Source organism: Holdemanella hominis (assembly GCF_014306155.1).
GTDB lineage: Bacteria > Bacillota_I > Bacilli_A > Erysipelotrichales > Erysipelotrichaceae > Holdemanella > Holdemanella hominis.
Genome location: NZ_JACRWH010000007.1, coordinates 1 through 51598, shown reverse-complemented (window position 1 = coordinate 51598; position 51598 = coordinate 1). Strand labels below are relative to the sequence as shown.

Sequence of the window (51598 nt, the reverse complement as noted above, 5' to 3'; positions counted from 1 at the left end):
CAACATTTACCAAAGTTATACTAAATTTATGACAACATGGAATGTTATTCTATAAGTGCCTTAAAGATAAGGCAATGAATATAGAAATAAACCAATATTCATATCTCTCTCCTAAAAAATAATAATAAATAAAAAGGAACCATTCTAGACGCCAACACTAGAATGGTTTTCTTATTATCCTTCATATTCTGTTGTATATTCATTGTCTATCGCAAACGAATGATCCATCGGACCTGAGCCTTTGCCCAAATCAAGCATTGCTCCTAATGCCCCAGAAATATAGTCTTTTGCTCGTTTTACCGAAGTATCTAAATCATATCCCTTCGCAAGATTTGATGCAATTGCGCTCGACAAAGTACAGCCCGTACCATGTGTATTTGAATTATTGATACGCTTCCCTTTAAACCAAGCATATGAATTGTTTCTATACAATAAATCATTCGCATCATTGATTTGATGACCACCCTTAACTAAAGTAGCGCACCCAAAATTTTCACTGATTTTTTTTGCCGCTTCAACCATACTAGCCTCATCCGTAATTTCCATTTCAGAAAGCACTTCTGCTTCCGGAATATTTGGAGTAATCAAAGTAGCTAAAGGCAACAATTCTTTTTTCAATGTTTCAATCGCATCCTCACTAATCAATCTAGCACCACTTGTCGCAACCATCACAGGATCAACGACAATATTTTCTGCCTTATATTCCTTTAGTTTCTTTGCGATCATTTCAATCAAACTAGAACTTGATACCATCCCAATCTTTACCGCATCCGGATAAATATCTGTAAATACCGCATCTAGCTGTTCACCCAAAAATTCAGGTGTTACATCCATAATACCCGTTACTCCCAATGTGTTTTGCGCTGTTAATGCCGTGATTGCACTTGTTGCGAACACATGGTTAGCACACATGGTTTTAATGTCTGCCTGAATGCCTGCTCCCCCACTCGAATCACTTCCCGCAATCGTTAATGCACTTTTCATTTAAATCTCTCCAATCTTTTATTTTAATCACTTTAAATCCGACTTTTTTCGCCACATCTATACAATAATCTGCATCCTCAAACACAATTATATCTTCTGGTCTTTGGTTTAAAACTTGTGCACATGCCAAATAAAAATCCGGATCATCTTTTGACTTATTCACCTTTGAACAAGTTATAATATCTTCAAAATAATTCAACACACCCAGTCTATTCAACGCAATTTTTACAAGCTCTTCATCACAACTTGTACCAATCACATTAATCGAATCATAATGTGAAATAAACTCTTTAAACCCAGGCATAAGGTTCACTTCATACTCATAAAAATCTGATATAAAATTCAATACCTCAGAAATGATTCGTTCTTCTTGTTTACTGATTTTATAATGATTCTTCAAGTATGTTGCGCTCTGTTCTAAACTCATATCTGAAACAATTTCATCAAGATTTTTTTCGGGAACCATTCCCAAACTTTGAACATATTGACTTGCCAAAGTATTCCATACTTCCATTGAATCCAGTATTGTTCCATCCACATCAAAAATTGAATAATTCATATTCTCTCCACCAAGAAAAAAAAGCTGCAGAAAACCAATCTGCAGCTCACTATCAAAAAGATATATTCCCTACGTTGGTATTATCCAAATCAGGTTATAGGGTCTAGGACAAACCTACTCTTAGCCTAAAATCTCCCCTTTTTTAACAGCAATATTATAAGTCTTTCGTCGCAACTAAATCAACACCCGTACCACAAATATCAGAAACAATTACATCTTCACGATGCACAGGTGCCTTCACAACCACACGGTTCAATTCCTTCATCACATCAAAAATCTTTTCCTTTGGAATATCCCCGTTGGTTTTCACGCTCAATCTTTCAATCTCAGCACCCACAATTTTCACAGTACTTGTCACAACACGAGTTGGATGCGTACACTCTTTCTTTCCATAGATTGCACCTCTAGGACAACCATTTCCAGTTACTTTATAATCATTTTCTTCATCAACCTTTAAATGGCAACCCTTAGGACATGTTATACAAATTAACTCTCTCATTACGCATCCTCCTCAATAGATACAACCAATTCTTTATCTGCCTTTTCAAGCAATATTTTAGGAATTGATATCTTCTCCATTTCACTTGGAATCACATGTTCCTTTTTAAATTTCGCAATGATTGTATCCCCATCCTTCACGACAATATTTACCTGTTGCGTTGGTCTTCTTACACGGAAAGAAAGCTCAACACTCTTTTCTACATTATCCTTACGAATATATTGAGGAACTACATACGAAATATTATCTCCATTTATCGTCCTTACGAAACGATCCTTAGATACTTCGCCATTTGAAACATATCGACCAGCACCCATTCCAGCCGTTTCACTTTCCAAACTTACAAAATCCACTAAATCATGCACATGCACAACATTACCTGATGCGAATACCCCTTCCATAGAAGTCTCCATATTTTCATAAACAATAGGGCCATGTGTTCTAGAATCCATTTCAATCCCTAAATCATTTGACAACTCATTTTCTGGAATCAATCCAACAGACAACAATACGCAGTCACAATCAAATTCCATTTCTGTTCCTTCGATTGGATTTCTATTTTCATCCACCTTAGAAACAACAACCTTTTCCACTCTAGACTTACCCACAATATCCGTAATTGTATGACTTAAATACAATGGAATATCATAATCATGTAGACACTGAACAATATTACGATTCAAACCATTTGAGTACGGCATAACCTCAACAACAGCTAAAACTTTTGCGCCCTCCAAAGTCATTCTTCGCGCCATAATTAAACCAATGTCACCACTACCCAAAATCACAACTCTTTTACCTGGCATATACCCTTCAATATTTACATATCGCTGAGCTGCACCTGCCGTAAACACACCAGAAGCTCTAGTTCCTGGAATCGCAATTGCACCACGTGTTCTTTCACGACAACCCATATTTAAAATAATAGATTTAGCCTGTATCATTAAATATCCATGAATACTACTTGAACAATACACCATTTTATCTGGCGTAATCTCAATTACCATTGTATCCAATAAGATATCAATATCTGTTTTATCAACTTCATCAATATACTTTCCTGCATATTCAGGACCTGTTAATTCCTCTTTAAAGTGGTGTAAGCCAAAACCGTTATGAATACACTGATTTAAAATCCCACCAAGTTCCTTATCACGCTCAATAATCAAAACGGACTTGGCACCATTTTGTCTTGCGGCGATTGCACTGGCAAGACCAGCAGGGCCACCACCGATGACTACTACATCATACCTATTATTCATCACCATTCTCCTTTGTTCTTCCACACAAAATATAAGAACCGTTCTTATCCAAAACAATATCTAACTGACTAACACCCAACTCATTAGCTAGAATTTCCTGGACTCTAGGTCCACAGAATCCTGACTGACATCTTCCCATGCCAGCATTACATCGACGTTTGATTCCATCTAAACTAACTGGTTTGGGACTTCGACGAATCGCATCAAGGATCTCTCCCTCACTAATGGTTTCACAACGACAAATAATACGACCATACTCAGGATGTTTTTCAATATATTCTTTTCTTTGTTCATGTGACATTTCTTTAAAACGAACTACTTTTCTTGTAGAAACATAATTCTTTTTTAAATTTAAGAAATAGTCTTTTTCCTGCATCATTCTCACAATGTCTAATGCGATTGCACTCGCACTACTTAAGCCTGGACTTGCCATTCCGGCAATCAAGAAGAAATTATGTATATCTTTATCTTCGCCAATAATAAAATCTTTTGTATCACTTCTTGCACGCAATCCCGCAAACGTACGAATATTTTCTTGAAGCTTCATATTCGGTACGGATTTAACCGCATTTTCACGAATTATTTTTAATCCTGCAGACGTTGTCGAATAATCATCCGCATCCGTATTTGTACTTGTAGGACCCACAATTAAGTTTCCATCTACTGTAGGAGCTACCAATACACCCTTACCAATCTTTGTAGGGCATTGGAAAATAACATGATGAACCATGTTTCCTTGTGACTTATCTAATAAATAATATTCTCCTTTGTTTGGCGTAATCTTATAATCTGGTTTCTTAATAAGTCCAGTTACATGATCACACATAACACCCGCACAATTTACAACCAATGGAGCTTTGTATGTATCATTCACAATAAAGATATCTCCATCTTTTTTTATACTCGTAACCTCTTCATTCAAACGAAGCTCTACACCATTTTGAATTGCCACTTCACTTAATGCGATCGCAAACTGCCAAGGATTGATAATACATGCACTTGGCGCATATAAAGCGCTTGTACAGTCTGAATTTAAATTGGGTTCCATAACAGATAGCTCAGGCTGTTTAATAATACGCTGATTTTCAACACCATTTTGTACACCACGCTTATATAACATTTCAATGGTCCTATCATCCTCTTCACTAAATCCAACAACCAAAGAACCAATATTCTTACATGGAACATCTAAATCTTTACATAAAGAAGGAATAATTTTATTACCCCAAATATTATATTTTGCCATCAAAGTATTTGGCTCTGGATCATAGCCCGCATGAATAATTGCACTATTGGCCTTAGTTGTTTCATCGGCCACATCATTATTTTTTTCTAACCACAATACTTTTCCACTATATTTACTCAATTCAAAAGCTAAAGAGCATCCACTGATACCCGCTCCAATTATTATACAATCGTACATAGTTCGCACCTCTTTCAAAGTTACGATACGCTTATTTATATTTCATTTCAAATGTGTAAAAAAGTCCATTTTATTAATCAAAATATTGATTAATAGCTAGACAATCAAATAAAATGGTGTAAGATAAAAATAGATATCGATTAATGATTTGATTAGTAATCGATTTATTAATCAAAATAAATCAAAAGAGGTTTATTATGGGAAAAAGAAATAAAGTAACTACACGCGATATTGCCCAAGCCACAAATGTATCGCAATCCACTGTATCTATGATTCTAAGTGAGAATAAGAATGTATCTTTCAAAGAAGAAACAGTAAATCTCGTCAAAAAGACAGCCAAACAAATGGGATATAAAAAGCCAGAAGTTAAAAAAAGGTATTCAAACGCAAAAAATACGATTGTCGTGATTTGTTCCAACTTATCCAATTCGTATTATTCTATGGTTGTTTCAAGTATCATTGAACAGGCGAGTAAGACAAAAACACAAATCTTTACTATTTCTACATTGCGAAAAGATGATCTTGAAAAGCACGCCCTTTCCAACTTAAAACTATTAAAACCATGTGGAATCATTCTTCTATATCCCCCAAAATTTGTTGATGAATGGAATACACTTTCCAAACAAATACCGTGCATTATTATCGGGGATAAACCAAAAAAACTTGATTGTGATTCCATCGAACTCAACAGTTTTAAATGTGGTAAATTATTAGGTACCCATTTAAAACAGTTAGGACACAAAAAGATTGCGTATATATCAAGTCCATTAGATACAACGGAAATTGGGCGAAACGAAAGATATGAAGGAGTTAAAAGTGTCTTGTCAAATACACAAGTATTTTTTAACTCGTCTAAACAATTTGAATTATACCCCATCGAAAAAAGAGAATACGAAAATGGGTATCGTTTAACGAAACAAATCTTAAGTGATAAATACGATGCCTATATTGGAAATAATGACATGACAGCCTTAGGCATCGTAGCCTGTTTAAAAGATCACAACATTAAAACAAGTGTAGCCGGATTTGACAATATTCCTGAAGCCGATTTTCCTCAAATACAATTGACCACGGTAGACCACGGTGCTTGTGAAAAAGGAAAAGAAGCCGTTGATATTCTTTTAGAACAAACAAAAAGCGAACGAAAACGTATCGTCCATATGGAATATGAACCACAGTTAATCATTCGCTTATCTACTTTTAATCGCAAGAAATCATCATCTCAATAATTTTATCATTCGTTTGAAGCATTCCTTGAGAACCAAGTGTTCCAATATTTTGAATTGTTTCATCCACACTATGAGCAACGATTCCATCGCCTGCATAGAATTGTTGCTTATTTTTATACATATAGTACCCCATAATACCAGCATCTACACTAGAAGCAATCTTAGCTGCACAACTAGCCTTAGCCCCATCACAAATCGTACCCGAAAGGATGGCTAATGCGTTGACAATCGTATGCTGAATTTCTTTATAGGTTCCATTATGTAAATAGGCAATACCAGCACCCGCAGCAGCTCCAGAACTAACAGCACCACAAAATGCCGATAAAGTACCAATACCTGTTTTAATGTAAATAGCTGTTAAGTTGGACAAAACCAAAGCACGATACAATTGTTTTTGCGTACAATCTAATTCTTTGGCATACACAACAACAGGCACACAACAAGTAATCCCCTGATTTCCACTTCCTGAATTGATCACAACTGGAAGTTCACACCCATTCATTCTTGCGTCGGATCCAGCCGCCGCATAAGCTTTGGCCCTTGTCTTTACACAATCTGAATCCATATTCAAGATCACATGACCAATGTTTGCACCATACGAATTATGAATCCCCTCATTTGCGATGGCCATGTTACAAGCGATTTGACGATCTAGTATTTCTTTTACATCATCAATATCCACAGTTTGTGAAAAATCCCAAATCTGTTTCATAATCAAAGCACTGTGATCGGCTTTAAGTTCTAAACTCGTCGTCTTATCTTCAAAAATAACTTGCCAGTTTTTTTCAATTTGTACAATATTCGTATGCGTATCTACAATACGAACACTGGCGTGTTCTTGTTCATAATACACATGGATTTCTAAATCGAATACATGCCCTTGTTCAATGTGCTGCACGGTAATATTTGTATTTTGAACATATTCAGGCAATTCTTCAATTTGTTCACGTGTTGCACTAGAAAGCACTTCTAGTTTTGCGTCGGCATCCCCATATAGAGCTCCTGCAGCAGCTGCAACTTCAATCCCTTTTAAGCCATTTGTATGAGGTACAATCACACTCTTAACATTTTTTATAATACTGCCACTTGCCTTAACAACAATACGATCTGGTAAATGATCTAGCACTTGCGTTGCCTTAGCACACGCATAACTAATCGCAATAGGCTCTGTACAACCCATAGCCATCACTAATTCTTCTTTTAATATTTGTACATAAATCGAATATAATGAATCCTCTTTATTCATCTTCTTTCACCCATACACACGCCAATTTGTGATCTTCCATTTCTGTCATGCCAAAATAAATTGTATCCTTTTCTTTTACACCAAAATTCTGATGTAAAGCCGTTAATACTGTTCCATACATCTTTCCATCTTGTATTCCTTCCAGACGAACCCAACATGCCTCTACATCTTTTCCTTCGTCTAGAAAATAAACCATGATATCATCTGGATACTCTAAATGTCTTGATGGATCCAACTCTTTATATAAACGAAGTTCTTCTAATTCCTTAGAAACTTCTGTGGCCTTTTCAACCATATCAATCTTATCCTGGAACAATTCCACATTTACATTATCCAAGATTTGAATATCCATTTCCTGCACATCAAAACGAGGAATCTTGCACGATACACCAATCGGTACAATGCGGTATTCAATATTGCGTTTCTTTGTTTCCAAAGCTACGATTTCAAAAATAAAACCCGCATTATGATCGATATAACCATACATTAATGCACCATATAGATTATCTAGCTTTAACCCCATCTTCTCTAAAAGCTTAACCATTTTCATGCCATGGATTTCCACCATTTTCTGATTCATGTCACGAAAACTCATTTCATATACTTTCATCTACTCACCCTCATACACATCTTTTAATTCTTCAAAGTTATATTCCAACACCTTATTCAATTCAACGATATCTAAATCTTCATCTACTGGAAAATCCGAAAGACTCATCTCATTGGCTTCGACATATTCTTTAAACAATTCCATGGACTGATAATAATAATCCTGAAACTCTTTAAAACCATCCCATATCGCAAAGCCACGACCATTGATCACATTCGCACCTTCTTCTATATCATCCACTTTTTCAACTTGAATTTCAATCTCAAAAGGCTCTTCTAAATCATAAACCATCTTAAATGTATCTCCCTCTTTGAAATCAGGCTGGATTGATGAAGCACAAGGTAACTTATTAAATTGTTCATCCTCACAATTTGGGCATACAAAAGGGATACCATTCACTTCAATCACAAAGTCCGCATATTCTTCAGACAAATAAGACGCTAATGTATAATAAGCTAAATCCGCTAAAGATAATGAGTTAGGTAAACTCATGTATCGATACATTAAATTATTAAATCCCAATACTTCTGTATATACTTTTATCATGATTGACTTACCTCTACTGAATAATTTCCAAAATGAATATTGGCTTTTTCATACTCTTTAACAAGTTCATAACGAATCTTTGCGAGCATATCAAAACCATCTAGACTTGTCTTACTTGGAACAACAACACGTAGATCAATGCCGGTTGTAGAAAAATTGATTACTTTTACTTCAATTGGAGTTTCACTTTCAATATCATATTCTCCCATTGTCTTTTCAACTAAACTCTTTAAAATATCTATCGCCAAATCAATATTCGTTCCATAAGAAACCTCAATTTCTAAATAGTTATTCTTTCGCGCATCCTGAAAAAATGCATTTTCAATCGTAGCCGAATTCAATGTTGAGTTTGGCACAATAATACGATTACTTTCATACGTACGAATGATCGTATGACGAAAACGAATACTTTCAACATACCCAATCAATTCACCTTGATTGACTTTAATTAAATCGCCCTCTACAAATGGTTTAAATGTTAAAATCATTAAACCACTACATAGATTTCCAAAGGCATCTTTAGCAGCAACACCTAAAACTAAGGCAACCACTCCACTGGATGCAGCAAGATAGGACATAATAGGTTTGGTCTGTTCAAATTGTCCAAGAAAAATCATTCCATTAATAAAAACCAAAACATATTTTATTAATCTGGCAAAACTTGCCTTATTTGTGACATCCTTTTTATATAATACTTTACGAATTCCTTTATAGATTCCAATAGAAACTATAACAGAACCAATAGTAACAATAACAATTGATTTCATCCAAATCATCTCCAATACAATTTTTTCTGTTCCTCTGTCGTTTGATCAATAAACTTCTTCTTTGTGTATAAAAACTCTTCTAAATCCATATAAATATGTAGAAGCATCGCCTTTGATTCAAATTCAATTCGACTTTCAGGAAGAGCCTCACTCTGTTTGTCTTTCAACATTTTATGAAGCGAACTAATTTGAGGCTGAGGATCATTTTTTTCATGAATAAACGGAATTAAATATTCAATATAATTCGCCAATTCATGCGCCTCTTTTGGCATTTCACGAATCTTTCGAATTTTATAATGCAGCATATGCAGAATATCGCACTGTAAAGCACGCATCTCAAAATAACGAATATAATAATCTGGCAAATTCGTAAACGTATTATCCTGATATTCCATCGCAATATGAATATATTTTTCAGCTTGCTCTTTAATATCCTCTAATTCTTTCCAAATTGTTGTATTTCTTTCCTCACTTTGAATATAATGAACAATTTGATACATCAAGCTCTGAATCTTGTCCTCCATATAAATCATACAAGAATTCAAATACTCTTCTTCTCCACTATAATCATGAACCAAATTCAATAAGAATGCGATAATGGCACCAATTAAAATCAAATAAAACTCATTCATCATGAAGTGAAGACTAAAATCCAAATAACTCAAGTAATGCACCGCAATCATCGCATTTACACTTAAAGTATTCTGACATTTCATTTTCTCACTGTACCCAACTAAGCACGCAATCACAAGCCCAAAGGCTATCCAATGGCTTGGAATAAGTTCAAAGAAAATAAAACAGAATAGAATTGTCACAAAGAATGTGGAAATTCTTCTAAGAACAAGCTTCACCGTCCCCCACTTTGTCGTCAACAAAGACAATAGTGCAATCGTTCCAGCACTTGTTGGATTATCCAACTTAAAAAAGTAGGCTAATATAATTGCGATGGCACTTCCTACGCCTATTTTAAGTGATAGTATCAATACTCTTTTTGTTTCTCTTTTCATATGCTTACATTTTATGCGAAATCAAAAAAAAGGACAATAATAAATATCATTGTCACTTCTTATCTAATACATCCTTTACTTTTTGTTTACCACTCTTCAACAAACGAGCCACTCCCTCTTCACTCATCTTTAAACGATTTGCGATATCCTTCTCTTTCAATTTTCCTAGACAATGCATGATTGTCACTGTCTTTTGATTTTCTGGCATCTCATTTAAACAATCATCCACATCCAATTGTCGATATTTAGGCAAGCCGCGTAAAGCCGTAGTTACACCTGTATGTTCTTTAGCCTGCATATACTCACGCAATTGTTTATTCAACAAAACCGTGATCCACTTCAAAAAATTCTTATCATCACTCAATTTATCCATATTCATAAATGCGTATGTATACGTTGCCTGTAAGATGTCATTGATTTCTTTTTCCTCTAAGCCAATATAACGCTTATAAATTGTTTGTACCAAATGATTTCGAGTCAATGAAATAAGCTCTTTCTTCGCATCCGCATCCTTATTTCTTACACCCATTATTATCTTTTTATCTATATTCATAGTTTAATCCTTTATATATGTTATTTTTAGTATACAACACATCATTTGATAAATCAAAAAAGGCAATCCAACGATTGCCTAAGCTCCATAATATTCATCTAAAGTTAAGTTATTCTCATACAAATACGTTGCCAAATCTACACCCACATAACGCAAGTGCCAGCTTTCAGGTGCAATTTTTGTTTTGTCTTCCTTATCATCAGGATAACGCAAAATAAAGCCATATGTATGCATATTTTCTAACAACCAATTATAGTGCGAATTATATCGAACGGCATCTAAATCACTACAATCATTGTCCATACGAATATCAACTGCTAAACCAGACTGATGTTCACTAAACCCTGGTCTTGTCCAATAACGATCCGCATATTCTTCGCCGTAGCTTGCAGCTCCATTATTAAATAAATCTGTTTGGTATGCATAAGAACGATAAGCTGAACAAGCATTCAAAATAAATCCCTCGTTTGATGCCGCCTCGATCAACTTTTCAAATGCCTCTGCCGCTTCTTTTCGCATGCGCACATTCTCATTTTCACCACTCGAAGGTACCTGAACTAAATCACTTGGTTCATAATCTTCTGGTAATCCTGAATACTTATTCACAAGAATATAGATTGAATCTAAATCCGAAACTGTTACTTTATTCTCATATGGGTCACCACTTTGATCTATTTTTTTCACCTTTGGTAAATTTGTTTGTTTCTTCTTATTCTCTTTTTTTGTTTCTGTTGTCTTTTCTTGTTTAGGTTCACTTACCTGATTATCACTAACTTTTTTTGCGATTATCGAAATCAACAACGCAATAATCAAAAGTAATACAAAAATCACAAAAACCGCTGACTTTCTTACTCGTCTTCTTCTCTTCAAATCCAATCCCTCCTCTATACCGGTATAAACAAGACTTTATTATATCCACCACAAATCATGCCTAATGTTGCGCTTTCTGCATTGGATAAATCATATTCCTTGATCATAACTTCTTTACATTCTTTGGCATCTAAAATAGCCTGATATTCGACTTTTCCTCCGCCAATCGTATCAATGACTCCATCTTTATGCACTAACATCATACTGCCGACCCCCCTTGGTGCTGACCCCTTTTTATCAATAATGATACATAAAGTTCCATGAACATTGGATTCTAATAATTCTTTCGAAACACTCGAACTAAACTTTGCGTTTTTTATTTCAATAAGCTCCGCTAAAATACTGATTGATATCTCAGCAGGCGTCTGTGCCTTAATATCTAAGCCAATTGGAGCATGCACATTCGATACTTCTTCCTTAGAATATCCTTCTTCAATCAAAGTATCAAAAGTCTTTTTTACTTTTCCCTTGCTTCCAATCATACCCAAATATAAATGAGGTTTACGAATCGTCTTTTCTAGACAAAGACGATCATCTTTATGTCCTCTTGTCACTATCACATAACAAGCATTCTCTTCATCTGGCAATACAGAATCCATTTGATCATAATCGATACAATGAATTTCATTTGCGGTTGGAAAACATTCCCGATTCGCAAATTCTTTACGATTGTCAACCACAATCGTATACAACTCTAATATACTAGCCATTTTAGCTAAATATTGACTGACATGTCCACAGCCTAAAATCACAAGCTTAGGCTGCATATTAAACCATTCCTTTTGGATTATATTCACATCGACATTTTCTTCTAATAAAACTCTTACACAACGCGTATACAAATCCATGGCCCCGTTCACATGAATCTTTACAGGTTTATTTAGTTTCTTTAAATAAGCACATATTAAATTTTGCATAATTCTAGGTGTTACAAGTTCATTCGGATCTAAATTTGCAGGTTCATAACGATGTACCACATCTTTTACTGGTTGATTTAATCCATTTAGATTTGAAATCAACACAACCTCATCCGTATCTGAATCAAGAACTGGTTCATTCACGTTTGGATATTTTAAAGGTAAATGCTTAGAACCATCTGCCTCAATCAGTATCACATCCACCACTTGTTTTAATTGATTAAACAACTCTTCATCTAACGCCTCAATTTTCAAGTCACCACACCGATTTCCCGCATGACAATATCCATATGTTTCAATTCTATGCATTATTTCATCATAACCAGGATCTACCAATGTATCTTCTTCAATCAACATATGCGTCGTTGTACACATTAAAACGGTTTTATTCATAGAAACATATTTATCTTTTAACTCACGGATATACGTTGTTTTTCCACCTGAACCAATTACACTAATGATCATTTGAAATCTCCTGAATTGCACGCACCACAAAATCCACATCTTCTATTGTATTTTGAAAAGATACAGATAAGCGTACAATTCCCTGTTCTTCTGTTTTTAAATGTTTATGCATTAATGGAGCACAATGCGCTCCACAACGTGTCACAATACCATACTTATAATTCAATAAGTCGCTCACATAAGCACTATCTTTACCTGGAATATTCAAAGCCACAATAGGCGTAGAATTTTCTAAAGATGAATAAAACTCTACATCCCCTGTTAAACCTTCATATAATTTTTGAAGTAAAAAGTGTTCCTTTTCCACAATCGCTTTTTGATGTGATAAAACATATTGAACCCCTGCATTTAAAGCTGCAATTCCTGCAAGATTCTGTGTTCCCGCCTCTAAATGTTCTGGATACGCCTCTGGCATTTGTGGATTAAAAGAATCTATGCCCGTTCCACCAGAAATCAATGGCTTTACTTCAATGTCCTTTACGCAAAAACCACCAATACCACCAATCCCTAATAGACCTTTATGGCCACTAAAACATAAAACATCAATATTTTCCATAGATACTGGTATATGACCTGCACTTTGAGCCGCATCCACCATAAAAAGAATGCCACATTCTTTACAATACTTTCCAATGGAATTCACATCAAAAATTTCACCTGTCACATTTGAACTGTGTGTCACGATAACCATTCGAGTATTTTTTTGAATATGGCATTTAATATCCTCTAAATAAGGAGCACATATCGTTAATGTGATTATTCCCTTTTCTTCTAACTCGTATAAAGGACGAAGCACACTATTGTGCTCCGCATACGTAGTGATCACATGATCATTTTCTTTTAAGATTCCTTTAATGCAAGTATTTAAACTCTCGGTATTTCCACCATTTAAAATAACACGGTGAAAATCAGAGAGTCCAAAAAACTGTGCAATATTTCTTCTTGCCGCAAAAATCAAACGTGAAGAATCCATATTTGAACTACGATTCGCATTGCCTGCCACACCTAATGCATCCATTACCGCTTGTTTGACTACATCTAGTTTTGGAAAGCTAGTCGCAGCCTGATCAAGATAAACCATGCAGTATCGCCTCCAAAACACCTCCACCAATACAACGTGCCTTGTCAGAAATTGTAAAACAATTCTGATATTCATCCACTCTAGGATCAATATCTGCCATTTTAAATCCAGATGTTACATTGTATCCATCCTGAATCAATCCTCTAAGTAAGCCTGACATGCTCGCATACACTGGTGTTTTATCGATATACGCAATAATTTCTCCTTTTTCAACGATATCTGTAATCTTTTTGACATTGTGACAAACACCTGCACAAGGAGAATGAATCACTCTTTCTTTAGAATATCCCTTAATATTTCCAGGAACACCCGTATTTGGCAAAGCATGTCCCTGGTAGATCAGTCTTCCTAGATTATGTCCACGCATCGTTTCCACAACCACATGCACATCTTTGCCTGCACAAAAACCAGGGCCTAAACCAATTGTGATAGGTGCCATATCTATTGTCGTACCTAAATTCTTCTTGGCAAGAATCGCATCCACCAAGGCAATATGTTCTATTTTAGAAATCATTTCACCATTTGGATCTACCATCATTGCGACTTGATTTTTAGCCATCACTGCTTTAGCTTCTTCTATCGTTGAAACTAAAACACACGTCATATCTTCAACCGTAAATTTTCCTTCATACACAGCCTGACAAAAGGCAACATTTCTTCGTATTGCGCTTGGTTTTTCAACTTCTAGCACCAATACTTGAAATCCACTTTTTACAAGTTTATATATTGTCCCTGTCGCTATGTCTCCTCCACCACGCACAATAACACATTTATTCATAATCCTTATGGCTTGATAATTTTATCAGCCTTCTCCATTCTTTCTACAATATCATACATATTTGTGACTGAACCAACCTGAAGTTCTTCTTTTAAATGGAAGAAATCCAAGCAAGTTCCACAACTTACAATTTCTACTCCATTATCCGCTAAATATTTTAAATCTTCTAAAGTTTCACTCTTTGTCGTTGTGATTTTTACACCCTCATTATAGAAAATCATTTCATCTGGCAAAACATCTTGTTTTGTCAAAGAGAAAATAAATGATTTCATTAAAATCGCACCTAAATCCGGATCTGAACCCATCACATTACTTGCGCACACAACAACCATTTTAGGCTTAGCCAAGCTGCAGTCCGCATATGTGTATTCCACTTCAAAATCTGCTTCTTCATCACCCTTTGAAATTTCAACAATATAATCCTTACCCTCTTTTTTAGAATTTACCGTATAATTCTTTACTTTCGCAAACTTCGTTAAGTTTTCAACCGCAATCTCATTATCCACAATTGTTGAAACTACATTTTCTTCTTTTAAAGCTTCCTTTGTCTTTACAACTGGAAGTGGACACTCTAAGCCTCTACAATCTAAAGTTTTCATATCTTCCTACCTCTTACATATACATTATATTCATTTTTCTCAATGACTTCACCCACAACATACAATTCAAGATTATTTTCCTTAAAATCTTTCTCTAGCATTTCTAAATCCGCTTTAGATACACTAGCTAATAAGCCACCACTCGTTTGTGGGTCAAACAAGATTTCTTCTGTAAAGAAATCACAATCAAAACTAATCTTACCCTCTACACTATTGCGATTGGTCTGGGCAGCCCCACTTAAATAAAATTCTTCGACATACTTTTGACAGTCATCAAAATATGGAATCGAATCCTTATAAATCACTGCACTATTTTTTTCATCTAACATCTCATTTAAATGCACCAACAAGCCAAAACCCGTTACATCGGTTAGAGCATGCACATCATATTTTTTTAAAACATCACAAGCATACTTGTTTAATGTAGTCATACTTTTAAAGACTCTTTCCTGCATTTCTTTAGAACAATCATTCATACGCAACGCATTTAAAGTCAAACCAACACCTAAAGGCTTCGTCAAAATCAAGACATCCCCACATTGTGTGCCATTATTTTTCTTTACGTCTTTTGGATTTACCAAACCAGTTACACTCAAACCATATTTAATTGAATCATCACGAATGGAATGCCCTCCAGCTAGTGCACACTCAGCTTCAACCAGCTTAGAATTTCCTCCTTCAATGATTTTACCTAAAATATTCAAATCCTCATTGTCTGGAAAACACACAATATTTAAAGCTGTTTTAGGCGTACCATTCATCGCATAAATATCACTGAGTGCATTTGTTGCTGCAATCTGACCATACAAATATGGATCTTCTACCATAGGTGGAAAGAAATCCAAAGTAGATACAAGCGCATGATTCTCATCGATTTGATAAACTGCCGCATCATCCCTTGAATCAAATCCAACCAAAACATTACTGTCTTTATAAGAATCAATTTTTTCTAGAATATGACTCAATTTCTTTGCGCCCAATTTAGCACTACATCCACCACTCTTACAATATATTTTTTCATTCATCAAAAATTCACCCTTACTATATCCTCATACAAAACATTTTGTTCTTCTAAAAAGAGTTTCCACTTTTCCTCATCTAGATCCTTCGACATAAAACACATGCCACATCCTGCCTTAACACAACTTGGAACAGGTATCATACGCCCGTTTTTTGTCTTAGACTCCAAATCTAGAACATCTTGAATACTTTTAAAAGTAATAATCAATACTTCCTCTTTATTCATTTTCAAATACTTCCTTAAACACTTGTTCGGAATACATTTCTATTTTTTCTTGAAACAATTTATATTTACGTACCAATTTTTTTCCTTCTAAAGTCAATTGCGAGCCTCCACCAAGACTTCCACCACTCGTCGTATGAACCAGTTCATAACCCAAATCTTCTTGAGCTCTTTTGATGATTTTCCAAGCCTTTGAATTTGACATTCCCATTTCTTTATAAGCCTTTGATAGAGAACCATACTTATCGCATAATTCCAATAGTTCTACAACGCCCTTGCCAAAATTTGGCTCATTATTACCAATTTGAATTTTTAGTTTATATCTCATTTTCCAAATCCACAATTTGGATATGTGCAAATATCACATCCTAAGCACAATCCACCTTCACCTAAATCACACAATTCTTCATATGTCACTACATCCTTGGCAAGTAAACGACAAAGTACTAAATCAAATACCGTTCTTTTGGCATACATAACACATCCGGGAAGACCAACAATTGGGACTTCTCCTTTATAAGAAAGTAAAAACATAGCACCAGGAAGAACTGGAGAACCATAGCTAATTATATTGGCACCTGTGTTCTTGATTGCGAGTGGCGTTCGATCATCTGGATCCACACTCATTCCACCTGTACAAAGTACAATATCTACCCCTTGTGTCAATGCTTCATTGATTTTTTCTGTCACCATTTTATCGTCATCATCACAAATCGCATGATACACCATTTCACAACCAAACTCAGCCAATTTATCTTGAATAACTGGTGTAAATGTATCTTGAATTCTTCCTTTATACACTTCACTTCCTGTTGTGATCACAGCCGCTTTCTTTAATACAAACGGCTTAATTTCAAGAATAGGAGATGTGATGAGTGATCTAACTTTATCCATCTTTTCCTTTTTAATCACCAAAGGAATAATACGCATACCCGCAAGTTTATCACCCGGATTTACTACTGTGTTTCCATGTCTTGTTGCGATCATCATCTGTCCAAATGAATTTACTGTAAACAAAGCCTTACGATCTACTTTCAACAAACCGTGAATCTCACTTTTTAATTCGATTTTTCCTTCTTTGATCTCACCATAAGACATGTGTTCATTTTTACACATATCTAGTAAAACCATAGCCGCATCATTTTCATGCATCATGCTCTCGTCATTTTCCCAAACATATAAATGTTCTTTTCCAACTGACAACAATAAAGGAATATCTTCTTCTGTCACAATATGACCCTTACGAAAAAGGGCATCTTTTGTGACACCCTTAATGATCTGCGTTATATCATGACAAAGTACATGCCCTACGGCATCCTGTGTCTTGATTAATCTCATCTTATTCTCCTTTTTTAAATCCGTATTTTTTGAATACTTTTAAAGCTTTATCGCTCTTTAAGAATTCAATCAATGAATTGGCTTCATCTTTATGCTTTGTACTAGATATATGACCAACTGGATATAGTATGGGTGTAGCTAATAATGAATTATCGCACTCTGCCACTACCTCTACTTTATCACTACTTGCAGCATCTGTCGCGTAAACTAAACCAATTTCTGCATTTTGTGTTTCAACTTGAGACAATACTTCCGTTACATTTCCCGCTAAGCTTAAACAATCTTGAATTGAATCCCATACACCTAAATTTGTCAAAGCTTCCTTTGCGTAGCTTCCTGCAGGAACTACTTCTGGAGTACCAATCGCAATAATTGAAGCATCTTTAATATTATCAAATCCAGTGACTGTTGTAGTGCTGTCTTTTCCTTTGATCAATACCAATTTATTCTCTAATACATTTGAAATCGAATCTGCATCTACTAAATCTTCATCTTTTAAAGCGTTCATCTGTGTTGTAGCTGCACTAAAAAATACATCGGCATCTAATCCTTTTTCAATTTGAAGCTGTAATTTTCCACTACTATCATATACCCCTTCAATCGTTACATTTGGATACTCTTTTTCAAACATAGGAATCAATTCATCTTCAAATGCGTTTTCCAAACTTGCGGCTGCCGCAATTGTTAGTTTTACTTGTTCCTTTGATTCATTTGAACTACACCCATATAAACTTATGGCCATGACCCCAGCCAATAAAACACTTAAGCCTTTTTTCATACGATCTCTCCTAGTTTTATTTTATATTTAAAATCACACAACTCACTTACTTCCTCTTCATTATGTGATACAAAAACAACCGGTTTTGAAATTTGAAGCTCACTTTTAAGTTCCCTTAATAAATCTTCCTTTAAATCTTCATCTAAAGCACTAAATGGTTCATCCAATAAAAGAACATCTGGTTCATAAGCCATTAAACGAGCCAATGCCACCCTCTGTCTTTGTCCACCGGATAATTGTTTGGGATATCTTGAAGCAAGTTCACTAATTTGAAATTGTTTCATCACTTTCCTGACCACAATATCCACATCATTTACTTTTCTAGCCCTTAATCCCACACTAATATTTTCATATACATCCATATTGGGAAATAGAGCATAGCTTTGAAACATATAGCCCACATTTCGTTTTTGAATCGGTACATTTATTTTCTTTTCTGAATCAAATAAAACACGATCATTTAATACAATCCGTCCTTGATCTGGCGTTTCAATTCCAGCTATACATTTTAATGTCATACTTTTGCCAGACCCTGAAGCTCCCATAAGCCCTGAAATATTGTCGTTCACTTGAAAGGAAACGTCTAAATCAAATTCTGCAAGCTTCTTATATATTTGTACTTCCAACATTTAGAAACTCCTTTTCTTTCGAACATACAATTGATATAGATTCAACAAAATCACAGCTGTAAAACAAATGCCAATGATCACCCACACATAAAAGGCAGCTGATTCCATATCTCCACTCATCACTTCACTATATACAGCTACAGGAAGTGTTCTTGTCTTTCCAATGATGTTTCCTGCAAGCATCGCCGTTGCACCAAACTCACCTAAGCCACGCGCAAACGCAAGGACACCACCACTAATAATTCCTGGTAAAGCATTGGGAATCAACACTTTCAAGAAGATGTTCCATTCGCTCATTCCTAAAGTTCTTGCGGCATACACTAAATCCGTATCCACTTGATCAAAGGCACCCCTGGCATTTCGATACATGAGTGGAAATGAAATAACCACCGCTGCGATCACAGTCGCACTAAAGCTAAATGCGATGCGAATGCCAAATGCACTCATAAAAAATTTTCCTATAGGTTGATTTACGCCAAAGATCATCAACAAGAAAAATCCAGCTACTGTAGGTGGTAAAACCATAGGCAAAGTAAAGATTCCATCAAAGACCATTTTCAAAGCTTCGCTCTTTCTTGAATAAATCCACCATGCCGCCAGTAAACCAAGAATAAATGTGATCACAATTGTGATACTTGCCGTTTTTAAAGATATCCAGATTGGAGTTAAATCTAAATTACTTCCTTGCGCACTCACTCACTTCACCCTTCATAATTTCTAAGCCATGTTTTAATGGTCCTAAAATAATATCTAGACTTTCCTTTACTGCCTTAGGACTTCCTGGCAAGTTAATAATCAAAGTCTGATTTCTTAATACACTTGCACCACGAGACAACATGGCCTTATTTGTATATTTCATCGATTCATAGCGCAATGCTTCACTAATACCTGGAACATTTCTTGTCATAACTTTCATTGTGGCTTCTGGCGTCACATCACGAATACTAAGTCCGGTACCTCCGGTTGTAAGAATTAAATCATTTTGGCAACGATCACTTAAATTGATGAGTTGCGAAACAATTTCATTTTCATCATCCGCAATCACTGTCACACTTGTCACATTGTATCCATGTTCTGTCATGATCTTTTCAATTAATGGACCACTCTCATCTTTTCTTTGTCCAGTACTTGCCTTATCACTTAATGTCAATACGGCTACACGCATTCTAGAATCTTTATTTTCAATGACTTCAACGGTATCTCCAACGCAAATATGCCCACCATGTATTACACGCGTAAATACACCTAGATGAGGCATAATACATTGACCAACTTGATGATAGATTGCACAATGCGAATGACAGCTTTTGCCTATTTGCGTCAGTTCTAGTAATACATCCCCAATCTTAAATTGTGTTCCTACTGGATAACTTGTGAATTCAATACCTGATACAAGTAAGTTCTCGCCAAAGGCACCATCCTCTACATCAGCTCCTTTAGCCTTAAATTCTTCACGCATTTCATACGATAATAAAGAAACTTGGCGATGCCATTTACCCGCATGCGCATCATTTTCTAATCCATGATTCTTAATAATATCAATATCTTGAACCGGATGTTTTTCTGTTCCTTTATGTTCACTAATACAAATAGCTTTAATTATTCCTTCCATACAAAATCTCCACTTTTTCCACCTGATTTAGAAACCAAATGTACATTTTTGATTTCCATATCTTTACTTACAGCTTTACACATGTCATAAATTGTCAGAAGACAAACATTTACACCTGTCAAAGCTTCCATTTCTACACCCGTTTTTCCATTACACTTCACGGTACAGTAGGCATAGATCAAACAATTTGCTCTATCAACATCAAAATCAATATTCACCTTATTGATCATTAAAGGATGACATAAAGGAATTAACTCACTCGTCTTTTTTACACCCATAATTCCGGCAATACGAGCTACACCTAATACATCTCCTTTTTTCATGTCGCTCTGCTCAATTTTATTTAGAATTTCTTCATTTACCAATATACTTCCAACCGCACAAGCACTTCTTGAAGTAACATCCTTTTCACTTACATCCACCATGCATGCATTTCCATGTTCATCAAAATGTGTTAATTCCATTTTAACCTCCAATTTCATTCATCACCGTCGACGAATGTTCTTCTTCAAAATGATGTTCCTTAGGCTTCTTGAATATCCACTCTTTCATCACTTTTTCTAGTTCTTCCAAATCATTTAGATAAGGTTTTAAATCCACTCCATCACTATGGAATAAACATAATTTCAATCGTCCTACACTACTTAAGCGCACGCGATTGCATTGACCACAAAATTTATTATGTAACGCTTCAATAAAACCAATATATCCCTGAAACTCTGGTATTGTATAATAATGAGCTGGTCCATTGCCAAGCTTATTATTATATGCATTTAATGTATAATTCTTTTGTACATATTCAATCAGTTCATTCATTTTGGAGTTTCGATCACTATATTTTAGTGGCATCAATTCAATGTATCGCAACGCAATCTTTTTATCTTTGATGAGTTCTAACATAGATTCAAATCGAGAAAGCGAAAATAGATTGTCCACAACACAATTCACTTTCACAGGGATTCCAATCTGATAGGCATATTCTAGATTTGAAAGAACCTTCTTCAAATTGTTCTTTTTACATATCTTCAAATATTCAGATTCATCGAGTGTGTCAATTGAAAAGTTAATACAATCAAGCCCTATTTTTTTTAGTTCATCTAAATCTGTAAAAGAAAATAAACTTCCATTGGTTGTGAGAGTTACTTGTTCAACTCCATCCAATTCTTTTAACCTGCGAATAAAATCAATATAGCCTTTACGAAGTGTGGGTTCCCCACCCGTGATTTTAAATCGAGTGATTCCTAAAGTAATGGCACATCTACAAATATCTAAAAGTTGTTCATACGTCAATATATCTGAATGACAAAGATGTTTTGAAATGTCTGGCTTGCAGTAGTAACAAGCATAGTTACATCTGTCAGTTAATGAGATTCGCATATAATTTATATTTCGACCAAATGAATCTTGCATAAAATCCTTCCCGTTATTCTCAAGTGAGAATAACCAACTGATTCAATTTTATCATTGAGTTCACATTTTATCTACTTTAAAATGAAATTATGAAACGGTGTACGTGGTGTAATCTAAACAATCCAAAATATATTGAATATCATGATTATGAATGGGGAAAACTGAATATAGATGAAAAATATCTATTTGAAATGTTGATCCTTGAATCTTTTCAGGCAGGTCTTAGTTGGCAGTGTGTTCTAAATAAAAGAGAAGCTTTTAAAGAGGCTTATGAAGATTTTGACATTGATAAAGTGATTGAATTTGATGAAGAAAAAATAGAACAATTAAGAAACAATCCTAATATCATTCGTAACAAATTAAAGATCAAAGCAAGTATTTCAAATGCGAAGATTTTTAAATCCATTCAAGAAGAGTATCAAACTTTTTATAATTATTTATGTACTTTTACACATGGAAAGATTATCTATGAAACAGGAAAAACTACATCGACTCTTTCAGATTCCATATCAAATGATTTAAAAAAAAGAGGCATGAAGTTTGTAGGAAGTACCATTATATACTCCTTTCTTCAAGCCATCGGTGTGATTTATTCTCATGAAAAAGATTGTTTCTTATACAAAGACTAATCCCATGTTTTCCAAACATTTGGTTCGTAGCCTACTGTCGCCAATTTGCCGTTACGCACGATTGGCGTTTTTAATATGTGCTGATTGAGATACACTTTATCTTCTTTATTCGACAAGTAATTCAACATTGTCAATAATTCTTTATCCTTAGCCTTTGGATCAATCATGGAATCAATGCCAACTTGTCTAAGCACACTCTCAAATTCTTTCTTACTCATTTCTTTTTCGTCTAAATTAATAAACTGAAACTTAATATTTCTTTCTTTAAAATAGCGTTGTGCTTTCTTTGTATCAAAGCATTTGTTTTTCCCAAAAATCTGTATATTCATCGCATTAACCTCTCTACCCTTTTTTGTACTTCATCATATAGTGCCTCAATCTCAAATCCCACATGAAAGTGTCCATCTTCATATAGAATTTTACCATTGACCATAGTACATTTTACATTGAATTTAGATCCACTGTATACAATATTTTTTGCGACATTGTTAATTGGCTGCATATTCGGTTGATGTAAATCTAAAATAATTAAATCTGCCAACTTTCCAACTTCTAAGACACCACAATTTAAATGTAAAGCTTTCGCAGCATTCACTGTCGCCATTTTCAACACTTCGTAAGCATCGACTGCAGAAGCATCCTTCTCTTTATATTTAGCTAGTCCTGTCACTAAAAACATCTCTCTAAACATATCTAGACAATTATTACTTGCCGCACCATCCGTTCCTAAACATACATTGATATTTCGTTGAAGCATTGATTGGATTGGAGCTATACCACTAGCTAGTTTTAGATTGGATGCTGGATTTGTGATGACATTCAAATGTTTTTTGGCGAATAAATCTAAATCATGCGTGCTCATATGTACGCAATGAAATGCACCTCCACCATAGTCATATACACCTAGATCACATAAGTATTCAATAGGGCTGCGTCCCGTCTTTTCTTTGCATGTATTAACTTCATATTCTGTTTCACTTAAATGTGTATAAACTGGCGCTTTATATTTATGAGATAAGGCTGCAACTTGTTGAATTTTTTCTTTTGAATTGGTATATTCATGACTAAAACCTAGTATATAAGAAATCAAACTATTTTTTTGATTGTATGCATTGAAGCAGCGTTCTACATCTTCTACAGATAGACAAAAATCATTAACTGCACCACATAATACCGTTCGATAATTCATATCAAGACTTGCATGTACAATTGCTTCAGGATTTAAATACATGTCAAAATTTGTAGTGATTCCACTCGTTAGATATTCTAATATCGCAAGTTTTGAAAAGAAATAAATATCTTCTTGTGTTAGTTTTTCCTCAATCGGAAATACCCTTTCCTTTAGCCATTGCTGCAAAGGCATATCATCGGCCATTGATCTTAAAAAAGTCATTCCAGAATGAGTATGCGCATTAATAAATCCTGGCATAATTAGATTCTGGTGTACATCTATTTCTCGGTCAAAACAAAAAGTAGAAGTTTTCACTTTTCCTACATATATAATCTTATTATCTTCTATCCAGACTTCCCCTGAAAAAACATCAAAATCCTTCATTGTCAGTATACGTGCATTATAAAATCGTGTGCGCATAGGCATTCCTTCTTTCTGATTTAATCATCCCACAAATGGAATCAAAAAGAAGAAATAACTTTTGATTATTTCTTCTTAAAAATCGATTTTATTAATTCGATAATCGCAACCACAAGCAGGAATATAAAGGACATCGCAAAATAGCCGACCAAACCTGCCAAAATATCGTTGAAGTCAATTTCGCCTGTATGCGAATACCATTGGCCTATTTCAATCGCAAACGTAATAACTACAAGTACAGTAAATACGTAGAACCAACTAATTAAAACAGTTAAGTTCTTTTTAGCCATCCACTTAAATAGTGGATAAATCACAAGAAGCATTCCGATACCCAACAAGCCAATAATCAAGAAGTGAAGTTGCTTATCAGATAATTGTGCTTCAAATGAGTCATTCATACTCAAGAAATAGGTATGTGTCTTATAGATGATGTCAATCAATAAGTCGACAATCTTTTTTAAAGTTGAAGTACTATCTGTCATGCGAGCATTATACATGATATTGTTCAATATTTCAAATTCCAAAAAATTATACTATTATTGTGTTAAGGAGAATTTTTTATTATGAAATACGATTTTACAACTCTTTTAAATCGAAAAGGACATGATGCCCTTGCCCTTGATGTTCTACCTATTAAAGATGTAGAGGTAGACCCAAACTTTTCTACAATCCCTATGTGGGTTGCAGATATGAACTATCCTGTTTTTGAAAATATTCAAAAACAAATGATTGAAAGAATCAACGAGCCTCACTTTGGATATTTTGAAATGCCAGAAGATTACTATAAAGCCATTCAATTCTGGCAAAAAGAAACACATGGCATAGATGTGGAAAAAGAGGCTATCGGATATGAAAATGGTGTTCTTGGTATTTTGTCCAGTGCACTTGAGACTTTTAGTGCTAGTGGCGAACCCATTTTAGTGCAGTCACCATGTTATATTGGGTTTATTCACACATTGAATAATTTGGGAAGAAAAATTATTGATAGTCCGTTAAAAAAAGAAGATATCTGGACTATGGATTATGAAGATATTGAAAGGAAGATTATCAAACATAATATCCATTTTGCGATTTTCTGTTCCCCACACAATCCAACAGGAAGAGTATGGAAAAAAGAAGAAATCCAGACATTTATGGATATCTGTAAAAAACATGATGTTTTAGTCTTTAGCGATGAAATCTGGTCCGATCTAGTACGTAAAGAAAACACACATATTCCTACGCAATCCATAAGTGAAGATGCCAAGAAAAGAACGATTGCGGCCTATGCCCCTAGTAAAACATTCAATCTTGCAGGTTTAGTCGGTTCATACCATATTGTTTACGACAAATATCTTCGTGATCGATTAAATAAACAAGCCTCTTTATCTCACTACAATTCACCTAACATATTAAGTGTTCATGCTCTTATGGGCGCTTATTGTAAAGAGGGATTGGATTGGGTCAATGAATTAAATGAAGTCATTTCGAATAATATAGATTATGCACTTGATTTTATCCACAACAATTTCAAAGGCATTGAAGTCATTAAGCCAGAAGGAACATATATGTTGTATCTAGATTGCACAAAGTATTTAGATACACATGATATCACGATGGATGAACTTTTAAAGAAAGGGGTTCACTATGGTGTATGTTGGCAAGATGGCCGTCCATTTATGAATCCAAATACAATTCGAATGAATTTAGCTTTACCATCAATTTTAGTGGAAGAAGCATTTTCTCGCTTAAAGAAATTTGTTTTTTAATAAAAAAAGAGGAATCTGATTATGAAAAGTACAACCAAAAAATTAGTATCTTGCGCTTTATGTATCGCCCTAGGCGTATTACTTCCAATGGCCTTTCACGTGATTCCAAATGGAGGTAGTGTATTTTTACCAATGCATATTCCTGTATTGATTTGTGGCTTATTTTGTGGAGCTCCCTATGGTTTGGCATGCGGAATTATTACACCATTTTTTTCAAGTATGACAACAGGAATGCCTCCAGCCATGATTTTGCCCCAAATGATGATTGAACTAGCTGTATATGGTTTAGTTACTGGCTTGTGTGAAAAACACATCAATTTCAAAAACGAAATGCCCAAATTATACATAAGTTTAATTATTGCGATGCTTGCAGGAAGAATTGTGAATGGCTTAATCAACACATTTGTACTAAGTACACAAGGCTATACACTATCTGTATTTATGACGGCAAGCTTTATCACTTGCCTTCCTGGAATCATCATTCAATTGATCATCGTTCCAATTTTAGTTCGTATACTAAATAAAACAGTAGCCTAGGCTACTGTTTATTTCATTTCAATCAACTCGTATTCTCGATTTCCCAAACCAATCTTTTGAGCATGTTCTAAACAAGATTTCCATTCTGATTCAGGTGTAGAATTTGTGAAGTGGTCATGATGATCACAGAAGTTTGGATCATGTAGATGTTTATCTAATTGTGATCCTGGCATTGGTTTTGCCTTCATACATAAATCTACACAGGCTTGATCTAGGGCAAGTGGATCAAAAGATGCCAACATTCCAATATTTGGTAAAATTGGTAAATCATTTTCGGCATGACAATCACAGTTTGGTGAAACATCCACAATCAAAGAAATATGGAAGTTAGGACGTCCATCCACAACAGCCTTTGTGTATTCAGCCATACGCTTATTCAACAATTCATTCGCATTATAGTTATTGAAGGAGATCGCATCAAAATTACATGCCCCTAAACAGCGTCCACATCCAACACAGTTTGTTTCATTGATATACATCTTATGTGTTGTTTCATCATATTCCAATCCATTATTCGCACATTCTTTAAAGCATTGTTTACAACCACGACATAGCTTTTCATCAACATGTGGAGTACCTGAACAATGTTGTTCTTTTTTACCTGCACGCGAACCACATCCCATACCAATATTTTTAATGGTTCCACCAAAGCCTGTTGATTCATGACCTTTAAAGTGTGTCAAAGAAATAAAGACATCGGCATCCATAATTGCACGACCTATTTTAGCTGTTTGACAATATTCTCCACCAACGACTGGCACTTCAATATCATCTGTTCCTTTTAGTCCATCTCCTATCAAAATTGGACATCCTACAGTAAGTGGAGTAAATCCATTTTGCCAGGCACACTCCAAATGTTCCAAAGCATTTTTTCTTGATCCTGGATACATTGTATTACAATCGGTCAAGAATGGTTTTCCCCCTAATTCTTTTACCACATCTACAATGGCACGTGCATAATTTGGGCGTAAATATGCAATGTTTCCTAATTCTCCAAAATGCATTTTGATTGCGACAAACTTTCCATCTAGATCCAAATTGGCAATTCCTGCTTTCTTAGCCAACAATTGCAGTTTTGTAGGTAGACCCTCACCTAATTTACGGGTATGAAAATCCGTATAGTATACTTTAGATTTTTCCATCGAATATCACCTCAATTTTATTTTACATTTCCACAAAAAATGATACAATGCAAAAAATGAAAAAGGAAGTGTGATTATGAAAGAATTATCAAAAAGAACCAAGACATTTACGGATTCTGTAATTCGTCGAATGACAAGAATCGCAAATGAATATGATGCGATCAATCTATCGCAGGGATTTCCTGATTTTGATCCACCAAAAGAAATCTTGAATCGACTAGAACAAGTTGCCCATGAAGACTTTAACCAGTATGCGATTACTTGGGGTGCCCAAAACTTTAGAGATGCCTTGGCCAAGAAACAATCGAAATACATGAATCTAGATTTAGATTCAAACAAGAACATCGTTGTCACTTGTGGAAGTACCGAAGCTATGATGGCAGCCATGATGAGTGTTTGTGATCCAAGCGATAAAGTGATTGTTTTCTCTCCATTCTATGAAAACTATGGGGCGGATTCCATCCTTTGTGGTGCTAATCCAATTTATGTTCCTTTACATCCACCTGTATTCAACTTTGATAAAGAAGAATTAGAAAATGCGTTTAAACAAAATCCTAAAGCTTTGATTTTGTGCAATCCAAGTAATCCTTGCGGAAAAGTGTTCTCAAAAGAAGAATTGGAATATATCGCATGTCTTGCCGTAAAATATGATACGTATGTGATTACGGATGAAGTTTATGAACACATTGTATATGCACCATACAAACATACATATTTTGCTTCTTTACCTGGTATGTTTGAAAGAACCATTTCTTGTAGTTCCCTATCTAAAACGTATTCCATTACAGGGTGGCGTTTAGGCTATTGTATTGCCCCTGAAAATATCATCGAACAAATCAAGAAAGTACATGACTTTTTAACCGTTGGTGCGGCAGCTCCACTTCAAGAAGCAGCTGTAGTAGGGCTTGAATTTAGTGATGCTTATTATGATGAACTACAAAAGCTATATACACATAAGAAAGATCTATTCCTCAATGGCTTAAAAGAATTGAACATTCCGCATACAGAACCTCAAGGAGCTTACTATGTCATGGTGGATATCAGTGAATTTGGCTATGATTCAGATTTAGATTTCTGTGTGGATCTCATTAAAAACGTCGGTGTGGCGGCCGTTCCTGGATCTAGTTTCTTTAAAGAGAAGGAAAATCGCTATATTCGTTTCCACTTTGCGAAAAAAGATGAAACCTTACTTGCCGCATTAAATCGATTAAAAGATATGCGTGCAAAAATGCCTTATAAAAAAACCGTTGGGTAGTAATCCAACGGTTTTGTCTTTTATCACAATCACTCACGAATTTTAAAAATGTTCAACACACATATTTAACGAAATTCACAAATGTTTATTTGTATGTTTTAACGAAAATGAGAAATGTTTCATTGAAACATTTCGGTGATTCCGTTGTGACTTTCAAAAAGCCAATTACTTCCATTAAAAGTTCACTATTTTTCCATTATTTATCATCACAAGATAAACAGACTCACCGAAGTGAGCCATTTATTAAAATTGAGATTTAGGATTCTTACCAAGAATAAAATCACGAATATCTGAACATAATTCATGAACATTATCTTCACCAAGATAAATCATATGTCCACTTTTGTATCCTTTCCAGAATACACGATCTTTTGGAAGTCCAGCATGATCCATTGTGTGCCATGCATATCCAAATTCAGTACATAGATCAAACCATCCATTCGCAAAGAATGCACGCATTCCTGGACGACGTGTCATTGCATAACGCAATTCTTCTGCGGTTGTACCTTTCTTTTCTTCTTTATCCCAATGCATATAATAATCAGTTCCTGGAATAAAGTTGCGGTCTAATTTTACATTTAATTTTGGAAGTAGATCTCCTGTAAATGCAGCATAGAAGAATGTATCGTAACGATCGGCTGTCGCATCATCCCACAATGCCTTTTTGATTTCATCTTGTTCGGGCTCTAATAATGGACGAGTCACACGACCATCATAACGAGATACAGCTTTTCCTTTTGTCTTTAATACTTCTTGACGATAATCATCATCATCAATTTTTAAGCCATGACGAATCAAGTATTCTCTAGAAACACCTGTATAATAACTTACTTTTTCTAAGATATGTTCTTTTTCTTCTTCCGAAATGGCTTCTCCTTTATAAAGTGCAAGTACATAATCATGGTCTGCGAAAGCCTTTGCTTCTTCCACAAAATCTTCTACACTTTGATCAGTTGGATGATTGTGATACCAGTTTACACCTGCATATGTAGGAAATCCCAATACACTTGTTTCAACAGGTAAGCCTTCACCAAAGTATTTACCTACAGTAACCGTATTTCCAATAAACACAATACCATCAAAGGCAATACCATAGCCTCTTTCCCTTCCCATTGTGGCAGCAATTCCTGCAGCGACTGCACTACGAGTACATCCATAACTTTCGCCACATAAATATTTTGGTGACAAACCACGATTATAACGACGAACCCAAGCTTCAAGAACTGTCAATAGGGCTTCTGCATCTTGTTCAATGCCAAAGAAATCTTTCTTCTTACTCTCATCAATCAATACACCATATCCGGTTCCAACAGGATCAATCAATACGATATCCGCAATATCAATCAAACAATCTGGATTATCAATGACTTTATAAGGTCCAAAAGCACTTTCACGATCCACTTCATCATACTGCATACGACGCGTTCCTAAAAAACCTGCATGAACATACATACAACTCGATCCAGGACCTCCATTATACGCAAAGACAACAGGACGATCAGCTGTATCTTCTACATCGCTTCTAAAATAGGCATACGTGAAAATTGATGCGACTGGATTTCCATCTGGTCCATAGATGACATTGTCTTCACAAATTGTATGATATGGAATTTCTTTTCCTGACAATGTAATTTTTCCATCAGACTCAAAACGAGCGGGTTTAAAAGTATCTGGTTTAAAGCTTTCTGTTTTATACATAATTCGTTTCCTCCACAATAATTCCATTATAGAACGTAGTGAAAAATAGTCAATGTAAATTATTACATTTTTGTAAATAAAAATGAAAAGAGAGAAACTATTCATTTCCCTCTTCATCATACGTATCTAAAAAGTGATGTCTTGCATGATCATCCTTATAGGCAATCACGGTTTTAAGGCTTACATTTTCTACACTCTTAAAAATATTTTGTTCTACAAACGGATTGACTTTCTTCAATTCCTTGATTAAGTTTTTCATTTCTAAACGCTTTGACTTGGATTGTGTTAAACATGTTTCATTGGCACAAGCCTGAGTGAATTTGCATGCACACTGAATGAAATACAGATTGTTGTGTTTTGCCCAAATCTTAATATCATCTTCATGAATCAAGTATAGTGGTCGAATGACTTCCATACCCTTAAAGTTATTTGAATGTAACTTTGGCATCATCGTTTGAATTTGTCCCCCATAAAGCATCGACATTAAAATGGTTTCAATCACATCATCATAGTGGTGTCCCAAAGCTATTTTGTTACACCCTAAATTCTTGGCATAGTTATATAAATGACCTCTTCGCATTCTTGCACATATATAACATGGATTCTTTTCAATATTAAAAACATTGTCAAAAATATCACTCTCAAAGATTTCAATTGGAATATTTAGTTTTTTGGCATTCTTTTCAATAACCTCGCGATTCTCTTTTGAATAGCCTGGATCCATCACGATATATTTCACATCAAAATGAACCGGTGAATGTTTATGCAGTTCTTGAAAACATTTTGCCATCAACATCGAATCTTTTCCACCCGAAATACACACCGCAATGCAATCGCCTTTTTTGACAAGCTCATAATCACGGATAGCCTTCGTAAATTTTGACCAAATCTTTCTTCGATACGTTTTAATAATACTTCTTTCGACTTGTGCACAAAAATCATCCGACACATTTGTGTTCATCTTATCCATAACGATTGAAACATACCCACCATCTACACTATACGCTTCATATTTTTCCTGCAATTTTTGTGCAACAACATCACTGACATAGCCTTGAGCGCAAACGACAATAATCTTCTTAGTTGAATCAAATTCTTTGGATAAAACACTTTCTCCACTTAATACAATACTGTTCTCGATTGGATTTTTAAAGGCTTCTTCGGCATCACGAATATCAATTAAGATATATTCTTCTTTATTTAATTGTTTTAATTGTTCTACTGAAATTTTCATGAGACTATTCTAACATAATATTGAATTTTTGGATGAAAAAGCGCAAAATATGGATAAAAAAAGGAAGTTTGATTATGACACAAGATATGACACAAGGCAAAATCATGCCTATGTTAGTTCACTTTACCATTCCCTTAGTATTGGGAAATCTATTCCAATTAACATATAATGCCGTTGACAGTATTATTGTAGGGCACTTTGTTGGAAAAGAAGCTTTAGCCGCAGTCGGAATTTGTAATCCAATCACGACATTATTCATCCTATTTCTAAATGGACTTTGTATGGGTGCAAGCATATTGGTTGGCATGTATTATGGGGCTAAAAATGAAGAAAAACTCGCTCGTCAAATGAGCACAACCATGCTTGCAGGACTTGTATTTTCACTTGTATTAACACTGATTTGCATATTTTTTTCGCCACAAACTCTTAAATTTATGCAGGTAGATTCATCTATTTTCAATATGACTAATACCTATCTCCAAATCATCTTTGCCGGTTTAGTTTTTACCTTTTTATACAACTTTTTTGCGAGTACACTACGCGCTTTAGGCGACAGTAAATCACCCCTATATTTCTTAATTATCAGTTCCATTTTAAATATCTTTGGAGACTTATTCTTTGTGGTCGTTTTACATGCAGGAAGTAAAGGATGTGCCATTTCTACTGTGATTTGTGAAGCTTTATGTTGCCTATTCTGTATTCTATATATACAAAAGAAAGTGCCACTTCTACAACTGGGTAAAAAGTGGCTTATCTTTGATATTTCATTATTAAAAAGAACCATTGCGTATGGCTGGGCAAGTGCAATGCAGCAGGCGACTGTACAACTTGGAAAGCTTGGTATTCAAATGATTGTCAATACAATGGGTGTATCGGTTGTAGCTGCCTTTACGGCCGTCAATCGAATTGATGACTTTGCGTATACCCCGGAACAAAACATTGCTCACTCTATGACAGCTTTAATGGCACAAAATAAGGGCGCCGGAAAGAAAAATCGTATGCAGGAAGGATTTCGTTGCGGAATGGTTTTAGAATCCATCTACGGTATATTTATCTTTCTAGTATGTTTTATCTTCGCAAAACCATTGATGTGTCTATTTGTACAAGATGAAGAAGTTATTATGCATGGAGTGACTTATCTACATTTAATTTCCATCATGTATATTCTTCCTGCCTTCACCAATGGAATCCAAGGCTTTTTTAGAGGGATTGGCGATTTAAAAATTACGCTCATTTCAAGTCTAGTGAATATGACAGTTCGAGTTATTGTAGCTGCCCCACTTGTATTTAGCTTACATCTAGGCATCGAGGCTTTACCATACTCATATCTAGCTGGATGGATGGGTATGTTGATGGCTGAACTTCCATTGCTTATTCGTACATACAAAGCTTATGAATAAGACTTGTGTATAATTTACACAAGTTTTTTGTTTTCCTTTTATATAAAGCATTTATTACAATTTGCACTATTTTTCCAACCCATATTTTTTTATTTTGTCCACTTTTCCAACCTTTTTTATGCCTTTTTGACAACTTTTCCAACTTTTTAATTCAATTATTTAGAAAACTTTAAGATTTATCACTAAAGAACCTTAATAATTATTCGTTATATTAATCATGGTGATACTTTATGACAAATAAAAACATACAAAACATAACACACTTTGGATTGATCCTTATGATTCTTATTTGCGTTTATTTCTTTTCCCAAGGATACTTCACAAATCCACAGCTTCTACAGGCTACACTATCTAAGGCAGGAATTTTGGCACCCCTACTTTTTATTCTTCTACAAATCATTCAAGTGATTATCCCCATTATTCCCGGTGGTGCATCAAGTGCCTTGGGTATTACAGCTTTTGGAGCAGTCAATGGATTTATATATAACTATATAGGTATTTGTATCGGATCCATATGTATCTTTTTACTTGTTCGTAAATATGGTCATAGAATCATTCTAAAATTATGTAAAAAGAAAGATTACGACAAATATATGAAGTATACATATGATCAAAATAAATTTGATACCTTCTTTATGTTAGCTATTTTCTTACCTTGTGCACCTGATGATCTCTTGTGTATGCTTGCAGGACTGACACATATGTCACTCAAAAAATTTGTCTGCATCATTCTTTTGGGTAAGCCATTATCTTTGATTGCCTATTCTTATGGTCTTACGCAATTGTTTCAAATTATCGAAAGGTGGTTATAATTATGTTATACATTGGGATATTATGTGCATGCATTGGATTTTATTTACATTATTAAAAGGAGAACTTTATGGAACATACAATATTAGTGGTAGAAGACGAACAAGGAATTCGTGAAGCTATCGGAATTTATATGAAGAATCAAGGCTACAATGTGATTCTTGCCGCAAATGGAAAAGAAGGCTTAGAAAAGATTGAAACAAACGATATTCATTTAGCCATCGTAGATATTATGATGCCTGTTATGGATGGCATTTCTATGGTCATGGAAGCAAGAAAACATCATGACTTTCCGATTCTATTTTTAAGTGCAAAAAGTGAAGATATCGATAAAATCACAGGTTTAAATATTGGTGCCGATGACTATATCACCAAGCCATTTCAAAGTATGGAGCTAGTCGCAAGAGTGCGTTCGCATTTAAGAAGATATGAACAAATCTTAAATCTAAAAAATGAGACAAAGAACGAAGATGAGTATATGATTGGTGATCTTGTGTTAAATAATACGACAAAAAGAGTGACGTTAAATTCAAGGGATATTAAATTAACGCCAAAAGAGTTTGATATTTTAAAACTATTGATTTCACACCCTGGGCAAGTCTTTTCTAGCCAACAAATCTATGAATTGGTATGGAAAGAAGAAGCTATCAACACGGAAACGATTATGGTTCATATTCGTAAATTACGTGAAAAAATCGAGGCCAACCCTAAAAAGCCTATTTATATTAAGGTTGTATGGGGGCAGGGCTATAAAATGGAGAATATACAATGAAAAAGAAAAATATTTTTTTAACAATACTATGTGCTTTATGCATCATTAGTTCTTGTATAGTGACAAGTTTTTATCCAAATGTTTCTACCGCTACTCCAACGAAGCTTCCTGAAACTTTAGAGCAGAATCTTACAGCTTTTATTCTTGCTAAAAAATTGGAACAAGATCCAAAGTATGAATATATTACTTTTGAGAAAGATACACCGGAAGATATTCAAAAGGATATAAAAAAAGGGTTAGACTCATCTTTATCTAGCGCAAAAAACATTTTTGAGAATGATCCAAACTTCTTTTATACGTGTGATGTAAACAATAAAATCACTTCAAAACAATTTAATGTGAATGTAAAGAAAAAAGATACAAGATATTATGATACTTTAGATTCGAACACTTTAAATGTAACGGATAATATTGTGAATCTTATTAACTATAACAGTGAAAAGTATTATGAATACTATGGTGGCACATATTATTGTGATGGAAAGCCATTTCCAGGCTATACACTTCATATGCCAAGTGATGTCGTATTAACATTCTATATTCCAGCTGTTTTAAATTATGATAATACAAGTCTAATTGACTTCTTAGATTTAGATGCCGATCAATACGCCTATTTCTTTATGACAGCCTTCTTGATTTGTAGTGCCATTATCGCTCTATATGTCTTCCTTAATAAATATGCGTATGAAAAGGAAGCCTATATCTTTAGACATGTGAATAACTGGTTATTTGAACCTGCATTTATCTTGTTTCTAACAATTGATGCCCTACTAGCTAGTGGTACATGCATATTAACTACCTATTCGATTGAAGGTACATTCTTACACATTCTAAATCGTTATCACATTGAATTGAGTCAGCCTATCGTATATGGAGTGAATATTCTTGCGTGGTCTATCACCTTATTCTTTATTGGTTTATCCGTATATTGGTTAAAATGTCAATTTACAGCATCGGTTAAAGACTGGTTCTTTCATAAAACATGGATTGGAAAATTCATTCTTTATTTCTCAAATAAAGTGGAACAAATCATTTCAACCGATTTATCGGATGAAATCCTTAAAAAGTATATTATTTTCTCAATATGTCTGATTTTGATTCTTGCGTTTATATCATTGCTTAACATTCCATTCTTCTCTTTCTTTATCGTCGTTATATCATTAATTGGCATCAGCATTGTGGGCTATAAGAAAATCAAAAATGTGCAAAGTCAATACCAAGACATATTACATATGACTGAAGATCTATCGAGTGGTAATTTTGAGAATATTAAGCCTACAGATTCTGGTTTATTCCAATCTTTAAACAATAATATCTATCAAATTAAGGATGGTTTTGAACAAGCTGTAAAAGAACAAGTACAATCACAGAATCTCAAGACAGAATTGATTTCAAATGTATCACATGATTTAAAAACGCCATTAACGGGTATTAAAAATTATGTAGAGTTATTAAATGATCCTAGTATTAGCGAGGAAGATAAAAAGAGTTATTTAGAACGATTGAATCAATACACCGATCGTTTAAGCATTCTAATCACAGATTTGTTTGAAGTATCCAAAGCCAATAGTGGTAATATTGATTTAGAATATTCTGATATTAACATCATTGAATTCATGGAGCAGGTATGTGCAGAAAATGAAGAGCTTCTACAAGCTAAAAATCTTCAGCTTGTGACAAATCTTCCAGAAAAAGAAATTCATGTATGTTTGGATGGAAACAAGACGTATCGTATTTTTGAAAACTTATTTACCAATATTTCTAAGTATGCTCTTGAAAACACACGTGTATTCTTGGATGTAAAAGACATTGGTAATTCGGTTATGATCATAATGAAAAACACTTCGAAAGAACCGCTTGATTTTGATAGTGATATTACCGAACGTTTTGTGCGTGGCGATAAATCAAGGCATGAAGCTGGCAGCGGTCTAGGTCTTGCGATTGTTAAAAGTTTTACCGAAGTACAAAATGGCACGTTTATGATTGAAACAGATGGGGATCTCTTCAAATCCATTCTAAGTTTTCATAAATCCTAAAATATGTAGAATTCTACAAAAAAAATGATTGTAGATAAAATAAAGTGGTCAAAAATCCTAAAGTAAAGGATACAGGCCACTTTTTATCTGTGTATCATTAATTTATAGTCAGAAAAAATGTAGAATTCTACAAAAAAAATGATTATAAATTGAATTATTCTTTAAATCATTTTAAAATGTAATCAGAAAAAGTGTAGAATTCTACAAAAAAGGTGATCAAAATGATAAAAAGAACTAAATACTTAAATCAACTTATCGCATTAAAGAACAACGGGTTTCCAAAAGTCATAACTGGACCAAGAAGAACTGGTAAATCCTATTTGTTGCATGAAATATTCACCGATTATCTTATAGAAAATAATGTACCTGAAGAAAATATAATTCTTATTGAACTTGATGATGATAAGAATGCCCATTTAAGAAATCCCATTGAGCTAGGAAAGTATGTACGTTCTATCACTAAAGATAAGAGTGACTGTTACGTCATTTTAGATGAGATTCAACGTGTTTTTACAATTGTTAATCCTGCATTAACAGGTGGAAAAATCAAATTAGCCAAAGCGAAAGATACAGAAACCATCTCTTTTGTTGATGTTGTATTAGGACTTTCTCATGAAAAAAACATAGACCTTTATATTACTGGATCCAATTCAAAAATGTTGTCAACCGACATTGTGACAGAATTTAGAGACAAGGCTAGCCAAATCCATATGCATCCATTATCTTTTGAAGAGTTTTACAGTTATAGACAAGGTTCTAAAACAGATGCCTTATATGAATATATGCAGTATGGTGGCATGCCACTTGCAGTATTATCAGATGAAAATTCAAAGAAACAATATTTAAAAGGATTATTTGAAACAACCTATTTCAAAGATATTATTGAACATAATAAGCTAAAGAAAACAGAAAACTTAGATGAACTCTGTACCATTCTTAGTGATTTGACAGGCGAATTGTTGAATTCTAAGAAATTATCAAATACATTTAAAAGTGTTAAACATGAAAACATTGATGCACAAACAATTGAAAAATATATTCAATATTTTAAGGATGCCTTCATTCTCCAAGAAGCGAATCGCTATGACATTCGTGGAAAGAAAGAAATTGGTGCTTTAAGAAAATACTATTTTGTGGATACAGGTTTAAGAAATGCACGATTAAATTTTGCGTATCCCGATGAGGGACAATTGTTAGAAAATATTGTGTACAATGAACTCATATATAATGGATATAACATTAATGTTGGAACTTTCGATACAGTTGAAAAAAATAAAGAAGGTAAATCCGTTCGAAAAACAAATGAAATTGATTTTTTTGCACAAAAAAATGAACGTAAATATTACATTCAAATTTCAACAGATATCTCAAATTCTGAAACTCGAAACCGAGAAATTCGTCCTTTCATTAAATTAAATGATCAAATTCAAAAAATATTGGTAGTAAATCGACCTTATAAAGCCATGATGGATGAAGAAGGTTTTATAACTATTGGTGCCAGTGAATTTTTATTGAATTTCATCAAATAATAAGATCCAATCGGATCTTTTATTTTGGCACACTTACCAGTAAATCGATATTACCTTGGATGGAGTATCTTTTTGTATGACTTGTGATGATAAAGCCAATGCCTACTTGAATATCATAGTCTTTTCCATCAATATGTAAGATTCCATTTCCACTTAATGGTAAGCATAAGGAATATGAAGGATTGTTGATCTGAATTTCATTTTGAATTTTGTATCGAATCACACTAAAATACTTTTCATTCACATATTCAATGACTTCATTTCCTTCTAACATCGTAACTGTTGGATGCACATCTAGTTCAATATGCGGTATATTTGTGACTTTAATAGCCTTTTCAATATGTAGTTCTCGCATATTCCCATTCGCATCTTTTCGATCATAATCATATATACGATATGTAACATCACTGGATTGTTGCACTTCAGCCATCATTAGTTTCCCTTCAATACCATGAATAGTTCCTACAGGTGTATAAACAAATTCATTTGCGCACACTGGTTTTCGAACGAATAAAGTATCCCAAGCTTTTTCTTCTATGGCCTTTCGAAATTCTTCCTTTGTCTTGGCATTATGTCCACGAATGATTTTTGTACCTTCTTCCACATCTAGCCACAGACAAAATTCAGCCTTACCAAAATCATTTTCATGTTTTCTAGCATATGCATCATCTGGATGTACCTGCACGGAACATGGTTCTTGAATCTCATTAATTTTAACTAATAGTGGAAACTTATCGTGAGGATCATTCGCAAATAATTCTCTATGATTTAAATATACATCTTTTAATGTTTCCCCTTTATATTTTCCATTTTTGATCTTACTTAAGCCATTATCATGTGCACTAATAGCCCAGTATTCTCCAATCTTTTTGTCCATAGGACCGAAGCCAAACTTTTCTTGGATGCGCCTTGAACCATACAGCTTTTCTTTCATGGGCGAATCTAAAAATAATACTTTTTCCATTTTTTACTTCCCTTCATATCTTGACTTGAGCATATCACAAATATTTAAATCGTGTATAATAGAAGAAGTGGACTTTTGGAGGTTATTTATGATTTTAGAACAAATTGATAAAGACTTATTGAAAATGGCAGAAGAATCGGATGTCGTTTTAAAAGATATTTATAAAAAAATTGATGATGTATGTTTATACAATTCAGATCGTATCTTAGCTACATTTATTGAGAACCACGTTTCTTATTCTGACTTTGCGGATATTAACGGATACGGTAACTATGATGAGGGTCGTGATAAGATTGAACGTATTTTTGCGACAGTACTCGGATGTGAAGATGCTTTAGTACGTCCTCAAATCATGAGTGGTACAAACGCTTTATATTTAACTTTATCTGCCCTATTAAAACATGGAGATACAATGATTTCCATTTCTGGTGCTCCATATGATTCTTTACAGGAAATGATTGGTTTATGTGGGGATTCTACACAATCCTTAAAAGCCAATGGTGTAAAGTATGAACAAATTGATTTAGTGAATGATGATTTTGATGATGATAAGATTATTTCTCGTTTAAAAGAAAACAATGTAAAATTAGTGGAAATCCAAAGATCTAGAGGATATGCCCACCGTTTATCATTAACCATTTCAAAGCTTGAGCGTATCATCAAAAAGATTCGTGAAGTAAACAAAGACGTTATTATCATGGTCGATAACTGTTATGGTGAACTTGTTGAAAAATTAGAGCCAGGACATATTGGTGCTGATGTAGTGGTGGGATCCTTGATGAAAAACTTAGGTGGAGGAATCGCCTCTACCGGAGGATATGTAGCTGGTAATAAAGAATTGATCAATATGGTAGCTGAACGCTTAACAGCTCCTGGAATCGGTAAGGATTTGGGCGCAAACTTTAACTTGAACAACTCTTTCTTTAAAGGTATTTTCATGGCACCAAATGCTGTAAAGAGTGCTTTAAAGACAGCCGTTTTCACAGCTTATATGTTAGAAAAATTAGGCTATAAAAACGTATCGCCTGCTTATAATGATGAAAGAACGGATATCATTCAAACTTTAGAACTAGGTTCCAAAGAAAATCTTGTTAGCTTTACACAAGGCATTCAATCCACAAGTCCAATTGATTCATTTGTTCGTGTTATGGCCGCTCCAATGCCAGGCTATCCATTTGATGAAGTTATGGCTGCTGGAAGCTTTACACAAGGAAGTACAATCGAACTAAGTGCAGATGCTCCAGTCGTTGAACCCTATACTTTATATATGCAGGGTGGATTAACATTAGAATATGGAAAACTTTCTATTCTTCTTGCCCTAACAAATATGAAAAACAACTAAGATGCCTAGTGCATCTTTTTATTTCAAACGATTATTGAATCGTTGCATTATTTTGTAGGATTTAAACTTAAACAATATGTTTACAATAATCTATTTTGTCATACCAATATAGTACAAATTAAATAATTCAATCATTTATCTTCTCCAAAAACAATTTCTTAACATACAAACAAAAGACCGATATTCAAGTTTTTAAGTCTTAAATATCGGTCTTTTTTATCAAGCTAAAACTTTTTTATCCGTTACAGCTTCATCAAGGAATATATTTTAACTACAAGTTGCCTTCTTCTTCTAATTGTTTAAACGCAAACATAGCCATTTTATAACTTGTTTTTCCCATACCAGAAACTTGACCCAAACATTCTGCCGCTGTTACTGAAATATGACGAAAATTATCTCTTCCTTGAATATTTGACATGTGTACTTCAATAGCCGGTACCAAAGTATGCACTGATTCGAGTGCATCCATCAATGCATAACTATAATGTGTATAAGCACCTGGGTTTAATACCATTGGTATTTTTTTTCCTGTTTTTTCAGCTTCATAATATAAGCTTTGAAAATAGTCAATTAAAGCACCTTCTCCATTACTTTGGAAAGATTCCACTTCAAAACCTAAAGTAGCTCCATATTCTTTCAATTCTTCGACTAAATCAGCATATAACTGATTTCCATATTGACCCTTATTACGAATTCCGTAAAAATTATTATTCGGTCCATTCACAATCACTAACTTACGCATAATTTCTCCTAATCTACCCAAGGTTTTTGGGAAATAATTGTATCTAATGCTTTTTGATCTCCACGTTTTAGTTCAATAATCATTCCATTTGGCATCTGTATCCAGTTTTCCCCTGTTGGCAATGCTTTACAACCATATCCCAAGCACTTTTTTAATACTTCATCATAGTCAGATACCATTAATGCGAAATGATCACAGCGACCTTCCTCATTTTTATATTCTAAATCTTCGTTTAACTGAATACCTGCATGAAGCCAAATTTTACGATGGGGTGCTTGTCCTAAAGAAAGTCGGATGGGCATATCAAACACTTCTTGAAAAAATCTGACACACCAATCTAAATCATTAACTTTAAAAGCCATGTGTTCTAAATACGTTGCCATATTATTTTTCCTTGTGCAATGATGGCTCATATTGAAGAATGTATTTTTCAATTCCTTTTACACAAGCCACTAATGTTTGGTTCACTGGTGTCTTAATTCCATATTTTTTACCATATTCCACAACAGATCCGTTGATAAAATCAATTTCTGTTGGTCTCTTAAACTCTAATGATTGTTGAATTGAGGTTTTAAATGTTGGTGGTAAACCTTCACTAGCTGCATACCAAGGATACTCTGGATCTTCATTTTTTAGCTTTACTCCAGCTGCTTTGGCAACATCAATACCTTCTTGAACAGCCATAACTGCTACATCCTTTAAATATTCTTCTTCATATAATGGCCCATATGGCAAATGTGTAATTCCACATAGTGCACCAGCAGCTACGTTAATCAATAATTTGTCCCAGATCAATCCACGAATGTTGTCACTTACTTCACAAAGCAAACCTGCTTCATTAAATGTCTTACATACATTTTGAATTCGATCTGTAATTTTTCCATCCAACTCTCCAATATATGTCCATTTACTCTTAACACGACCAGCTACATAACCTGCTTCAATCAAACGTCCACCGGCATATGTTTTTCCACTAATCACATTTTCTTCACCAATAACTTCGGCAATCGTTTCTTCATTTCCTAAACCATTTTGTAAAGACATAACCAATGTATCTTTTCCAATAACATTTGTTTCTTTCAATTGCTGAATCGCTGTTTTTGTTGCAAAAGATTTTACTAAAACAATCACTAAATCAGCTGGCCCAATTCCTGTTCCATCATAGCGTGCATCCACTTTCACATACCAATCTTTATTTTCATCTGTCATTTTAAGACCGTTTTTATTGATTAAATCGACATGTTCTTTCCACATATCTACAAAATGCACTTCATTTGTACTTGCTAAAGTTCCACCAATGGTACTACCTAAAGCACCGGCTCCTAACATTACAATTTTCATAAAATTATTCTCCGTCTTCTTCTAATGGGAAAAATTTTAAAATATGAATAGCGAATAATACAATTTCTCCATGCTGATTAAAAATTTCCAATTTCGAGAAAGTTTTATTTGTTTCTTCTTCAATACGATCTACTGTATATTTACATGTTAATGTATCTCCAAAATAAACGGGTTTAATAAAGCGCAACTTATCATATCCATAAGATGCAGATGGTACTGGTGATTTCACTTGTTCTTGAATTTTAGTAGATGCTGTACATCCAATCGCAAAAGTTAAAATACCATGTGCAATACGAGTGCCATACATTGTGTGTTTCATATATTCTTCATTAAAGTGCATTTGAGAATAATCTCCAGTCAATCCGCCAAATAAAACAACATCTGTTTCTGTAATCGTTTTGACAAATGTAGCTGAATCTCCAATATGTAATGGAATATCTACTTTCTTAATTTCTTTATTTTCTGACATGTTTTTATCCTCCTATAAATTCATCATAAATATTCATTTTTTCTTCTTTAAAAATACATGCATCCATTTCTTTTAAATCTTTAGATACAACTGGAACAAATCCCATTTGATCAATAATGTCTTTTTGTAAATCCATACCAGGTGCGATTTCGGTTAATACAACTTTTCCATCAAGCAACTTAAATACAGCACGTTCTGTGATATAGATAACTTCTTGTCCTTGTAAAGCTGCTTGTTTTGCACTAAAAGTCACAGATTCGACTTTTTTAATCATCTTTTCAAACTTACCTTCTTGATCAATTGTAATTTTTCCATTCGCAATTGTAGTCAACAGCTTGCCTGCACGAAGCGTACCGCAAAGAACTACTTTTTTACTGCCAGCTACAATATTGACAAATCCTCCAGTTCCCATGATTTTTCCATTAAACTTGTGAACGTTGACATCACCATTTTCATCTAATTCAGCAAAAGATAAGAAGGCAACATCCAGTCCACCTCCATCATAGAAATCAAATTGGGCTGGCATATCCATAATGGCACGTGCATTGACTGTAGCTCCAAAGAAAATTCCTTGTGCTGTTGTACCTCCTACAGGTCCTGTTTCAACGGTTAACGTAAATAAATCAGAAACGCCTTCTTCACGAGCCACATTTCCAATTCCATCGGCAATACCAACGCCTACATTTCCTACATAACCTGGTTTTACTTCCATTAAAGCACGTCTTGCGACCACTTTTCTTTGATCAAGAGGCAATATATTTACATCACTATCATCGGCGATATAGTCTCCTGAAAAGAATCGATCAGATCCGTTATATAGTTGTTCTTGATTTGACTCGACTACAATCGCATCAACTAAGAATCCAGGAATTTTTACGCTTTTTGGATGAAGTGTTCCTGCTTTTACAACACGCTTTACTTGTAAAATAACAGTACCACCATTATTGTGTACAGCTTGAGCAAGTTGTAAGACATCAATGTAAGTAATTTCACCTTCCATCGATGCATAACCTTCTGTATCTGCCGTAGTTGCTCGAATCAAACAAACATTCATAGGTACAACTGGATAATATAAGTACTCTTGCACACCTACATTCATGACTTGAATCAACTCTTCTTTTGTGACTTCATTTAGTTTTCCACCTTCGATACGTGGATCAATAAATGTACCTAAACCAACTTTACTTAAAATTCCAGGTTGGCCTGCAGCAGCCGTTCTAGCTAGTTGTGCCATAATTCCTTGTGGAAAGTTATAAGCCTCAATTTTATTATCACTAGCCATTTGAGCTAATTTAGGTGATTGCCCCCAATGCCCTCCAATAACTCTTTTTACAAGTCCATCCAACGCCAATGGGCTCATTCCTTTTTCACCACGATCTCCAAGGCCTGTTGAATGCCATAGAGTTAAGTTTTTAGGACTTTGCGTTTCTACATATCGATCATGTAACGCATTGATCAATGCATACGGATCTACAATCCCTCCACCAGCACCACTGACCGCAACTACATCGTTATCTTCGATATAATCAACAGCTTGTCTAGCACTTAAGATTTGAGGTTTGTTTCCATTTCTTTTTATTTTTGACATTTTATATACCTCTTTTTACACTAAAATTATAGAAATTAACCTCATTTTTTGAAACGATGTATCTTGTATATATCATTAATTATATTGTTTAATATTTTAATTAATTATATAATTTAAGTGCATTTTACTATAGTATCTTGTTTTTTCATAAAATTATATCGTGTTTTCGGAGGTAATTATGTTTTTGTATGACATCACAAAAGAAATCAATCAATCCAATCCCATTTTTGATGTATATCCAACTTTAGCTACCCTTTCTCATAGTTGTAACGATCCCCATTGGTCTTTTCCTTATCATGTGCATAAAGAAGAAACAGAGTTGATATATTTTTCAAAAGGAAAAGCGAACTATCAAATCAACACTGAAGTGTTTCACGTTCAAAAAGGAGATCTTCTTATTGTAAATAAAGGATGTATCCACTCTGTTACTTCCAGTAACACAGAACCCATTTCTTGTTGGACTTGCAGTATAAAAGATTTCAAACTACACAACCAAAATGATTTGTTCTTACCCATGAATAAAAAACCTTTTCAAAAATCAGGTGTACATGAGCCAATTATTTCGAGCATTTTTAAAGAACTAGAATATTTTTCCAAAGAAAAAGCAGATGATTCTATCACAACTTGTAATATTTTATCTACTGCATTAGCCACTATTTACTTTAATCTTTATAAGGATGCTCAAATTGATTCGATTGTTAAGAGCACAAGTTTTGTGCAAGATATTTTAATCTATATTAATGAAAATTATTCACAAAAAATCACAATTAAAAGTTTAAGTGAACATTTTCATATGAGTGAAGATCATATTTCTCATAAATTCAAATTGGTTTATGGAATCAGTCCAATCAACTATGTTATTGAAAGAAGGATCAGCGATGCGAAGTGGCGCTTAATTAACACAAAGGATTCTTTAGTTTCAATTTCTATACAAGTGGGATATGAAAACACAACACATTTTTCAAATCTCTTCTTAAAAAGAGTAGGCTGCCCGCCATTAGATTATCGAGAAAAATATGGAGCAAGTACAACTAATGTGCTTTATTAGTTATGGCAGAAGAATCGAATTTCGTTTTAAACGATATTTATTAAAAAATTGATGGTGTATGTTTATACAATTCAGGCTATATCTTAACCGCATTTATTGAGAATCACGTTTCATATTCTGATTTTGCGTATGTCAACAGATATGGTAACTATAATACAGGCCGCGATAAGATTGAACATATTTTTGTGACAGTACTTGAATGTGAAGATGCCTTAGTAACTGAACTCTACTCTATATATGTAGGGTGAATTAACATTAGAACATGAAAAGCAATTAAGATGCCACGTGCATCTTTTTTAATTCAAACGATACTTCAATCAATAAAGAATAAAAGTGGTCAACTCCCTTTAAACATAGGGATTTAACCACTTTTTTTAACAACTACCCATCTGTCCACCATCGATACGAATGATGGAATTGTTGATGAAGTTAGCTTCATCACTAATTAGAAAACGAACAAGGTATGCCACTTCTTCCGGCTTTCCATAACGTTTCACCATGATTTTTTCTGTTTCTTCCTTTAAGAACTCTTCGTCATAGCCATCTAGTTCATTATCGGTTCCAATAAATCCGGGTGCAACACAATTCACATTGATGTATGGTCCAAATTCAGCCGCAAGATTGTGTGTCATTGAAATCAAGGCTGCTTTTGAAGCATCATAATCGATACACATTGGATAATATGTGTTAATTCCGTTAGTACTTGATATATTGATAATTCTTCCATATTCTTGATCTAACATATGTTTATAGACTCTTTTACTACAGTTAAAAGCACCTACTACATTTACATCTAATGTTCTTTTAAATTCTTCGGCATTTTTTAAATGAAACAAATTGGAAAGATCTACAGCCGCATTATTAATTAATATATCTACGCCACCCATCTTCTCTTCAATTTCACTAACCATTATATTTACTTGATCTACATCGGATACATCAGCACAAATGGTAAGACAATGAACATGATATTGAGATTCAATTTTTTCTTTTAATTCTTTGGCAGGCTGTTTAGAAGTTAAATAGTTAATGACAATATCATAACCATGTTTTGCGAGTTCCAATGCGATTGCACTTCCAATACCACGAGCACCACCTGTAATTAAGACGACTTTATTCATAGTTAAAAAAAGAAGAGCGATTAAGCTCTTCCTGCATATTTTCCATCTGTTGAGAATACAACGATTTTTTCACCTGGTTCGATGAACTGTGGAACTCTTAATGTTAATCCAGTATCTGTAGTTGCATCTTTAGTTTGGTTAGATGGTGCACCTTTGATGGCTGGATCTGTTTCAGCTACTGTTAATTCAACTTTTTCTGGAACAGAAACGGATAATAATTCTCCTTCGAAGAACATCAAAGATACTTCAGCACCTTCAACAATAAAGTATTTGTTGAAATCAACTTGGTCAGCTGTTAATTCATAAGTATCGTATGTTTCTAAATCCATGAAGTAATATGTAGAATCTGCTTCATATGAGAATTGAGCTGCTTTTTTAGAAATGTTAGCTTGTTCAAATTTAGTTGAAGCATTGAAGTTTCTTTCTTGTGTATTCCCTGTTTTTAAGTTTTTCATCTTAGTTTTTAAGATAGCTGCACCTTTACCAGGTTTAACATGTTGGAAATCTAATACTACCCAAGGATCACCATCAACGATTAAAGTTAATCCTGTTTTAAAATCACCTGCAGAAATTGCCATAATTTTTCACTCCTATTTTCTATAAAATTTTTTACACTCTTTATTGTACCATATCCTCTTCATTTTTAGAAGAATGAGTGTGATACTTTCACTCCACTTTATTTTCCTTAAACAATTTCATCATTTCATTCGTTAAACTAAATTCACCTGGTTGAAGAATGATTTCATCTCTTTGAACCCAATCCGCATATTTCAATTCATTGGTATCCATAGATATTTCATCATTGCCCTTTACATCACAAAAGAACCCTAACAAAATATCATTGGCACTTCCCCAAGGCTGTGACTTATAGTAACGAATATTATTGACTTTGATTCCAGCCTCTTCCATAACTTCACGTTTTACTGTTTCTTCTACGGTTTCACCAATTTCAGTAAAGCCCGCAATCAACGCATTATATTTAAATCCCGTACGATATTTTGTCAACAATAACTTATCCCCATTGATTACACCCACAATGACAGCTGGCATAATTCTTGGATACACTGTGTTATGACATTCTGGACAAACCATAGCTCTTTCCTTTGTTGAATGCACCATCTTATGTCCACATCTTCCGCAGAATTTAGTATCTCGATACCAATCTGCCAAATGCTTTCCAGTAATGGCCGCAAACAAATTGTCTTTTGGACCAATCCCTTCAATACGCAAACTTCTCTCTTCAACATAACCATATCCTGATGGAATCTGATTGTCTTCTAATCGCATATCACATAAGAAATATTTCGTACTATCAATTGAAAATAAATAACGATATTCTGAATGGATTTGTATTTCTTTTACTTTAGGAAAAACAACTTCCTTATTCTCAAAGCAGTTTAAATGAATTAAGATCCTTCCATTCACAATACACAATAAGATGTCATTTTCTGTTGCCTTTACTTCTGGATCAAATTCATTATGTAACTTATGCGGATAAATATCTTGTACCATTTTATTATACCCCCTTTTAAATATGGATTTATACGATTACAAGGAGTCGACATCCTTTTTATCATCTAGAAAAAAAGTATATCATGTAATTTAAGAATATTTTAGATAAGTTTAAGGATTTTGTCATTGTTTACTTATGATTTGAATGGTATAATCTGTGGACTACGAGGAAAGGGCATATGTTTACTACAAAACACTTTATATGGATAGGAATATGTATTCTATTTATCCTAATTATGAATCACTATGCGAAAAAAGAAGATTTCACGCTACAAAATGCTTGTTACTTCTTTATGTTTATATGTTTACTTAGCGAAACCACAAAAATGATGTCAGATATGATTCCAAGTACACATGGAGGAATGCACTTAAATCCGTAATCCCTTCCATTCCATATCTGCAGTATCTTATTGTTTATTGTGGCCTACATTACTTTTGGAAAGGATGGTCCACTAAAACAAAAAATGATCAACTTCTTTGCGGTTGTCGGTACTTGCGGAGGAATCGCGGCAATTTTGATTCCAACGTATGGCGTTGAATTTAATGTAGCCAATGTATATCAATGCTTCATGTATCATGCAGCATTAACATGGTTTTCTTTATATTTGATTCGTTTCAAACATGCAAACCTAGGTATGCAGGCATTTAAAGACAATTTAGTCGTATTGTTTGCGTTATTAGTTTTCAATTTATATATGAATTCTATTTTGGCAGTATATGATACAAACTTTATGTTTATTGTAAGACCACCATTAGAAGGACTTCCGTTCCTTAACCTAAGCCATGGATACTATATCTATTTATTTAGAGTCATCATGCTTGGAGTGATTGGACTTAGCCTATTCCATTTACCATTCATAGTAAAAGAAAGAAAAAACCGTGAGACAGAAAGTGATTTTAACATCGCTTAATCCACAGCTTTTCTTATACAAAAAAGGCCTCCAATTTATATTTAGGAGGCCTATATTATGAATCAATGACACGAATGAGTTCCCGTCAAACTCATTTGCTTAAAGGAGAGAATTTACTTTTAATTATTATAGTGATTTTAAATAGTTTGCGATTTCATCATCTTGGCAGTTTGGATAGAAATATTCTGTGAAGTGATCACCTGCTATCGTTTCTTTCAAGAAGTCTTGATCAATTTCTTTTAAGATTTCAATTAATGGACGGTGAGTCACAGTTTTAACTTGATCTAAGATCTTTTTATTACGTTGTTCTGGTTCACGACGTTCTTTAGGGTATCCACCACCAAATGTTTCTGAGAACAATTTTTCAAAAGTATAGTGAAGATTAATTTCTGCACCCCATCCAAATCCTTGTGCAAAAGGCATAGCGATACAGTTTCCATCATTTACTTGTCCAAATAAGTAAGCATCAACAGCATCTGTGATGTGTCCACACAATACGTTAGGGAATGAGTTACAAGCAAGCATGGCTCCTTGTCCTGTTCCACATCCTGTTACAACAAAGTCAACAGCTTTCGTAGTTAATAAGATAGATGCTAATAAACCATTTTTTACATATGTTAATTGAACATCATCTTCTGCAGAATACATACCGTAGTTGAATACAGTGTGTCCTGCCTTTTGAGCTTCTTCATTTAATACTTCATAGATTTGTGCATTTTTTGCAGCTTGAGAGTTTTCGTTAATTAATGCGATTTTCATATATTCGACCCTTCCTTTTCTATTCTGGTTGTTTTCCAATATAAGCTAAGATACCACCATCTACATACAATACGTGACCATTGACAAAGTTACTTGCATCACTTGCCAAGAATACAGCTGGACCCATTAAATCTTGTGGTTCTCCCCAACGAGCAGCCGGAGTTTTACTTACGATAAATTGATCAAATGGATGTCTTGAACCATCTGGTTGTTTTTCACGTAATGGAGCTGTTTGAGGTGTTGCGATATATCCTGGACCAATACCGTTACATTGGATATTGTATTCTCCATATTCACTACAAATGTTACGAGTTAACATCTTTAATCCACCTTTAGCTGCTGCATAAGCACTCACTGTTTCACGACCAAGTTCAGACATCATTGAACAAATGTTGATGATCTTTCCGTGACCTTTTTTGATCATCCCAGGAATAACAGCCTTACTTACGATAAATGGTCCATTTAAATCAATGTCAATGACTTGGCGGAAATCTTTTGCGCTCATTTCCAACATAGGAATACGTTTAATAATTCCTGCGTTGTTAACCAAAATATCAATTGTTCCTACTTCTTCTTCTACTTTTGCCACAAACGCATTGACTGCATCTTCATCTGTAACATCACAAACGTATCCATGAGCTCTGATACCTGCTTCTTGATAAGCAGCTAAACCTTTATCTACTAATTCTTGTTTAATATCATTAAATACAATTGTAGCTCCTGCTTTTGCGTAAGCTGTCGCAATCGCAAAGCCAATACCATAACTTGCCCCAGTAATTAAAGCAACTTTTCCCTCTAATGAGAAATCTTTCATTTCAAACATATTCTTACTCTTCTTTCTATTTATCTTTGAACGCGGCCTGAACCATCTCCACCAGCTAATTTCAACACTTCGCCCATGCTTACCATGTTGAAATCACCTTCGATAGAGTGTTTTAAGCAACTTGCGGCTACCGCAAATTCAATGGTTGCCTGAGGATCATATCCTTCTAGGCTTGCGGCAATCAATCCAGCT

56 protein-coding genes and 2 pseudogenes are annotated in these 51598 nt (G+C 34.3%); 15 read left to right on the top strand and 43 right to left on the bottom strand.

All coding sequences use genetic code 11. The annotated features are described in order from the left end of the window. Window positions 1-174 precede the first annotated feature (174 nt). The 5 genes from thiD to H8911_RS03535 all read right to left on the bottom strand — a co-directional run bounded on the left by thiD (window position 175) and on the right by H8911_RS03535 (window position 4727). The gene (gene thiD, locus H8911_RS03555; protein WP_186998725.1) at window positions 175-984 is read right to left on the bottom strand and encodes a bifunctional hydroxymethylpyrimidine kinase/phosphomethylpyrimidine kinase; all 810 of its coding nucleotides are present in this window, start codon (window positions 982-984) and stop codon (window positions 175-177) included. After that, window positions 953-1543, bottom strand: coding sequence for an HAD family hydrolase (locus H8911_RS03550; protein WP_117926767.1), 591 nt, complete (start codon window positions 1541-1543; stop codon window positions 953-955). The genes thiD and H8911_RS03550 overlap by 32 nt, the downstream gene beginning before the upstream one ends. 154 nt (window positions 1544-1697) lie before the next feature. Continuing rightward, window positions 1698-2042 (bottom strand): DUF1667 domain-containing protein, encoded by a 345-nt coding sequence (locus H8911_RS03545; RefSeq protein ID WP_117926768.1) that lies wholly within the window; start codon window positions 2040-2042, stop codon window positions 1698-1700. Next, a complete protein-coding gene (locus H8911_RS03540; RefSeq protein ID WP_186998724.1) occupies window positions 2042-3304 on the bottom strand; it encodes an NAD(P)/FAD-dependent oxidoreductase in 1263 nt (420 codons plus the stop codon). The genes H8911_RS03545 and H8911_RS03540 overlap by 1 nt, the downstream gene beginning before the upstream one ends. Further along, window positions 3297-4727 (bottom strand): NAD(P)/FAD-dependent oxidoreductase, encoded by a 1431-nt coding sequence (locus H8911_RS03535; RefSeq protein ID WP_117926770.1) that lies wholly within the window; start codon window positions 4725-4727, stop codon window positions 3297-3299. Before H8911_RS03535 ends, H8911_RS03540 begins: the two co-directional genes overlap by 8 nt. 197 nt (window positions 4728-4924) lie before the next feature. Here H8911_RS03535 and H8911_RS03530 point away from each other — a divergent pair, with 197 nt between their 5' ends. Continuing rightward, window positions 4925-5956 (top strand): LacI family DNA-binding transcriptional regulator, encoded by a 1032-nt coding sequence (locus H8911_RS03530; protein ID WP_186998723.1) that lies wholly within the window; start codon window positions 4925-4927, stop codon window positions 5954-5956. Here H8911_RS03530 and H8911_RS03525 read toward each other — a convergent pair. The 21 genes from H8911_RS03525 to moaA form a co-directional block, all read right to left on the bottom strand. Next, the gene (locus H8911_RS03525; RefSeq protein ID WP_186998722.1) at window positions 5928-7202 is read right to left on the bottom strand and encodes an L-cysteine desulfidase family protein; all 1275 of its coding nucleotides are present in this window, start codon (window positions 7200-7202) and stop codon (window positions 5928-5930) included. The genes H8911_RS03530 and H8911_RS03525 overlap by 29 nt on opposite strands. Then, on the bottom strand, window positions 7195-7812 hold the full coding sequence (locus H8911_RS03520; protein WP_186998721.1) for a hypothetical protein: 618 nt from the start codon (window positions 7810-7812) through the stop codon (window positions 7195-7197). The genes H8911_RS03525 and H8911_RS03520 overlap by 8 nt, the downstream gene beginning before the upstream one ends. After that, the gene (locus H8911_RS03515) at window positions 7813-8358 is read right to left on the bottom strand and encodes a hypothetical protein (protein WP_186998720.1); all 546 of its coding nucleotides are present in this window, start codon (window positions 8356-8358) and stop codon (window positions 7813-7815) included. It lies immediately after the preceding gene. Then, window positions 8355-9125 (bottom strand): mechanosensitive ion channel family protein, encoded by a 771-nt coding sequence (locus H8911_RS03510; protein ID WP_186998719.1) that lies wholly within the window; start codon window positions 9123-9125, stop codon window positions 8355-8357. The genes H8911_RS03515 and H8911_RS03510 overlap by 4 nt, the downstream gene beginning before the upstream one ends. 5 nt (window positions 9126-9130) lie before the next feature. After that, window positions 9131-10132 carry an aromatic acid exporter family protein gene (locus tag H8911_RS03505; RefSeq protein WP_186998718.1) on the bottom strand — a complete coding sequence of 334 codons (1002 nt, stop codon included), beginning with the start codon at window positions 10130-10132 and terminating at the stop codon, window positions 9131-9133. 52 nt (window positions 10133-10184) lie between these two features. Continuing rightward, the gene (locus H8911_RS03500) at window positions 10185-10685 is read right to left on the bottom strand and encodes an RNA polymerase sigma factor (protein WP_186998717.1); all 501 of its coding nucleotides are present in this window, start codon (window positions 10683-10685) and stop codon (window positions 10185-10187) included. 78 nt (window positions 10686-10763) lie between these two features. Further along, window positions 10764-11555: a M15 family metallopeptidase gene (locus H8911_RS03495; protein WP_117926163.1), complete on the bottom strand. Its 792-nt coding sequence runs from the start codon at window positions 11553-11555 to the stop codon at window positions 10764-10766. A 14-nt stretch (window positions 11556-11569) separates the two neighbouring features. Then, window positions 11570-12937 (bottom strand): selenium cofactor biosynthesis protein YqeC, encoded by a 1368-nt coding sequence (gene yqeC / locus H8911_RS03490; protein WP_186998716.1) that lies wholly within the window; start codon window positions 12935-12937, stop codon window positions 11570-11572. Next, on the bottom strand, window positions 12927-14018 hold the full coding sequence (locus tag H8911_RS03485; RefSeq protein ID WP_186998715.1) for an aminotransferase class V-fold PLP-dependent enzyme: 1092 nt from the start codon (window positions 14016-14018) through the stop codon (window positions 12927-12929). The genes yqeC and H8911_RS03485 overlap by 11 nt, the downstream gene beginning before the upstream one ends. After that, window positions 14005-14796, bottom strand: coding sequence for a selenium-dependent molybdenum cofactor biosynthesis protein YqeB (yqeB, locus tag H8911_RS03480; RefSeq protein ID WP_186998714.1), 792 nt, complete (start codon window positions 14794-14796; stop codon window positions 14005-14007). The genes H8911_RS03485 and yqeB overlap by 14 nt, the downstream gene beginning before the upstream one ends. Before the next feature lie 5 nt (window positions 14797-14801). Beyond that, the gene (gene yedF, locus H8911_RS03475; RefSeq protein WP_117926159.1) at window positions 14802-15395 is read right to left on the bottom strand and encodes a sulfurtransferase-like selenium metabolism protein YedF; all 594 of its coding nucleotides are present in this window, start codon (window positions 15393-15395) and stop codon (window positions 14802-14804) included. Beyond that, window positions 15392-16420 (bottom strand): selenide, water dikinase SelD, encoded by a 1029-nt coding sequence (gene selD, locus H8911_RS03470; RefSeq protein ID WP_186998713.1) that lies wholly within the window; start codon window positions 16418-16420, stop codon window positions 15392-15394. Before selD ends, yedF begins: the two co-directional genes overlap by 4 nt. Continuing rightward, complete coding sequence (locus H8911_RS03465; RefSeq protein WP_117926155.1) at window positions 16420-16641, bottom strand: putative Se/S carrier protein; 222 nt, start codon at window positions 16639-16641, stop codon at window positions 16420-16422. Before H8911_RS03465 ends, selD begins: the two co-directional genes overlap by 1 nt. Next, window positions 16634-16966 carry a winged helix-turn-helix domain-containing protein gene (locus tag H8911_RS03460; protein WP_118115753.1) on the bottom strand — a complete coding sequence of 111 codons (333 nt, stop codon included), beginning with the start codon at window positions 16964-16966 and terminating at the stop codon, window positions 16634-16636. The genes H8911_RS03465 and H8911_RS03460 overlap by 8 nt, the downstream gene beginning before the upstream one ends. Continuing rightward, entirely contained in the window at window positions 16963-17976 is a 1014-nt protein-coding gene (locus H8911_RS03455) for a molybdopterin-binding protein (protein WP_186998712.1), read from the bottom strand. Before H8911_RS03455 ends, H8911_RS03460 begins: the two co-directional genes overlap by 4 nt. 1 nt (window position 17977) lies before the next feature. Beyond that, window positions 17978-18754, bottom strand: a complete 777-nt coding sequence (gene modA, locus H8911_RS03450; protein WP_186998711.1) for a molybdate ABC transporter substrate-binding protein — start codon at window positions 18752-18754, stop codon at window positions 17978-17980. After that, the gene (locus H8911_RS03445; protein WP_186998710.1) at window positions 18751-19383 is read right to left on the bottom strand and encodes a sulfate/molybdate ABC transporter ATP-binding protein; all 633 of its coding nucleotides are present in this window, start codon (window positions 19381-19383) and stop codon (window positions 18751-18753) included. The genes modA and H8911_RS03445 overlap by 4 nt, the downstream gene beginning before the upstream one ends. Next, window positions 19384-20079 (bottom strand): molybdate ABC transporter permease subunit, encoded by a 696-nt coding sequence (gene modB / locus H8911_RS03440; protein WP_117926143.1) that lies wholly within the window; start codon window positions 20077-20079, stop codon window positions 19384-19386. It abuts the gene before it with no gap. Further along, the gene (locus H8911_RS03435) at window positions 20060-20995 is read right to left on the bottom strand and encodes an MOSC domain-containing protein (RefSeq protein ID WP_186998709.1); all 936 of its coding nucleotides are present in this window, start codon (window positions 20993-20995) and stop codon (window positions 20060-20062) included. The genes modB and H8911_RS03435 overlap by 20 nt, the downstream gene beginning before the upstream one ends. Continuing rightward, on the bottom strand, window positions 20983-21459 hold the full coding sequence (gene moaC / locus H8911_RS03430; RefSeq protein WP_186998708.1) for a cyclic pyranopterin monophosphate synthase MoaC: 477 nt from the start codon (window positions 21457-21459) through the stop codon (window positions 20983-20985). The genes H8911_RS03435 and moaC overlap by 13 nt, the downstream gene beginning before the upstream one ends. A gap of 1 nt (window position 21460) precedes the next feature. Further along, a complete protein-coding gene (gene moaA, locus H8911_RS03425; RefSeq protein ID WP_186998707.1) occupies window positions 21461-22405 on the bottom strand; it encodes a GTP 3',8-cyclase MoaA in 945 nt (314 codons plus the stop codon). An 89-nt stretch (window positions 22406-22494) separates the two neighbouring features. Here moaA and H8911_RS03420 point away from each other — a divergent pair, with 89 nt between their 5' ends. Further along, on the top strand, window positions 22495-23034 hold the full coding sequence (locus tag H8911_RS03420) for a DNA-3-methyladenine glycosylase I (protein ID WP_186998706.1): 540 nt from the start codon (window positions 22495-22497) through the stop codon (window positions 23032-23034). On the opposite strand, the gene H8911_RS03415 is transcribed toward H8911_RS03420, so the two are convergent. The 3 genes from H8911_RS03415 to H8911_RS03405 form a co-directional block, all read right to left on the bottom strand. After that, entirely contained in the window at window positions 23031-23363 is a 333-nt protein-coding gene (locus H8911_RS03415; RefSeq protein WP_154555498.1) for an arsenate reductase family protein, read from the bottom strand. The genes H8911_RS03420 and H8911_RS03415 overlap by 4 nt on opposite strands. Then, window positions 23360-24625, bottom strand: coding sequence for an amidohydrolase (locus H8911_RS03410; protein ID WP_186998705.1), 1266 nt, complete (start codon window positions 24623-24625; stop codon window positions 23360-23362). Before H8911_RS03410 ends, H8911_RS03415 begins: the two co-directional genes overlap by 4 nt. A gap of 65 nt (window positions 24626-24690) precedes the next feature. After that, the gene (locus H8911_RS03405) at window positions 24691-25107 is read right to left on the bottom strand and encodes a hypothetical protein (RefSeq protein WP_217256393.1); all 417 of its coding nucleotides are present in this window, start codon (window positions 25105-25107) and stop codon (window positions 24691-24693) included. Between the two features lie 81 nt (window positions 25108-25188). Here H8911_RS03405 and H8911_RS03400 point away from each other — a divergent pair, with 81 nt between their 5' ends. Beyond that, window positions 25189-26373, top strand: a complete 1185-nt coding sequence (locus H8911_RS03400) for a MalY/PatB family protein (protein ID WP_186998704.1) — start codon at window positions 25189-25191, stop codon at window positions 26371-26373. A gap of 21 nt (window positions 26374-26394) precedes the next feature. After that, on the top strand, window positions 26395-26910 hold the full coding sequence (locus H8911_RS03395) for an ECF transporter S component (protein WP_186998703.1): 516 nt from the start codon (window positions 26395-26397) through the stop codon (window positions 26908-26910). An 8-nt stretch (window positions 26911-26918) separates the two neighbouring features. Here the strand turns inward: H8911_RS03395 and H8911_RS03390 are convergent, their stop codons facing one another. Then, window positions 26919-28052: a DUF362 domain-containing protein gene (locus H8911_RS03390; RefSeq protein ID WP_186998702.1), complete on the bottom strand. Its 1134-nt coding sequence runs from the start codon at window positions 28050-28052 to the stop codon at window positions 26919-26921. Window positions 28053-28128: 76 nt separating this feature from the next. Here H8911_RS03390 and H8911_RS03385 point away from each other — a divergent pair, with 76 nt between their 5' ends. Beyond that, on the top strand, window positions 28129-29307 hold the full coding sequence (locus H8911_RS03385) for a pyridoxal phosphate-dependent aminotransferase (protein WP_186998701.1): 1179 nt from the start codon (window positions 28129-28131) through the stop codon (window positions 29305-29307). A gap of 243 nt (window positions 29308-29550) precedes the next feature. Here the strand turns inward: H8911_RS03385 and H8911_RS03380 are convergent, their stop codons facing one another. Together H8911_RS03380 and H8911_RS03375 are read right to left on the bottom strand one after the other, a co-directional pair. After that, on the bottom strand, window positions 29551-31005 hold the full coding sequence (locus tag H8911_RS03380) for a S10 family serine carboxypeptidase-like protein (protein ID WP_186998700.1): 1455 nt from the start codon (window positions 31003-31005) through the stop codon (window positions 29551-29553). 97 nt (window positions 31006-31102) lie between these two features. Next, a complete protein-coding gene (locus tag H8911_RS03375; RefSeq protein WP_186998699.1) occupies window positions 31103-32239 on the bottom strand; it encodes a PP-loop family protein in 1137 nt (378 codons plus the stop codon). Window positions 32240-32313: 74 nt separating this feature from the next. Between H8911_RS03375 and H8911_RS03370 the strand changes: the two genes are divergently transcribed. The 5 genes from H8911_RS03370 (at window position 32314) to H8911_RS03350 (ending at window position 38786) form a co-directional block, all read left to right on the top strand. Next, window positions 32314-33639: an MATE family efflux transporter gene (locus tag H8911_RS03370; protein WP_186998698.1), complete on the top strand. Its 1326-nt coding sequence runs from the start codon at window positions 32314-32316 to the stop codon at window positions 33637-33639. A 230-nt stretch (window positions 33640-33869) separates the two neighbouring features. After that, on the top strand, window positions 33870-34451 hold the full coding sequence (locus H8911_RS03365) for a VTT domain-containing protein (protein ID WP_186998697.1): 582 nt from the start codon (window positions 33870-33872) through the stop codon (window positions 34449-34451). 68 nt (window positions 34452-34519) lie between these two features. Further along, window positions 34520-35221: a response regulator transcription factor gene (locus H8911_RS03360; protein WP_003865380.1), complete on the top strand. Its 702-nt coding sequence runs from the start codon at window positions 34520-34522 to the stop codon at window positions 35219-35221. After that, window positions 35218-37257 (top strand): sensor histidine kinase, encoded by a 2040-nt coding sequence (locus H8911_RS03355; RefSeq protein WP_186998696.1) that lies wholly within the window; start codon window positions 35218-35220, stop codon window positions 37255-37257. Before H8911_RS03360 ends, H8911_RS03355 begins: the two co-directional genes overlap by 4 nt. Before the next feature lie 221 nt (window positions 37258-37478). Beyond that, entirely contained in the window at window positions 37479-38786 is a 1308-nt protein-coding gene (locus H8911_RS03350; protein ID WP_186998695.1) for an ATP-binding protein, read from the top strand. A gap of 19 nt (window positions 38787-38805) precedes the next feature. Here the strand turns inward: H8911_RS03350 and manA are convergent, their stop codons facing one another. Continuing rightward, window positions 38806-39750: a mannose-6-phosphate isomerase, class I gene (gene manA, locus H8911_RS03345; protein ID WP_186998694.1), complete on the bottom strand. Its 945-nt coding sequence runs from the start codon at window positions 39748-39750 to the stop codon at window positions 38806-38808. Between the two features lie 88 nt (window positions 39751-39838). On the opposite strand from manA, the gene H8911_RS03340 reads away from it, so the two are divergent. Next, the gene (locus H8911_RS03340; protein ID WP_117926521.1) at window positions 39839-41092 is read left to right on the top strand and encodes a methionine gamma-lyase family protein; all 1254 of its coding nucleotides are present in this window, start codon (window positions 39839-39841) and stop codon (window positions 41090-41092) included. A gap of 271 nt (window positions 41093-41363) precedes the next feature. Here the strand turns inward: H8911_RS03340 and H8911_RS03335 are convergent, their stop codons facing one another. From H8911_RS03335 to H8911_RS03315, 5 genes are read right to left on the bottom strand one after another with little or no spacing between them, the layout of a single operon-like run. Beyond that, complete coding sequence (locus H8911_RS03335) at window positions 41364-41834, bottom strand: type II 3-dehydroquinate dehydratase (protein ID WP_186998693.1); 471 nt, start codon at window positions 41832-41834, stop codon at window positions 41364-41366. A gap of 8 nt (window positions 41835-41842) precedes the next feature. Continuing rightward, complete coding sequence (locus H8911_RS03330; RefSeq protein ID WP_186998692.1) at window positions 41843-42217, bottom strand: VOC family protein; 375 nt, start codon at window positions 42215-42217, stop codon at window positions 41843-41845. A gap of 1 nt (window position 42218) precedes the next feature. Further along, entirely contained in the window at window positions 42219-43175 is a 957-nt protein-coding gene (locus tag H8911_RS03325) for a ketopantoate reductase family protein (protein ID WP_186998691.1), read from the bottom strand. A gap of 4 nt (window positions 43176-43179) precedes the next feature. After that, complete coding sequence (locus H8911_RS03320) at window positions 43180-43644, bottom strand: MaoC family dehydratase (protein ID WP_186998690.1); 465 nt, start codon at window positions 43642-43644, stop codon at window positions 43180-43182. Between the two features lie 4 nt (window positions 43645-43648). After that, window positions 43649-45232, bottom strand: a complete 1584-nt coding sequence (locus H8911_RS03315; RefSeq protein ID WP_186998689.1) for an acyl CoA:acetate/3-ketoacid CoA transferase — start codon at window positions 45230-45232, stop codon at window positions 43649-43651. A 178-nt stretch (window positions 45233-45410) separates the two neighbouring features. Here H8911_RS03315 and H8911_RS03310 point away from each other — a divergent pair, with 178 nt between their 5' ends. Both H8911_RS03310 and H8911_RS03305 read left to right on the top strand, forming a co-directional pair. Continuing rightward, entirely contained in the window at window positions 45411-46280 is an 870-nt protein-coding gene (locus tag H8911_RS03310; protein WP_186998688.1) for an AraC family transcriptional regulator, read from the top strand. A gap of 2 nt (window positions 46281-46282) precedes the next feature. Next, window positions 46283-46498 (top strand): annotated as a pseudogene (locus H8911_RS03305) (methionine gamma-lyase family protein); the annotation flags it as partial. A gap of 156 nt (window positions 46499-46654) precedes the next feature. Here the strand turns inward: H8911_RS03305 and H8911_RS03300 are convergent. From H8911_RS03300 to nudC, 3 genes are all read right to left on the bottom strand, one after another. After that, window positions 46655-47401 (bottom strand): SDR family NAD(P)-dependent oxidoreductase, encoded by a 747-nt coding sequence (locus tag H8911_RS03300; RefSeq protein WP_117992391.1) that lies wholly within the window; start codon window positions 47399-47401, stop codon window positions 46655-46657. Window positions 47402-47421: 20 nt separating this feature from the next. Beyond that, entirely contained in the window at window positions 47422-47979 is a 558-nt protein-coding gene (gene efp, locus H8911_RS03295) for an elongation factor P (RefSeq protein ID WP_003865385.1), read from the bottom strand. Between the two features lie 88 nt (window positions 47980-48067). Then, entirely contained in the window at window positions 48068-48913 is an 846-nt protein-coding gene (gene nudC, locus H8911_RS03290; protein WP_117926519.1) for an NAD(+) diphosphatase, read from the bottom strand. A 179-nt stretch (window positions 48914-49092) separates the two neighbouring features. Between nudC and H8911_RS03285 the strand changes: the two genes are divergently transcribed. Further along, entirely contained in the window at window positions 49093-49293 is a 201-nt protein-coding gene (locus H8911_RS03285; RefSeq protein ID WP_186998687.1) for a hypothetical protein, read from the top strand. Between the two features lie 12 nt (window positions 49294-49305). Continuing rightward, a pseudogene (locus tag H8911_RS03280) lies at window positions 49306-49824 on the top strand (TMEM164 family acyltransferase); the annotation flags it as partial. Between the two features lie 126 nt (window positions 49825-49950). Here the strand turns inward: H8911_RS03280 and H8911_RS03275 are convergent. Then, window positions 49951-50583, bottom strand: a complete 633-nt coding sequence (locus H8911_RS03275; protein ID WP_117926517.1) for an RpiB/LacA/LacB family sugar-phosphate isomerase — start codon at window positions 50581-50583, stop codon at window positions 49951-49953. A 19-nt stretch (window positions 50584-50602) separates the two neighbouring features. Continuing rightward, window positions 50603-51406, bottom strand: coding sequence for a gluconate 5-dehydrogenase (locus H8911_RS03270; RefSeq protein ID WP_199593312.1), 804 nt, complete (start codon window positions 51404-51406; stop codon window positions 50603-50605). Between the last annotated feature and the right edge of the window lie 192 nt (window positions 51407-51598).

Excerpts from the sequence above, each read along its gene's own strand:
- H8911_RS03340 (WP_117926521.1), top strand. The coding sequence starts at position 39,839 with ATGATTTTAGAACAAATTGATAAAGACTTATTGAAAATGGCAGAAGAA.
- thiD (WP_186998725.1), bottom strand. The coding sequence starts at position 984 with ATGAAAAGTGCATTAACGATTGCGGGAAGTGATTCGAGTGGGGGAGCA.
- H8911_RS03380 (WP_186998700.1), bottom strand. The coding sequence starts at position 31,005 with ATGTATAAAACAGAAAGCTTTAAACCAGATACTTTTAAACCCGCTCGT.
- moaA (WP_186998707.1), bottom strand. The coding sequence starts at position 22,405 with ATGCAAGATTCATTTGGTCGAAATATAAATTATATGCGAATCTCATTA.
- H8911_RS03315 (WP_186998689.1), bottom strand. The coding sequence starts at position 45,232 with ATGTCAAAAATAAAAAGAAATGGAAACAAACCTCAAATCTTAAGTGCT.
- H8911_RS03445 (WP_186998710.1), bottom strand. The coding sequence starts at position 19,383 with ATGTTGGAAGTACAAATATATAAGAAGCTTGCAGAATTTGATTTAGAC.
- H8911_RS03405 (WP_217256393.1), bottom strand. The coding sequence starts at position 25,107 with ATGACAGATAGTACTTCAACTTTAAAAAAGATTGTCGACTTATTGATT.
- H8911_RS03545 (WP_117926768.1), bottom strand. The coding sequence starts at position 2,042 with ATGAGAGAGTTAATTTGTATAACATGTCCTAAGGGTTGCCATTTAAAG.
- H8911_RS03300 (WP_117992391.1), bottom strand. The coding sequence starts at position 47,401 with ATGAATAAAGTCGTCTTAATTACAGGTGGTGCTCGTGGTATTGGAAGT.
- H8911_RS03460 (WP_118115753.1), bottom strand. The coding sequence starts at position 16,966 with ATGAGATATAAACTAAAAATTCAAATTGGTAATAATGAGCCAAATTTT.
- H8911_RS03540 (WP_186998724.1), bottom strand. The coding sequence starts at position 3,304 with ATGAATAATAGGTATGATGTAGTAGTCATCGGTGGTGGCCCTGCTGGT.
- H8911_RS03320 (WP_186998690.1), bottom strand. The coding sequence starts at position 43,644 with ATGTCAGAAAATAAAGAAATTAAGAAAGTAGATATTCCATTACATATT.
- H8911_RS03435 (WP_186998709.1), bottom strand. The coding sequence starts at position 20,995 with ATGGAAGGAATAATTAAAGCTATTTGTATTAGTGAACATAAAGGAACA.
- H8911_RS03325 (WP_186998691.1), bottom strand. The coding sequence starts at position 43,175 with ATGAAAATTGTAATGTTAGGAGCCGGTGCTTTAGGTAGTACCATTGGT.
- H8911_RS03520 (WP_186998721.1), bottom strand. The coding sequence starts at position 7,812 with ATGAAAGTATATGAAATGAGTTTTCGTGACATGAATCAGAAAATGGTG.
- H8911_RS03415 (WP_154555498.1), bottom strand. The coding sequence starts at position 23,363 with ATGAATATACAGATTTTTGGGAAAAACAAATGCTTTGATACAAAGAAA.
- H8911_RS03370 (WP_186998698.1), top strand. The coding sequence starts at position 32,314 with ATGACACAAGATATGACACAAGGCAAAATCATGCCTATGTTAGTTCAC.
- H8911_RS03500 (WP_186998717.1), bottom strand. The coding sequence starts at position 10,685 with ATGAATATAGATAAAAAGATAATAATGGGTGTAAGAAATAAGGATGCG.
- H8911_RS03485 (WP_186998715.1), bottom strand. The coding sequence starts at position 14,018 with ATGGTTTATCTTGATCAGGCTGCGACTAGCTTTCCAAAACTAGATGTA.
- H8911_RS03330 (WP_186998692.1), bottom strand. The coding sequence starts at position 42,217 with ATGGCAACGTATTTAGAACACATGGCTTTTAAAGTTAATGATTTAGAT.
- H8911_RS03335 (WP_186998693.1), bottom strand. The coding sequence starts at position 41,834 with ATGCGTAAGTTAGTGATTGTGAATGGACCGAATAATAATTTTTACGGA.
- nudC (WP_117926519.1), bottom strand. The coding sequence starts at position 48,913 with ATGGTACAAGATATTTATCCGCATAAGTTACATAATGAATTTGATCCA.
- H8911_RS03535 (WP_117926770.1), bottom strand. The coding sequence starts at position 4,727 with ATGTACGATTGTATAATAATTGGAGCGGGTATCAGTGGATGCTCTTTA.
- H8911_RS03420 (WP_186998706.1), top strand. The coding sequence starts at position 22,495 with ATGAAACGGTGTACGTGGTGTAATCTAAACAATCCAAAATATATTGAA.
- moaC (WP_186998708.1), bottom strand. The coding sequence starts at position 21,459 with ATGGAATTAACACATTTTGATGAACATGGAAATGCATGCATGGTGGAT.
- H8911_RS03530 (WP_186998723.1), top strand. The coding sequence starts at position 4,925 with ATGGGAAAAAGAAATAAAGTAACTACACGCGATATTGCCCAAGCCACA.
- selD (WP_186998713.1), bottom strand. The coding sequence starts at position 16,420 with ATGAATGAAAAAATATATTGTAAGAGTGGTGGATGTAGTGCTAAATTG.
- H8911_RS03515 (WP_186998720.1), bottom strand. The coding sequence starts at position 8,358 with ATGATAAAAGTATATACAGAAGTATTGGGATTTAATAATTTAATGTAT.
- H8911_RS03525 (WP_186998722.1), bottom strand. The coding sequence starts at position 7,202 with ATGAATAAAGAGGATTCATTATATTCGATTTATGTACAAATATTAAAA.
- yqeB (WP_186998714.1), bottom strand. The coding sequence starts at position 14,796 with ATGAATAAATGTGTTATTGTGCGTGGTGGAGGAGACATAGCGACAGGG.
- H8911_RS03510 (WP_186998719.1), bottom strand. The coding sequence starts at position 9,125 with ATGAAATCAATTGTTATTGTTACTATTGGTTCTGTTATAGTTTCTATT.
- H8911_RS03550 (WP_117926767.1), bottom strand. The coding sequence starts at position 1,543 with ATGAATTATTCAATTTTTGATGTGGATGGAACAATACTGGATTCAATG.
- H8911_RS03310 (WP_186998688.1), top strand. The coding sequence starts at position 45,411 with ATGTTTTTGTATGACATCACAAAAGAAATCAATCAATCCAATCCCATT.
- H8911_RS03365 (WP_186998697.1), top strand. The coding sequence starts at position 33,870 with ATGACAAATAAAAACATACAAAACATAACACACTTTGGATTGATCCTT.
- modA (WP_186998711.1), bottom strand. The coding sequence starts at position 18,754 with ATGAAAAAAGGCTTAAGTGTTTTATTGGCTGGGGTCATGGCCATAAGT.
- H8911_RS03355 (WP_186998696.1), top strand. The coding sequence starts at position 35,218 with ATGAAAAAGAAAAATATTTTTTTAACAATACTATGTGCTTTATGCATC.
- H8911_RS03395 (WP_186998703.1), top strand. The coding sequence starts at position 26,395 with ATGAAAAGTACAACCAAAAAATTAGTATCTTGCGCTTTATGTATCGCC.
- H8911_RS03360 (WP_003865380.1), top strand. The coding sequence starts at position 34,520 with ATGGAACATACAATATTAGTGGTAGAAGACGAACAAGGAATTCGTGAA.
- H8911_RS03270 (WP_199593312.1), bottom strand. The coding sequence starts at position 51,406 with ATGTTTGAAATGAAAGATTTCTCATTAGAGGGAAAAGTTGCTTTAATT.
- H8911_RS03505 (WP_186998718.1), bottom strand. The coding sequence starts at position 10,132 with ATGAAAAGAGAAACAAAAAGAGTATTGATACTATCACTTAAAATAGGC.
- H8911_RS03410 (WP_186998705.1), bottom strand. The coding sequence starts at position 24,625 with ATGCGCACACGATTTTATAATGCACGTATACTGACAATGAAGGATTTT.
- H8911_RS03455 (WP_186998712.1), bottom strand. The coding sequence starts at position 17,976 with ATGAGATTAATCAAGACACAGGATGCCGTAGGGCATGTACTTTGTCAT.
- H8911_RS03375 (WP_186998699.1), bottom strand. The coding sequence starts at position 32,239 with ATGAAAATTTCAGTAGAACAATTAAAACAATTAAATAAAGAAGAATAT.
- H8911_RS03385 (WP_186998701.1), top strand. The coding sequence starts at position 28,129 with ATGAAAGAATTATCAAAAAGAACCAAGACATTTACGGATTCTGTAATT.
- H8911_RS03400 (WP_186998704.1), top strand. The coding sequence starts at position 25,189 with ATGAAATACGATTTTACAACTCTTTTAAATCGAAAAGGACATGATGCC.
- H8911_RS03350 (WP_186998695.1), top strand. The coding sequence starts at position 37,479 with ATGATAAAAAGAACTAAATACTTAAATCAACTTATCGCATTAAAGAAC.
- efp (WP_003865385.1), bottom strand. The coding sequence starts at position 47,979 with ATGGCAATTTCTGCAGGTGATTTTAAAACAGGATTAACTTTAATCGTT.
- H8911_RS03285 (WP_186998687.1), top strand. The coding sequence starts at position 49,093 with ATGTTTACTACAAAACACTTTATATGGATAGGAATATGTATTCTATTT.
- manA (WP_186998694.1), bottom strand. The coding sequence starts at position 39,750 with ATGGAAAAAGTATTATTTTTAGATTCGCCCATGAAAGAAAAGCTGTAT.
- yedF (WP_117926159.1), bottom strand. The coding sequence starts at position 15,395 with ATGAAAACTTTAGATTGTAGAGGCTTAGAGTGTCCACTTCCAGTTGTA.
- H8911_RS03465 (WP_117926155.1), bottom strand. The coding sequence starts at position 16,641 with ATGAATAAAGAGGAAGTATTGATTATTACTTTTAAAAGTATTCAAGAT.
- H8911_RS03275 (WP_117926517.1), bottom strand. The coding sequence starts at position 50,583 with ATGAAAATCGCATTAATTAACGAAAACTCTCAAGCTGCAAAAAATGCA.
- yqeC (WP_186998716.1), bottom strand. The coding sequence starts at position 12,937 with ATGATCATTAGTGTAATTGGTTCAGGTGGAAAAACAACGTATATCCGT.
- H8911_RS03390 (WP_186998702.1), bottom strand. The coding sequence starts at position 28,052 with ATGGAAAAATCTAAAGTATACTATACGGATTTTCATACCCGTAAATTA.